Annotated in this window: 55 protein-coding genes and 1 riboswitch (1 of these 56 only partly in view); of the genes, 19 read left to right on the forward strand and 36 right to left on the reverse strand. The window is 64.5% G+C overall.

Annotated features, from left to right (window positions below):
- Positions 1-513, reverse strand: a 513-nt coding sequence (locus QMX82_RS07335) for a cob(I)yrinic acid a,c-diamide adenosyltransferase (RefSeq protein ID WP_282281970.1), incomplete at its 3' end; no start/stop codon positions are given.
- Between the two features lie 96 nt (positions 514-609).
- A riboswitch (cobalamin riboswitch) is annotated at positions 610-804 on the reverse strand.
- A gap of 97 nt (positions 805-901) precedes the next feature.
- Between QMX82_RS07335 and QMX82_RS07340 the strand changes: the two genes are divergently transcribed.
- The 4 genes from QMX82_RS07340 to QMX82_RS07355 all read left to right on the forward strand — a co-directional run bounded on the left by QMX82_RS07340 (position 902) and on the right by QMX82_RS07355 (position 3,588).
- Entirely contained in the window at positions 902-1,231 is a 330-nt protein-coding gene (locus QMX82_RS07340; RefSeq protein WP_208694581.1) for a four-helix bundle copper-binding protein, read from the forward strand.
- Positions 1,232-1,369: 138 nt separating this feature from the next.
- Positions 1,370-1,738, forward strand: coding sequence for a YggL family protein (locus tag QMX82_RS07345; RefSeq protein ID WP_208694580.1), 369 nt, complete (start codon positions 1,370-1,372; stop codon positions 1,736-1,738).
- Between the two features lie 258 nt (positions 1,739-1,996).
- Positions 1,997-2,839: a metallophosphoesterase family protein gene (locus tag QMX82_RS07350; protein WP_208694579.1), complete on the forward strand. Its 843-nt coding sequence runs from the start codon at positions 1,997-1,999 to the stop codon at positions 2,837-2,839.
- Between the two features lie 131 nt (positions 2,840-2,970).
- Positions 2,971-3,588, forward strand: a complete 618-nt coding sequence (locus QMX82_RS07355; RefSeq protein ID WP_208694578.1) for a DedA family protein — start codon at positions 2,971-2,973, stop codon at positions 3,586-3,588.
- Here the strand turns inward: QMX82_RS07355 and QMX82_RS07360 are convergent.
- The 9 genes from QMX82_RS07360 to ttcA form a co-directional block, all read right to left on the reverse strand.
- Positions 3,585-5,831, reverse strand: a complete 2,247-nt coding sequence (locus QMX82_RS07360; protein ID WP_208694577.1) for a molybdopterin cofactor-binding domain-containing protein — start codon at positions 5,829-5,831, stop codon at positions 3,585-3,587. The genes QMX82_RS07355 and QMX82_RS07360 overlap by 4 nt on opposite strands.
- Positions 5,828-6,310, reverse strand: coding sequence for a (2Fe-2S)-binding protein (locus QMX82_RS07365; protein WP_133859659.1), 483 nt, complete (start codon positions 6,308-6,310; stop codon positions 5,828-5,830). Before QMX82_RS07365 ends, QMX82_RS07360 begins: the two co-directional genes overlap by 4 nt.
- Before the next feature lie 2 nt (positions 6,311-6,312).
- On the reverse strand, positions 6,313-7,539 hold the full coding sequence (locus QMX82_RS07370) for a c-type cytochrome (protein ID WP_208694576.1): 1,227 nt from the start codon (positions 7,537-7,539) through the stop codon (positions 6,313-6,315).
- 278 nt (positions 7,540-7,817) lie between these two features.
- A complete protein-coding gene (locus QMX82_RS07375) occupies positions 7,818-8,138 on the reverse strand; it encodes a hypothetical protein (RefSeq protein WP_208694575.1) in 321 nt (106 codons plus the stop codon).
- A gap of 54 nt (positions 8,139-8,192) precedes the next feature.
- Positions 8,193-8,726 carry a C40 family peptidase gene (locus QMX82_RS07380; RefSeq protein ID WP_208694574.1) on the reverse strand — a complete coding sequence of 178 codons (534 nt, stop codon included), beginning with the start codon at positions 8,724-8,726 and terminating at the stop codon, positions 8,193-8,195.
- 96 nt (positions 8,727-8,822) lie between these two features.
- Positions 8,823-9,461, reverse strand: a complete 639-nt coding sequence (locus tag QMX82_RS07385; protein WP_410003710.1) for a C40 family peptidase — start codon at positions 9,459-9,461, stop codon at positions 8,823-8,825.
- Between the two features lie 96 nt (positions 9,462-9,557).
- Entirely contained in the window at positions 9,558-10,322 is a 765-nt protein-coding gene (locus tag QMX82_RS07390; RefSeq protein ID WP_282281984.1) for an SIR2 family NAD-dependent protein deacylase, read from the reverse strand.
- Entirely contained in the window at positions 10,319-10,990 is a 672-nt protein-coding gene (locus tag QMX82_RS07395; protein ID WP_208694571.1) for a DNA-3-methyladenine glycosylase I, read from the reverse strand. Before QMX82_RS07395 ends, QMX82_RS07390 begins: the two co-directional genes overlap by 4 nt.
- Positions 10,990-11,814, reverse strand: coding sequence for a tRNA 2-thiocytidine(32) synthetase TtcA (gene ttcA, locus QMX82_RS07400; protein ID WP_158895467.1), 825 nt, complete (start codon positions 11,812-11,814; stop codon positions 10,990-10,992). The genes QMX82_RS07395 and ttcA overlap by 1 nt, the downstream gene beginning before the upstream one ends.
- 97 nt (positions 11,815-11,911) lie before the next feature.
- Here ttcA and QMX82_RS07405 point away from each other — a divergent pair, with 97 nt between their 5' ends.
- Entirely contained in the window at positions 11,912-12,532 is a 621-nt protein-coding gene (locus QMX82_RS07405; protein WP_208694570.1) for a DNA-J related domain-containing protein, read from the forward strand.
- Positions 12,480-13,052 (forward strand): SprT family zinc-dependent metalloprotease, encoded by a 573-nt coding sequence (locus QMX82_RS07410; RefSeq protein ID WP_261793984.1) that lies wholly within the window; start codon positions 12,480-12,482, stop codon positions 13,050-13,052. The genes QMX82_RS07405 and QMX82_RS07410 overlap by 53 nt, the downstream gene beginning before the upstream one ends.
- A 43-nt stretch (positions 13,053-13,095) precedes the next feature.
- Here the strand turns inward: QMX82_RS07410 and QMX82_RS07415 are convergent, their stop codons facing one another.
- Together QMX82_RS07415 and htpG are read right to left on the reverse strand one after the other, a co-directional pair.
- A complete protein-coding gene (locus QMX82_RS07415) occupies positions 13,096-13,833 on the reverse strand; it encodes a dienelactone hydrolase family protein (protein ID WP_208694569.1) in 738 nt (245 codons plus the stop codon).
- Positions 13,834-13,888: 55 nt separating this feature from the next.
- Entirely contained in the window at positions 13,889-15,793 is a 1,905-nt protein-coding gene (gene htpG / locus QMX82_RS07420) for a molecular chaperone HtpG (RefSeq protein ID WP_208694568.1), read from the reverse strand.
- A gap of 200 nt (positions 15,794-15,993) precedes the next feature.
- On the opposite strand from htpG, the gene QMX82_RS07425 reads away from it, so the two are divergent.
- Entirely contained in the window at positions 15,994-16,275 is a 282-nt protein-coding gene (locus QMX82_RS07425; protein ID WP_007159246.1) for a hypothetical protein, read from the forward strand.
- Positions 16,276-16,329: 54 nt separating this feature from the next.
- Here QMX82_RS07425 and brnQ read toward each other — a convergent pair whose 3' ends face one another.
- The 10 genes from brnQ to sdhC all read right to left on the reverse strand — a co-directional run bounded on the left by brnQ (position 16,330) and on the right by sdhC (position 29,174).
- Positions 16,330-17,673, reverse strand: a complete 1,344-nt coding sequence (brnQ, locus tag QMX82_RS07430) for a branched-chain amino acid transport system II carrier protein (RefSeq protein WP_208694567.1) — start codon at positions 17,671-17,673, stop codon at positions 16,330-16,332.
- Between the two features lie 205 nt (positions 17,674-17,878).
- Complete coding sequence (gene sucD / locus QMX82_RS07435) at positions 17,879-18,766, reverse strand: succinate--CoA ligase subunit alpha (protein WP_208694566.1); 888 nt, start codon at positions 18,764-18,766, stop codon at positions 17,879-17,881.
- The gene (sucC, locus tag QMX82_RS07440) at positions 18,766-19,932 is read right to left on the reverse strand and encodes an ADP-forming succinate--CoA ligase subunit beta (RefSeq protein ID WP_208694565.1); all 1,167 of its coding nucleotides are present in this window, start codon (positions 19,930-19,932) and stop codon (positions 18,766-18,768) included. Before sucC ends, sucD begins: the two co-directional genes overlap by 1 nt.
- Before the next feature lie 207 nt (positions 19,933-20,139).
- On the reverse strand, positions 20,140-21,576 hold the full coding sequence (lpdA, locus tag QMX82_RS07445; RefSeq protein WP_133859672.1) for a dihydrolipoyl dehydrogenase: 1,437 nt from the start codon (positions 21,574-21,576) through the stop codon (positions 20,140-20,142).
- A gap of 80 nt (positions 21,577-21,656) precedes the next feature.
- On the reverse strand, positions 21,657-22,874 hold the full coding sequence (odhB, locus tag QMX82_RS07450) for a 2-oxoglutarate dehydrogenase complex dihydrolipoyllysine-residue succinyltransferase (RefSeq protein ID WP_208694564.1): 1,218 nt from the start codon (positions 22,872-22,874) through the stop codon (positions 21,657-21,659).
- 42 nt (positions 22,875-22,916) lie between these two features.
- Positions 22,917-25,748 carry a 2-oxoglutarate dehydrogenase E1 component gene (locus tag QMX82_RS07455; protein WP_282281999.1) on the reverse strand — a complete coding sequence of 944 codons (2,832 nt, stop codon included), beginning with the start codon at positions 25,746-25,748 and terminating at the stop codon, positions 22,917-22,919.
- A gap of 185 nt (positions 25,749-25,933) precedes the next feature.
- Positions 25,934-26,638 (reverse strand): succinate dehydrogenase iron-sulfur subunit, encoded by a 705-nt coding sequence (locus QMX82_RS07460; RefSeq protein WP_208694562.1) that lies wholly within the window; start codon positions 26,636-26,638, stop codon positions 25,934-25,936.
- Between the two features lie 11 nt (positions 26,639-26,649).
- Entirely contained in the window at positions 26,650-28,422 is a 1,773-nt protein-coding gene (gene sdhA, locus QMX82_RS07465) for a succinate dehydrogenase flavoprotein subunit (protein ID WP_208694561.1), read from the reverse strand.
- A gap of 3 nt (positions 28,423-28,425) precedes the next feature.
- Positions 28,426-28,794: a succinate dehydrogenase, hydrophobic membrane anchor protein gene (gene sdhD / locus QMX82_RS07470; RefSeq protein ID WP_208694560.1), complete on the reverse strand. Its 369-nt coding sequence runs from the start codon at positions 28,792-28,794 to the stop codon at positions 28,426-28,428.
- Positions 28,788-29,174 carry a succinate dehydrogenase, cytochrome b556 subunit gene (gene sdhC / locus QMX82_RS07475; RefSeq protein WP_026083585.1) on the reverse strand — a complete coding sequence of 129 codons (387 nt, stop codon included), beginning with the start codon at positions 29,172-29,174 and terminating at the stop codon, positions 28,788-28,790. Before sdhC ends, sdhD begins: the two co-directional genes overlap by 7 nt.
- Before the next feature lie 347 nt (positions 29,175-29,521).
- Here sdhC and gltA point away from each other — a divergent pair, with 347 nt between their 5' ends.
- Positions 29,522-30,802: a citrate synthase gene (gltA, locus tag QMX82_RS07480; protein ID WP_208694559.1), complete on the forward strand. Its 1,281-nt coding sequence runs from the start codon at positions 29,522-29,524 to the stop codon at positions 30,800-30,802.
- 135 nt (positions 30,803-30,937) lie between these two features.
- Here gltA and QMX82_RS07485 read toward each other — a convergent pair whose 3' ends face one another.
- The 6 genes from QMX82_RS07485 to ppsA all read right to left on the reverse strand — a co-directional run bounded on the left by QMX82_RS07485 (position 30,938) and on the right by ppsA (position 37,394).
- The gene (locus tag QMX82_RS07485; protein ID WP_187978798.1) at positions 30,938-31,993 is read right to left on the reverse strand and encodes an OmpA family protein; all 1,056 of its coding nucleotides are present in this window, start codon (positions 31,991-31,993) and stop codon (positions 30,938-30,940) included.
- Between the two features lie 100 nt (positions 31,994-32,093).
- Entirely contained in the window at positions 32,094-32,678 is a 585-nt protein-coding gene (sigX, locus tag QMX82_RS07490; RefSeq protein WP_007159259.1) for an RNA polymerase sigma factor SigX, read from the reverse strand.
- Positions 32,679-32,733: 55 nt separating this feature from the next.
- Positions 32,734-33,558 carry a mechanosensitive ion channel family protein gene (locus QMX82_RS07495; protein WP_158895487.1) on the reverse strand — a complete coding sequence of 275 codons (825 nt, stop codon included), beginning with the start codon at positions 33,556-33,558 and terminating at the stop codon, positions 32,734-32,736.
- The gene (locus QMX82_RS07500; RefSeq protein ID WP_208694558.1) at positions 33,559-33,822 is read right to left on the reverse strand and encodes a CrfX protein; all 264 of its coding nucleotides are present in this window, start codon (positions 33,820-33,822) and stop codon (positions 33,559-33,561) included.
- A 48-nt stretch (positions 33,823-33,870) separates the two neighbouring features.
- On the reverse strand, positions 33,871-34,872 hold the full coding sequence (locus QMX82_RS07505; RefSeq protein WP_208694557.1) for a zinc transporter ZntB: 1,002 nt from the start codon (positions 34,870-34,872) through the stop codon (positions 33,871-33,873).
- Positions 34,873-35,024: 152 nt separating this feature from the next.
- The gene (gene ppsA, locus QMX82_RS07510) at positions 35,025-37,394 is read right to left on the reverse strand and encodes a phosphoenolpyruvate synthase (RefSeq protein WP_133859681.1); all 2,370 of its coding nucleotides are present in this window, start codon (positions 37,392-37,394) and stop codon (positions 35,025-35,027) included.
- Between the two features lie 126 nt (positions 37,395-37,520).
- On the opposite strand from ppsA, the gene ppsR reads away from it, so the two are divergent.
- Positions 37,521-38,339 carry a posphoenolpyruvate synthetase regulatory kinase/phosphorylase PpsR gene (gene ppsR / locus QMX82_RS07515; RefSeq protein ID WP_208694556.1) on the forward strand — a complete coding sequence of 273 codons (819 nt, stop codon included), beginning with the start codon at positions 37,521-37,523 and terminating at the stop codon, positions 38,337-38,339.
- 48 nt (positions 38,340-38,387) lie between these two features.
- Positions 38,388-39,017 (forward strand): LysE family translocator, encoded by a 630-nt coding sequence (locus QMX82_RS07520; RefSeq protein WP_208694555.1) that lies wholly within the window; start codon positions 38,388-38,390, stop codon positions 39,015-39,017.
- 1 nt (position 39,018) lies between these two features.
- Here QMX82_RS07520 and QMX82_RS07525 read toward each other — a convergent pair whose 3' ends face one another.
- The 6 genes from QMX82_RS07525 to QMX82_RS07550 form a co-directional block, all read right to left on the reverse strand.
- Positions 39,019-40,074 carry a hypothetical protein gene (locus tag QMX82_RS07525; protein WP_208694554.1) on the reverse strand — a complete coding sequence of 352 codons (1,056 nt, stop codon included), beginning with the start codon at positions 40,072-40,074 and terminating at the stop codon, positions 39,019-39,021.
- Positions 40,075-40,176: 102 nt separating this feature from the next.
- Positions 40,177-40,677, reverse strand: a complete 501-nt coding sequence (locus tag QMX82_RS07530; RefSeq protein ID WP_208694553.1) for a GNAT family N-acetyltransferase — start codon at positions 40,675-40,677, stop codon at positions 40,177-40,179.
- 84 nt (positions 40,678-40,761) lie between these two features.
- Positions 40,762-43,164, reverse strand: a complete 2,403-nt coding sequence (locus tag QMX82_RS07535) for a TonB-dependent siderophore receptor (RefSeq protein ID WP_208694552.1) — start codon at positions 43,162-43,164, stop codon at positions 40,762-40,764.
- Positions 43,165-43,557: 393 nt separating this feature from the next.
- Complete coding sequence (locus tag QMX82_RS07540; RefSeq protein WP_208694551.1) at positions 43,558-45,555, reverse strand: CHASE2 domain-containing protein; 1,998 nt, start codon at positions 45,553-45,555, stop codon at positions 43,558-43,560.
- A 10-nt stretch (positions 45,556-45,565) separates the two neighbouring features.
- Entirely contained in the window at positions 45,566-46,198 is a 633-nt protein-coding gene (locus tag QMX82_RS07545; RefSeq protein WP_208694550.1) for an OmpA family protein, read from the reverse strand.
- A complete protein-coding gene (locus QMX82_RS07550; RefSeq protein ID WP_208694549.1) occupies positions 46,195-46,644 on the reverse strand; it encodes a FecR family protein in 450 nt (149 codons plus the stop codon). The genes QMX82_RS07545 and QMX82_RS07550 overlap by 4 nt, the downstream gene beginning before the upstream one ends.
- 267 nt (positions 46,645-46,911) lie before the next feature.
- On the opposite strand from QMX82_RS07550, the gene QMX82_RS07555 reads away from it, so the two are divergent.
- Positions 46,912-47,478 (forward strand): histidine phosphatase family protein, encoded by a 567-nt coding sequence (locus tag QMX82_RS07555; protein ID WP_208694548.1) that lies wholly within the window; start codon positions 46,912-46,914, stop codon positions 47,476-47,478.
- 6 nt (positions 47,479-47,484) lie between these two features.
- Here QMX82_RS07555 and QMX82_RS07560 read toward each other — a convergent pair whose 3' ends face one another.
- Complete coding sequence (locus QMX82_RS07560) at positions 47,485-47,865, reverse strand: DUF1090 domain-containing protein (RefSeq protein WP_261793979.1); 381 nt, start codon at positions 47,863-47,865, stop codon at positions 47,485-47,487.
- A 48-nt stretch (positions 47,866-47,913) separates the two neighbouring features.
- Complete coding sequence (locus QMX82_RS07565; protein ID WP_282282029.1) at positions 47,914-48,723, reverse strand: inositol monophosphatase family protein; 810 nt, start codon at positions 48,721-48,723, stop codon at positions 47,914-47,916.
- 301 nt (positions 48,724-49,024) lie between these two features.
- Between QMX82_RS07565 and QMX82_RS07570 the strand changes: the two genes are divergently transcribed.
- From QMX82_RS07570 to QMX82_RS07605, 8 genes are all read left to right on the forward strand, one after another.
- Positions 49,025-49,465 (forward strand): hypothetical protein, encoded by a 441-nt coding sequence (locus QMX82_RS07570; RefSeq protein ID WP_282282031.1) that lies wholly within the window; start codon positions 49,025-49,027, stop codon positions 49,463-49,465.
- A gap of 152 nt (positions 49,466-49,617) precedes the next feature.
- On the forward strand, positions 49,618-49,863 hold the full coding sequence (locus QMX82_RS07575; RefSeq protein WP_282282033.1) for a hypothetical protein: 246 nt from the start codon (positions 49,618-49,620) through the stop codon (positions 49,861-49,863).
- 143 nt (positions 49,864-50,006) lie between these two features.
- A complete protein-coding gene (locus tag QMX82_RS07580) occupies positions 50,007-50,321 on the forward strand; it encodes a hypothetical protein (protein ID WP_158895517.1) in 315 nt (104 codons plus the stop codon).
- Between the two features lie 215 nt (positions 50,322-50,536).
- The gene (locus tag QMX82_RS07585; RefSeq protein ID WP_282282035.1) at positions 50,537-51,862 is read left to right on the forward strand and encodes an ABC transporter substrate-binding protein; all 1,326 of its coding nucleotides are present in this window, start codon (positions 50,537-50,539) and stop codon (positions 51,860-51,862) included.
- Positions 51,863-51,984: 122 nt separating this feature from the next.
- On the forward strand, positions 51,985-52,917 hold the full coding sequence (locus QMX82_RS07590) for a carbohydrate ABC transporter permease (protein ID WP_158895521.1): 933 nt from the start codon (positions 51,985-51,987) through the stop codon (positions 52,915-52,917).
- 10 nt (positions 52,918-52,927) lie between these two features.
- Positions 52,928-53,761, forward strand: coding sequence for a carbohydrate ABC transporter permease (locus tag QMX82_RS07595; RefSeq protein ID WP_208694543.1), 834 nt, complete (start codon positions 52,928-52,930; stop codon positions 53,759-53,761).
- Between the two features lie 19 nt (positions 53,762-53,780).
- Complete coding sequence (locus QMX82_RS07600; protein ID WP_208694542.1) at positions 53,781-54,878, forward strand: ABC transporter ATP-binding protein; 1,098 nt, start codon at positions 53,781-53,783, stop codon at positions 54,876-54,878.
- Positions 54,879-54,944: 66 nt separating this feature from the next.
- On the forward strand, positions 54,945-55,995 hold the 5' portion of the coding sequence (locus QMX82_RS07605; RefSeq protein WP_282282041.1) for a mannitol dehydrogenase family protein. 425 nt of this gene lie beyond the right edge of the window; only the first 1,051 of its 1,476 coding nucleotides appear in the window; the start codon lies at positions 54,945-54,947; its stop codon lies beyond the right edge, outside the window.

The following is a 55,995-nucleotide window of genomic DNA, read 5'->3' on the forward strand; positions in this document are numbered from 1 at the left end:
GGTCACCACCACGTGCTGGTGCGCCGGGCGCCCGGCCAGATCGGCCAGCACCTGGTCGACGTCCAGATAGCCGTGCTTGAAGGCGATGTTGAGTTCGTCCAGCAGCACCAGGCCGATGGCCGGATCGCGCAGCAGCTCGACCGCCACCGCCCAGGCGGCGGCAGCCGACTGCAGATCGCGGGCCCGGTCCTGGGTATCCCAGGTGAAGCCCTCGCCCATGACGTGGTAGCGCACCTCGTCCGGGAAGCGCCTGAAGAAGAGTTGCTCGCCGGTGTCGCGGCGGCCCTTGATGAATTGCACCACGCCCACCTTCATGCCATGGCCGAGGGCACGCGCCGCCATGCCGAAGGCCGAGCTGCTCTTGCCCTTGCCGATGCCGGTGTGGACCAGCAGCAGGCCGCGCTCGTCCTGAGCTTCGGCGATGCGGGCGTCGATCACCGCCTTCTTGCGCACCATGCGCGCACGGTGGCGCTCGTCGCGCTCGGGGCTGGTCGAATCGGGGCTATCGGTCATGGGTGGTTCTCCGGGTGCGGGCGCGGCGGAGAAACGGGCAGAGACGCCGCCCGCGCAAGGCAGGTGGCGACGCCGCGCGACGCCCTCCGCATCGCCGAGATGAACGCAAGCGTGGCCGGTCTCCGGGCTGGTGAGCCGATGCCCTGGGGGCATCTGCTGCGCCCCTTCCCGGCCAGGGCCAGTGGGTATCGCGCAGCTACTGCTCAACTACCGTTGCGGGGGCAGCGCCGGCTCGACCGGCTTCCCTGTTTCACCCCGGCGAGGCGGGGCACCACGTGCAAGGGCGCAGGGTACGGACTACCCGGGAGAGCGTCAATCGATCGCACCGGCCGAACTCGGCGCCAGGCGGCCGGGTCCACCCTAGGCAACCCTCACCAGGAGCTACCGGATGAACGATGCCACCCTCGCCGCCTGTATCAAGGCCTGTCTCGACTGCGCCGCCGCCTGTGAAACCTGCGCCAGCGCCTGCCTGGGCGAAGTCAATCTGGACATGATGCGCGACTGCGTCCGCCTGGACCGCGACTGCGCCGATGCCTGTCGCCTGGCCGCCACCTTCATGCAGCGCGATAGCGACCGCATTGCCGAAGCCTGCGCCCTGTGCCTGGCCACCTGCCGCGCCTGCGCCGCCGAATGCGGCAAGCACAAGGCCGAACACTGCCAGGCCTGCGCCCGGGCCTGCAACGCCTGCGCCGATGCCTGCGCGGCCATGGCGGCCTGAGCAGGTCCTTCCGCTACTGCGCGCTCCGGTCGCAGGCAAAAAGGTCCGGCCGACCCACCGCTGGAGCGGTCGGCATTGGCATTACCCGTCGACGCCAGGGATAATGCCCGCCCTTTAATCGATATCCAGGCCTTCGCCATGACCGATACCAACCAAGATCCCCGTTTGAGCCGCATGAAGCGTCGCCTGCGCAAGAAGCAGTACCTGGGCGAATTCCAGGAACTGGCCTTTGAAATCAAGGTGAGCTTCAAGAACGAACTCAGCGAAGACGATCTGGACACCTTCCTGGGCGACTTCATCGACTACGTCGAAGAGCGCACGCTGGACTACATCGGCGGCTTCGACAACGCCTGGGTCGAAGGCACCATCATGGCCAACAAGCGCTACACCTCGCCCACCGCGGAAGACCGTACCGCCCTGCTGGACTGGCTCAAGGCCCGCGCCGAAGTCGGCGAAGCCAATGCCTCCGAGCTGCATGACGCCTGGCATCACGACGGCGAAGTCTAAGAGACTGTTCGAAGGCTGCTGCGCGTCGGCCAAACTGCGTTGAAAATGGCCTGGGTCGCCAGCCCGGTCGGAATGCTCATTTACCCCACGCAAGTAAAAGCACGGGGTTGATCCGCTTCCTCAGCCATTTTCGCGGGGCCGCCTAGGCCTTGTTTGGCGCTGGCTAGCGAGCCTTGGAACAGCCTCTGACTAGTGCTCGCCGGATAGCTTGGCGCCCGTTGCGGTCGTAAAGGGGAATCCGTTGGAAAACAGGTCCTCATGACGACCCTCCTACAAATCTCCGATACCCACTTCGGCACCGAGCAACCCGCCGTGGTCGCGGCTCTGGAAGCCCATGTCCGCGAGCACGGCGCCGATGTCCTCATCCTCTCCGGGGACATCACCCAGCGCGCCCGGCGCGAACAATTCGCCGCCGCCAAGACCTTCGTCGAACGCCTGGAAAGCCACGGCATTCCGCAAACCCTGGTGATCCCGGGCAATCACGACCTGCCGCTGTACAACGTCTTCGCGCGTTTCCTGACGCCCTATGGCAACTATCGCCGCCATTTCGGCCAGGATCTGGAGCCCAGTTTCGAAAACGACGAGCTGTTGCTGGTCGGGCTCAACACCACCGCTCCGCAACGCCACAAGGACGGCGCGGTAAGCACCGAGCAGATCGAGCGGGTGGCCGAGCGCCTGCGCCGCGCCGGTCCGGGCAAGCTGCGCATCGTCATCGCCCACCAGCCCTTCGGCGCCCTCGAACTCAGTGACCTGAGCAATCTGCAGCACAACGCCGATCACGCCCTGGCCACCTGGGCCGACGCCGGACTGGATCTGGTGATGGGCGGGCATATCCATCTGCCCTATGTGCTGCCGCTGAGTCGCCAGTACCCCACCCTGCCCCGCGAGGTCTGGATCGTCCAGGCCGGCACCGCCCTCTCCTCTCGCGTGCGCGGCACCTCGCCCAACTCCTTCAATCGCCTGCTGGTCGGCGAAGGGGCGGAAAAGACCGTGGACGTGGAGCGCTGGGACTTCCAGGGCGATCGTTTCGTCGTCGGCGAGCGCCACGCACTGCGCTGGCAGGCTGCTCAGGACGCTCAGGACGCTCTGGCGAAACGCTGAGGCGTCCCGTCGGGGGCGCCAATGCGCGCTCCTGCGCACTTCCAGCAATGGAAATTGATTCAAGCTGTTGAAACGGCTGGCAGGCCACGAGTGCAACGTAGTCTTAGGACTTTCGGCAAGAGTGGCCTCCCATGGAATCCCTGACGCAATCGCTACTTGGCTTTATCGAAACCCACCAGGCCTGGGCGCCGCTGCTCGTCGGCCTGCTCGCCTTTGGCGAGTCCCTGGTGCTGCTGGGCGTCTTCATTCCGGCCACGGCGCTGCTGCTGGTGGTCGGCGGCCTGGCCGGCTCCGGGGTGCTCTCGCCGGTGCCGCTGGTGCTGGCCGCCATCGTCGGCGCCATCCTCGGCGACATCTGCTCCTACATCATCGGCCGCTGGCTCGGTCCCAGTATCGTCCACCGCCCGCCCTTTCGCCGCTATCGCAAGCAGGTGGCCAGGACCCGGCTGTTCTTTCGCCGCTATGGCTTCTTCGCGGTATTCGGCGGACGCTTCCTGACCATGATCCGCAACACCGTGCCTCTGGTGGCCGGGATGATGGCGATGAACCAGCTGCGCTTCCAGTCGGCCAATGTGCTCTCGGCCATCGTCTGGGCGCCGCTGATGATGGGCCCGGGTTATCTGGCGGCCAAGGGCGCCAACCACTTCAGCTTCGCCGGCAACGAGTCGCTGTGGATCGGCGCGGTGATCGTCGCCGTGCTGGGCGCCGGCGCCGCGCTGTTCTTCAAGCAGCGGCTGAAACGCGCCTAGCGGCTAGCGGCCAGCGCCTCGCGCAAACGCTGGCGATTCAGCGGTACCTCGCGCAGGCGCAGACCGGTCGCCGCCGCCACGGCATTGGCGATGGCCGCGGGGATGGCCGCGGTGGTGGCCTCCCCGGCTCCCACCGCCGGTTCTTCCGGCCGATCAATCAGCTCCAGTTCCAGCTCGGGCAATTCGTTGAAGGTCAGCGGCGGATAGGCACTCCACTCCAGGCTGGTCACTCCCTGGTGATCGAAGCGTACCGCCTGCTTGAGGGTCCGGGCGATGCCCTGGACCACGCAGCCTTCCAGCTGATTGCGCAGGCCATCCGGATTGACGATCAGACCGCAGTCATGGGCCACCACCACGCGGGTGACCCGGATCCCCGTCGCCTCGCCCACCGCCACCTCGACCACCGCGGCCACATAGGCGTTTTCGTTTTCGTAGTGCAGGAAGGCCAGCCCCTGCCCTTTTGCCTGGGCACCGTCCCAGACCTTTTCCTGCCTGGTGGGTGGTTGCCAACCGGCCTTGGCGGTGGCGGCCTGCAGCACCGCCCGGGCGCGAAGGTCCTGCAGATAGCGCAGGCGGAATTCCAGCGGATCGACCCCGGCCGCCAGGGCCAGCTCGTCCATGAAGGATTCGTTGGCAAAGGTATTGCCGACCGCTCCCAGGGCGCGCAGGGCCGAGGGTCGCAGCGGCGAATCCCCGGCTTCCAGCCAATGGGTGGCCACCTGGACGTTGAGCAGGTCGTAGTCCAGCGGCGCATTGCGATTGCCGCCGCCCCGCCCGCCCTTGAGCGGCAGGTTGTAGGCCAGCTGCCCGGCGAGCAGCGCCGCCTTGCCGGTCTGGCCATTGGGTCGGGTCAGGTGGGTAGGCGTCCAGTTGGCGAAGCGCCAGGCGAGCAGATCACCAGCCGCGCTCAGGCCACCCGCCAGACGCAGCAGCATGGCCGGACCCTTGGGATTCCAGCCGTGCTCGTCGGCCCGACTCCACTGCACCCGCACCGGACGGCCGCACAGCTTGGACAGCAGCGCCGCATCGGCCGCCGCGTCATCGGCGCCGTTATGGCCATAGCAACCCGAAGCCTGCTGATAGATGACATGGATACTGTCTTCCGGCAGCGCCAGCAAATCCGCCAGTGCCGCCCGGAGCTGATAGACGCCCTGGGTACCGCTCCAGACCGTGGCGCCGTCGGCACGCACGTCCGCCACCGCGCAGGAGGGACCGATGGAGTCATGGTTCTGATAGGGCCAGCGATACTCGGCGTCCAGCCGCTGCGCGGCATTCGCCAATTCGCCTTCAACGTCACCGGCCTCCTGCTGGATGTCGGCCGGTCCGGCCTTGGCTTCCAGCCGAGCGTAGAGTTCGCCCGGCAGTGGCAGGTCCGACACCAGGCTCCAGTCCACCCGCAGCGCCGCCGCGCCCTGCCGCGCCAGCCAGGGCTGCTCGGCCACCACCGCGACGAAGGCGCCTTCGTACACCAGCTGCGCGCCGGCCGGCAGGGCGCTGGCATCGATACCGCGCAGGCTCACCCCCGCCAGCCGCGCCGAGCCGGTGCAGGGCGGCCGTATCACGCAGCCATGCAGCATGCCGGGCAGGCGCCGGTCATGGACATAGTCGAAACTGCCAAACAGCTTGGCGGGGATGTCCTCGCGCGGCACCGAGGTGCCGACCAGGCGGTAATCCTTGACGGCGCGGGTACGCACGGCCTGATTGACCAGCCGCCCCAGGGGCCGTCCACCCACCAGTTCGCCATAGCTGACAAAGCGCCCGCTGGGATCGCCGCGATAGACCACGCGGCCATCCACCGTGTCCACCACCGCCAGATCCAGCCCCAGGCGCCGCGACCCCTCCAGAAACAGGAATTGCCGTGCGCTGGCGGCGGCCTTGCGCAACTGGGCGCCGCCCACCTGCAGACTCTTGCTGCCGGCGGTGATGCCCTGGTCCGGGGTCAGCCGGGTATCGCCCTGGATCAGCCGGGTGGCGGCAAAGGCCACGCAAAGCTCCTCGGCCACGATCTGCCGCAGCGCCGTGCTGACCCCGGTACCCAGTTCCACCTTGCCGCTGTAGACGGTGACCTGGCCCTGGGCGTCCACCGCCAGCCAGGCATCCAGCTGGCGCTGATCGAAGGTCTTGGCCAGATCCGCCGGGTCAGCCGGTGCAGGCAGCACCTGGGCGGCGACCGGTCGCTGCAGGCTGAAACCCAGCAGCAGCACTGCGCTGCCGCCGAGAAAGGCACGTCGCGACAGCGTCATGCCGGAGCCTGCCCGTCGCGCAGGAGCACCGCCGCCCGCTTGACCGCACGGAGGATGCGATAGTGGGTACCGCAGCCACAGAAGTTGGCCGCCAGCGCCTGGCGGATCTGTGCATCGCTGGGATCGGGCACGCGTTCGAGCAGCGCCCGGGCGGTCATCACCATGCCGGGGATGCAATAGCCGCACTGCGCCGCCTGTTCCTCGATAAAGGCCTGCTGCAACGCATGCGGCGCCTCAGGCGTACCCAGACCTTCCAGGGTCAGCAGCTCACGACCGGCAAAGGAGACTGCCGGCAGCAGACAGGCACGCACCGGCTTGCCATCCGCCAGCACCGTACAGGCGCCACACTCGCCCAGGCCGCAGCCGAACTTCGGCCCCTTGAGACCCAGTTCGTCACGCAAGGCCTCCAACAAGGGCATGCGCGGATCGACGTCGAGTTGTCGCTGCTCGCCATTGACCTTCAATTCGATGGCCGCCACCGCTATTTCTCTCCTTCGCGCGCGGCCGCCACGTCCGCAGGACGGATGTCGGCGGCGTGGCCGCCAAAGCGGCGGCCGATGTAGGTGGCCAGATCGGCCAGTTGCTGATCGCTGAGCAAGTCCCGATAGGCTGGCATGAAGGCGTGCTCGGTCCGCCCCTGGCGATCGAGGCCGTCGAGCAGGACGCGCACCAGGTTGGTCCCTGCGGGATCGCGCACCGCCGAATAGTTGCTGAAGGAGCGTGGATAGGGACCAGCCGGCCCCCGGTCATCCGGGGCATGACAGCTGGCGCAGGCGGATTGCAGCAAGGCCGCGCTTTCCGCCTCGGCAGCGGTAAGCGGCCCGGTTTCCCCGGGCGGCTGCACCTCGGCCCGCGCCGGCACCGCTCCGGGCTGCGCCGGCAGGGTCCGCAGATAAGCGATCAGGGCGCCGAGGTCCGCATCCTTCAGATGACGGGTACCGCCACTCACCACCTCGGCCATGGGTCCCGCCGCCACGGCTTCGCCACGCTGATGCCCTTCGCGCAGATAGCTGGCCAGCTTGGCATCGCTCCAGCCGCCAAGGCCGCGGGGATCCGCGGTGAGATTCCAGGCCGTCCAGCCTTGCTGGGTCGCGCCGGCATAGGCCCGACCGCTGTCGAGACCCTGGCTCCAGGTCCGCGGCGTATGGCACTCCTGGCAGTGCCCCACCGCCTCCGCCAGGTAGGCGCCCCGCGCCACCTCAGCGTCCGCCACGGCAGGCAGCGGACCCTGACGGAAGTTCAGCCATTTCCAGCCACGGATCAGGGCACGCTGATCGAAGGGAAAGCGCAAGGCATTGGCCGGCGGTGCATAGGGTACGGGGCGCTGGACCTGCAGATAGGCGAAGATGGCCGCGACATCCTCGTCGCTCAAGCGGGTAAAGGCCGTATAGGGAAAGGCCGGATAGAGCTGCTCGCCCTCCCGCCCCAGCCCCTCGTGCAAGGCCCGGCGAAACTCGTCCGCCGTCCAGTCACCCAGCCCGTGCTCGCGATCCGGGGTGATGTTGCTCGAATAGAGACGGCCAAAAGGCGTCTCGAAGGCGACGCCACCGGCGAAGGGCGCGCCATCGGGACGGGTATGGCAGCCCTGGCAGTTGCCCAGGCGGGTCAGATATTCGCCACGCGCCAGGGGCGTCTCGTTGGCGTGGATCAGCGCGGTCCTGGACAGGAGCAGCATCCCCGCCAGCAGGGGCAGGGCCAGGGATCTCATCAGCTCTCCTCGTGAGGTCGAATCGGACTGGCCGATTCCGCCGTGGCTTTGCCTTCATCCTAATCGCAGCGGCAAGCCGCCGTAACGTTCGCCCCCGGAGGTGAGATGCAGGCGACAGTTTCAGCCCGCACCTTGACAGCGGCCTTTACATTCCCACTTCGGTCCGGCTGCATCCTGATGCGTGCCCCTGGAACGCTGCCTGCCTCGGATCCTGATTACCTGCACTCCGAACAGGAAGGAAATCACCCAGATGTAAAATGCTATAGGGGTGGTATTACTCAGCGTTTGGGGATGAAGCCATCGGGCTTGGCCGCCAGCCAGTCGACGAACTGGCGAATGCGCGCATCGCTGAGCAACAACTCACGGCTGTTGTATTCCAGTGCCAGGGTCTTTTCGTCGAAGGTCTGGTGGATATGGTTGTGGCAGGGTCGGCAGACCCAGAGGGTGGCGGTGATCCGGCTGATGCGGTCGAATCTCTTGCGCACGTAGGCCTTGTCGTGCAGCGAGCGAGGGATCAGATGATGGCGGGTGAGCGGCGCCGCCCGACCGCACAGCTCGCAACGAGCCGGCTGGGGCGGCAGACGTATCGCCTGGGGCATGATGGGCTCCGCACGGGCTGGATGCCCATTCGAGCGGCCCAGGCGAAACGGGGTTCAATAGCCGCCGGCGAGACTCGGCGTGACCAGCACGCGCTTGGCCTGCAGGTAGCTGTTCTGCCAGTAGGGCTTGGCCAAGCTGTCCAGGCGTACGGTACCGCCGGTACGCGGCGCATGCACGAAGCGCCCTTCCCCGACATAGATGCCGGCATGGCTGACCTGACGACCACCGGCGGTGGCGAAGAAGATCAGATCACCGGGCTGCAGGGCGTTGCGCGCCACATTGGGCGAGCCGAGGGTGATCATCTCGCGGGTCGAGCGCGGCAGGGTCACGCCAGCCGCATCGCGATAGACGTAGCCGATCAGACCGCTGCAGTCGAACCCACCGGCCGGGGTGTTGCCGCCGTAGCGATAGGGGGTGCCGACCAGGCCGATGGCCCGAAAGAGTACATCGTTGGCCGCCTGGGCCTGGCTTTCCAGCAGGGGACGGGAGACGACCGGGGCCGTTGCGGGGGCCTGGGGCGGCCTGCCGGCACAGGCGGCCAGCAGTACGAAGGCGCAATACAATCCGAGGCGAGCCGCATGCGGCATTGGAGACATCCTTAGTTATCCATCGATCACCGTCGGCCTGCCACGCAGCCTCGACGGGTCCTCGAAGCGCACCGGCGAAGATCGCGGCGATACGCCTCAGCGCAATACGCGCTTGCCTTCCAGGAAACTCACCTTCCAGTACTGGTCGTTCAGGCTGTCCACCCGCACCCCGCCGCTACGACGACTGGAGGAATGGATGAATTTGCCTTCGCCCATGTAGATACCGGTGTGACTGACCCGGCCACGGCCGTTGCTATTGAACAGCAACAGGTCGCCAGGTTCCAGATCGTTCTTGCTGACTACCGGTACTTCGAGATCGATGATCTCGCGGGTGGAACGCGGCAGGCTCATCCCGGCGCGCTCGCGAAACACGTAATTGACGAAACCGCTGCAGTCGAAACCGGCCAGGGTGCTGCCGCCACGGCGATAGGGCGTCCCCACCAGCTGGGTGGCACGATTGAGGATCTGGTCCGCCAGATTCGGCAGCGCCTGGCGCGGGCCGACCTCGCGCTCCCAGTCGAGCTGATGCGGCGACTGGGTATGCGGAAAGACCGGACGTTGCTGAGCACCCTCGGCCTCCACAGGCGCGGAGCCGTTGCCAGCGCCACCCAGGCCATGCAGCGAAGCGGCCTGGAACGTCCGGGAGGTAGTAGGCGAATCCTGGGTAACGAGGGTGTCAGGACTTTGCGGCGCACTCGCACAGGCGGCGAGCAGACAGACAAAAGACAGGGGCACGAGGGGTGCGAGGCGGTTCCTTGGCATGGGCACGACCGTGTCGTTTTTTCAAAGTTTCGACACCTTGCCGACCTGGATCACAGATGGCAAGTTTTTTTAGCCATCGATGTGACTCAAAAGCCCGGGAAGGACGTCTACGGCCCTTTTTTTGATCTGAACGGTCGCCAGGCCACTCAGCGACGAACGGTCCGGGTTGATCTCGATGAGGTCACCCCCCTGCGCCAGGGCCTGCCCGATCGGCGCCTGGATGTAGCCGAAGGCAGCCGTGGTGCCGACGGCGATCACCAGGTCGAAGCCCTCCTCCACCGCCTCCTGCAGGCGCTGCAGTTCGATGACCGGCAAGGCTTCCTCGAACAGCACCACGGGTGGCCGCAACATACCGCCGCAGGAGGGACAACGCGGTGGCAACGGACCGGCCAGGTAATCCTGAGCCTCCTCGACGGCCTGCGCGCAACTCATGCAGGCGAGCGGCTCCAGTTGTCCGTGGATCTCGATCAGCCGCTCCGATGGAAAACCCGACTGGCGATGAAAGCCGTCGATGTTCTGTGTCAGTACCCAGCTGCCGGGATGTCGAACGCCGAAATCGGTAATCGCCTGGTGCGCCGCATTGGGCACGGCCGCGGCGCAGGCGCGGCCGAGTTGCGCCAGGTAGCGCCAGCAGAGCTCCGGACGCTGCCGGAGCATGCTGCCCGACAGCGCCGCCTCGATGGGGATGCCTTCCTCGGTGAGGCCGTTGTACAGCCCGCCAAGGCCGCGATAGGTCGGCAGTCCGGAGTCGGCGGAAAGCCCAGCCCCGGTGATGAACAGCACCCGCCCGGCCCGTGCGAGCAGACCCCGGGCGCGGGCCAGGGCGTCAGTCAATGATTCACCGTCAGGGCCAGCATCACCGACAGCTGGCAGAGCGGACGCCCGCTCTGCTCCTGCCAGAGGTTGAAGGCCTCCTGCATCTGCTGCCGATCGCGCTTGGCGGTGGGCGCCTTGTCGAGGATGTTCTGCGCCTTGAGCGCCGTCACCACATCGTCGGTCGCCAGAAAGGTGTCCTTGCCGGCCATGCGCAGGAAGCGCTGCGCCGACAGGCCACCCAGCTGGTTGCCACGTTTGGTCAGCAGCTCCCACAGGCCAACGATGTCCTCTGTTGGCCATTCGGCCAGCAACTGGCCGAAGCTGCCGTGGCTACGCTGGAAGTCGAGCACCATCTGGGCGTTGATCGGCACGCTGCGCAACTTGCCCAGGTGGCGGATCAGCCGCGCATCCTGCATCAGCCGCTCCAGGCGTTCGCCGCCCATGAGCACCACCCTCTCCGGATCGAAGCCGAAGAAGACCTCCTCGAAGGCCGGCCACTTGGCATCCACCAGGCTGTGCTTGAGTCCGGCGCGAAAGATGCGGCGGGTCAGCAGCGACAGATAGCGGTCATCGCCCACGGACCTCAGGGTCGCGGCATCCACCGGTTGCGGCAGTCGCGCTTCCAGGGCCGCACGCGAGCCACAGCGGTTGAGGGCGTATTCGAGCAGCCAGGCGTAGTCCCGCATCAGAGATTCATCACCTGGACGAAGCGCGGCGTCGCGCTGTCATCGATCTTGAGACTGGCGAAGTCGAACAGCTCGCGATCGGCCAGCTGCGAGGGCACCACGTTTTGCAGGGCGCGGAACATGATCTCGGTGCGCCCCGGCGTCTTGCGCTCCCACTCCAGCAGCATCTCCTTGACCACCTTGCGCTGCAGGTTTTCCTGGGAGCCGCAAAGGTTGCAGGGAATGATGGGGAATTCGCGCAGGACGGCGTAGGCCTCGATGTCCTTCTCGTTGCAGTAGGCGAGCGGGCGGATCACCACATTGCGGCCGTCATCGGCGCGCAACTTGGGCGGCATGGCCTTGAGGGTGCCGCCATGGAACAAATTGAGGAAGAAGGTTTCTACCATGTCGTCGCGATGATGGCCGAGCGCCATCTTCGTCGCGCCGATCTCGTCGGCGAAGGTATAGAGGATGCCCCGGCGCAGGCGCGAGCACAGCGAACAGGTGGTCTTGCCCTCGGGGATCTTTTCCTTCACCACGGAATAGGTATCACGTTCCAGAACGTGGTACTCGACCCCCAGTTCCTGCAGATACTGGGGTAAAACGTGTTCAGGAAAGCCCGGCTGCTTCTGGTCGAGGTTGACCGCCACGATCTCGAAACGAATCGGCGCGACCTTCTGCAGATAGAGCAGCATGTCGAGCAGGGTGTAGCTGTCCTTGCCACCGGACAGGCAGACCATGACCTTGTCGCCGTCCTCGATCATGTTGTAGTCGGCGATGGCTTCGCCGGTAAGACGGCGCAGGCGTTTTTGCAGCTTGTTCTGGTTGACCGAAAGGGTGCCCATGGATGAATCCGCGAAAGGAAAAAACGAAAGGCCGGCATTTTACGCGCAAAGCTTCCGCCGCCCTACCCCGAACGTCAGTCCGCGGCGACCGGCAGCCATGAGCGAAACCCAGGCGCTCATGACGGCGCTGCATCAGGAACTGCTCGGAGCCCAGACCAGTCTGTCGGAGTACGAGTTGCTGCAGGCCTTGCGCCGGGCGGGTTCGCCCCTGGTGCCGCCGCGCCCGGTGACCGACAACTACGAACTCTTCCGCCTGCATTTCCGCGTCTTCAATGCCCTCTACCAGCTGCGCGACCAGTTGCGTGCCGAACAGCGCGCCGAACTGATCATCAGCGCCCTGCGCATCGAACTGCGACCCTATCTGCGCGCCCGGCCCGGGCTGATCGTGGCCGATCCGCTGCGCGCCTATTACCTGGATCTCACCCAGCTGGAGAACACCACGCCGGAAGACGTGGCCAACCTGCTCAATCACTTCTGGGCGCTGGTCAATGGCGAGTCCGAACTGCTGGAAGCCCTGCGCCTGCTGGGCCTGGATCGTTCGGCGGACTACGGCCAGATCCGCCGCCGCTATCGCCAGCTCGCCAGTCGGCACCATCCGGATCGTGGCGGCAGTACCGGTCGACTGCAGACCATCAACGCGGCCATGGATACGCTGAGGCGGCACTATGGCCACCAGCCGACCGCGGACGCTAGGGCGCAGGCACCAGCTTCGGCATAATCACCCGCCTCGCCAGAGGTTGCCCATGCCTGAACAACTCCACGCCCGGGTCGAAGACTGCTATCGGCAGGCCGAGGCCTTCTTCAAACGTCGCTTCCCGCGCCCTGACGTCGGCCTGGCCCTGCGCGGCCAGCGCGCCGGCGTCGCCCATCTCACCGAGAACCGGTTGAGATTCAACGGGCAGCTCTATCAGCAAAATCGCGCTCACTTCCTCGAACAGACCGTGGCCCATGAGGTAGCGCATCTGGTGGCACACCAGTTGTTCGGCGGCAGCATCAGGCCCCATGGCGAGGAGTGGCAGCTGATCATGCGTGGCGTCTATGGCCTGCCGCCGGATCGCTGCCATACCTACGAATTGCCGCAACGGGCCCGCACCCTGTACCTGTATCGCTGCAACTGCCCGGACGGTCGCTTCGAATTCACCGCCCAGCGTCACGCCCTGGTGCGCAAGGGACGGCGCTATCTGTGCCGACGCTGCCGCGGCCCGCTGGATTTCACCCAGGAAGTCATCCGCGGCTGACCCTGCCGGGCCCGACCCGGGCTCCGGCAGACAACGAAGATCATCAGCCCTGGGCGAAGACTTCGTCGAACAGGTCGTGCATCGCCAGGAAGGCACGCTTGGCCACCACCGGGTGATACTGCTGCTTGCCCGGAGTGTTGGCTTCGGGATCGGTGAAGGAATGCACCGCGCCGCCATAGCTCAGCAGTTGCCAATCCACCTGGGCGGCATCCATCTCCTGGCGGAAGCCGGTGAGTTGCTCGTCCGGCACCATGGGATCGGCGGCGCCGTGCAGCACCAGCACCGGACCGGTGATACGGGCCGCATCGGCCGGGTTGGGCGTATCCAGGTTGGCGTGGAAGGTCACCACAGCGCTCAGCGGCGCCCCATCACGCGCCAGTTCCAGCGCCGCGCAGCCGCCAAAACAGAAGCCGATGGCAGCGATCTGGTGGACGTCCACCGCCGCCGTCTCGGCCTGGGCGACCAGCGCCGCATGAGCCGCCTGCATGCGCTGGCGCAACAGCGCGCGATCACCGCGGATCGGCGTCATGGCCGCCAGGGCCTCGTCGGCGTTCTGCGGACGCACATTGCGACCGTAAAAATCCACGACCAGGTAGGCCAGGCCGTCGGCCTCGGCCAGCGCCTTGGCCTGGTCGACGGCGCCATGGGACACCCCCATCCAGTTGGGCGCGAAGAGCACGCCCGGACGGGTCGGATTACCGCTGGTGGCGTACACCAGCTGGCTCTCGAACGGCTGGCCATCGATTTCGTAGGCAACGGGTTTTACAGTGACATCGACCATGGGGTCCTCCAAAGGGTAGATAAGAAAAAGCCCGCCGAGGCGGGCTTCTCCATCTTCAAGCGGACAATTCCACCAGCAGTTTGTTTAACCGGCGGACATAGGCGGCGGGATCCTTGAGGCTGTCGCCCGCGGCCAGCGCAGCCTGATCGAACAGGATGTGCGACAGGTCGGCGAAGCGGTCCTCGTCGGGCTCGCCATCGAGTTTCTCGATCAGCGGGTGCTGCGGATTGATCTCGAAGATCGGCTTGGAATCCGGCGCCTTCTGACCGCTGGCTTCCAGGATGCGGCGCATCTGCAAGCCGAGGTCCTGCTCGCCGATGGCCAGGATCGCCGGCGAATCGGTCAGGCGATGGGATACGCGGACTTCGCTGACCTGGGCATCCAGGGCCTGCTTGAGGCGCTCCACCAGGCCTTCCTTGGTCTTGGCGACCTCTTCCTGGGCCTGCTTGTCTTCTTCGCTGTCCAGCTTGCCGAGATCCAGATCGCCACGGGCAACGTCGACGAAATGCTTGCCATCGAATTCGGTGAGATAGCTCATCAGCCACTCGTCGATGCGATCGGTCAGCAGCAGCACCTCGACACCCTTCTTGCGGAAGACTTCCAGGTGCGGGCTGTTCTTGATCTGGGCATGGCTCTCGCCGGTCAGGTAGTAGATCTTGTCCTGACCGTCCTTCATCCGGCCGATGTAGTCGGCCAGGGACACGTTCTGGGCATCGTCGCCATTGTGGGTCGAGGCGAAGCGCAGCAGACCGGCGATCTTCTCGCGATTGGCGAAGTCTTCCGCCGGACCTTCCTTGAGCACCTGGCCGAAATGGCCCCAGAACGACTGATACCGCTCCGGCTCGCTCTTGGCCAGCTTCTCGAGCATGTCCAGCACGCGCTTGGTCAGCGCCGACTTCATGGAGTCGATCACCGGATCCTTCTGCAGGATCTCGCGGGACACGTTCAGCGACAGGTCGTTGGAATCCACCACACCCTTGATGAACCTCAGGTACAGCGGCAGGAACTGGTCGGCCTGGTCCATGATGAAGACGCGCTGCACATAGAGCTTCAGGCCCTTGGGCGCTTCACGCTGGTAGAGATCGAAGGGTGCGCGGGCCGGTACGTACAGCAGCGAGGTGTATTCGAGCTTGCCCTCGACCTTGTTGTGGCTCCAGGTCAGGGGATTCTCGAAGTCATGGCCGACGTGCTTGTAGAACTCCTGGTAGTCCTCGTCCTTGAGTTCGGTACGCGGACGGGTCCAGAGCGCGCTGGCACGGTTGACGGTCTCCCACTCGGCGGCGGCCGGCTGCTCGTCCTCGCCACCCTGCTGCTCCTTGGGCAGCTCGATGGGCAGACCGATGTGGTCGGAGTATTTCTTGACCACGTTGCGCAGGCGCCAGCCATCGGCGAACTCGGTTTCCTCGGGCTTGAGCTGCAGCACGATCCGAGTACCGCGCTCGGGCTTGTCGATGTTCGCGACCTCGAACTCCCCTTCCCCCCTGGACGACCAGTGCACGCCATCCGCGGCGGGCTGGCCGGCACGGCGGGTGTAGACGTCGACCTGGTCGGCAACGATGAAGGCCGAGTAGAAGCCCACGCCGAACTGACCGATGAGGTTGGAATCCTTCTTCTGGTCACCGCTGAGATTCTTCAGGAAATCGGCGGTACCGGACTTGGCGATGGTGCCGAGGTGGGCGATCACCTCTTCGCGGCTCATGCCGATGCCGTTGTCTTCGAGAGTGACCGTGCCGGCCTCCTTGTCGAAGCTCAGGCGAATCTTCAGCGTATCCCCGCCTTCGAGCAGTTCGGGCTTGGACAAGGCCTCGAATCTGAGCTTGTCGGCCGCGTCGGAGGCGTTGGAAATCAATTCGCGCAGGAAGATTTCCTTGTTGGAATACAGCGAGTGAATCATCAGGTGAAGCAGCTGCTTCACTTCGGTCTGGAAGCCTAGGGTTTCCTTTTGAGTCTCCACACTCATGCTACGAACTCCGCTATCGATAGGTACGCACCAGATGCCTGGCGATGTCGCGGAGATGGGGGCGCCCGATGACATTTCAACCTTGGCGCGCTCGGTTCGCGATGCAAGTAGGAATTTGCGCGATGCCTGGGCTAGACGCGGAACTTAACTTTTAACGGGGCGCTCGAACGGCTGTCGTGTAGTTCATAAGGAGAAAACACATGAAAAAGCCCTTCGCTATTGCCCTGCTCTTCACTGCCGCCTTCGGCCTCGCCGCCTGTGACAAGCCTTCCGAAAACAAGGCTCAGGACGCTGCCAAGACCGAACAGAAAGCCCAGGAAAATCTGAACAAAGCCGCTGAGCAGAGCAACAAGGCTGCTGAGCAGCGCAATGAAGCCGCCAACGAGGCTGCCAAGGAGCAATCCAAAGGCGAAGCCACCTCGGTCAGCCCGGCCACCGGTACCGCCAACGGCAACGCGCCGGCTACCCAGCCCAAGCCGTAAGCTGTCTGGATATGAAAAAGCCCGCTTAGGCGGGCTTTTTTGTGGGCGACTGATTCAGGAGCGCGAGGGATCCGGCTCGGCTTCACCCTCAGGCGCACGTCCGCCACGCTTCAGACTTTCCAGCGTCAGGGCGACCAGGCCCACCACCACGGCCGGCAACAGCCAGCCCAGGCCCGAGTCGGCCAGCGGCAGCCACTGCGCGGCACCGCTCAGATAGGGCACCGTCAGGTGCGCCGCCTGCAGGCCATCGAGGATGCCGAAGGCCAGGGCCACCAGCAGCACCGGCCCGAGGATGCGCCCGGGCGCCGCCCAGCGGGCGGTGAAGAAGCTCATCACCACCAGGGCGATGCAGGGCGGATAGATGGCGGTCAGGATTGGCACCGAGATCTGGATCAGCTGGGTCAGACCCAGGTTGGACACCAGCAGCGAGAAGGCTGCCAGCAGGACCACCAGACTGCGATAGCTGAACGGCAGGAATTCGCTGAAGAACTCCGCGCAGGCGCAGGTCAGGCCCACCGCGGTGACCAGGCAGGCCAGGGTGATCAGCACCGCGAGGAAGTCGCTGCCGACGCTGCCGAAGGTGTGCTGCACATAGGCATGCAGGACCTCGGCGCCATTGCTGGCATGGGGCACCAGCACCCCGCTGCCGGCGCCGAGCTGGAACAGACTCAGGTAGACCAGCACCAGCCCTGCCCCGGCGATGAGGCCGGCGATGATGGTGTAGCGCGTCAGCAGCTGCGGCGCCGTCACGCCTCGGGCACGAATGGCGTTGACGATGACGATGCCGAATACCAGGGCGCCCAGGGTATCCATGGTCAGGTAGCCGTTGACAAAGCCCTGGGACAGCGCCCGCGAGGCGTATTCCGGTGCCGCCGTGGCAGGACCGCCAGCCGGCCAGAACAGCGCTGCGCCGCCCAGCACCGCCAGCGCCAGGATCTTCAGCGGACCGAGAAAGCGCCCCACGGTGTCGAGCAGGCGTCCCGGATAGAGCGAGACCACCAGCACCACCAGGAAATAGGCCAGGCTGTAGAGAAACAGCGGTATGGGTCCGTCGCCCAGCAGCGGCGCGACGCCGACCTCGAAGGACACCGTGGCGGTGCGCGGCGTGGCGAACAGCGGGCCTACCGACAGGTAGCAGACAATGGCCAGGGTGCGCGCGGCGGTCTGGCCGAGCGGCTTGCTCAGGGCGTCCATGCCGCCCCCGACCCGGGCCAGGGCGATCAGCGTCAGCACCGGCAGGCCGACGGCGGTCAGCAGAAAGCCCAGGGCGGCGCTCCAGACGTGCTCGCCCGCCTGTAGACCGACGATCGGGGGAAAGATGATGTTGCCCGCGCCGACGAACAACGCGAACGTCATGAATCCAAGGGCCAGGACATCCCGGCTTTGCAAAGCTTTCATGGAAGGCAGTACCAGCAATGAGGAAAACGAGGCAGCCCGCCCTCATGGGAGCAGGTCTTGGTGGGGCCACCGTATGGCCATTGGAGCGGAAGGTTGCCATCCTAACGAATTGCCGGCGAAAAGGCAGCCGGCAGCTGATGAGGCGTCATGGTCGCGCCCATGAAAAAGGCCGCCCGAAGGCGGCCTTTTCTGCAGTCAGTCAGGCTCAGGCCTTCTTGACTTCCCAACCGGTCAGCTCGGCCAGGGCCTTGCCGATGTCAGCCAGGGAACGCACGGTCTTCACACCCGCGTCCTGCAGGGCGGCGAACTTCTCGTCCGCAGTACCCTTGCCGCCGGAGATAATGGCGCCGGCGTGGCCCATGCGCTTGCCGGGCGGTGCGGTGACACCGGCGATGTAGGACACCACCGGCTTGGTCACGTTGGTCTTGATGTAGGCCGCGGCTTCTTCTTCAGCGCTGCCGCCGATCTCGCCGATCATCACGATGGCTTCGGTCTGCGGATCTTCCTGGAACAGCTTCAGGATATCGATGAAGTTCGAACCCGGGATGGGGTCGCCGCCGATGCCCACGCAGGTGGACTGGCCGAAGCCGGCGTCAGTGGTCTGCTTCACGGCTTCATAGGTCAGGGTGCCGGAACGCGACACGATACCGACCTTGCCCGGCAGGTGGATGTGACCGGGCATGATGCCGATCTTGCACTCGCCGGGGGTGATGACGCCGGGGCAGTTCGGGCCGATCAGGCGTACGCCCAGCTCGTCGCACTTCACCTTGGCATCCAGCATGTCGAGGGTGGGGATACCCTCGGTGATGCAGACGATCAGCTTGATACCGCCCAGCGCCGCTTCCATGATGGAGTCTTTGCAGAAGGGAGCCGGCACATAGATCACCGAAGCGTCGGCGCCAGTGGCTTCGACGGCTTCACGCACGGTGTTGAACACCGGCAGACCCAGGTGGGTGGAGCCGCCCTTGCCGGGGGTCACGCCGCCGACCATCTGGGTGCCGTAGGCGATGGCCTGTTCGGAGTGGAAGGTACCCTGGCTACCGGTGAAGCCCTGGCAGATGACCTTGGTGTCTTTGTTGATCAGGACGCTCATTACTTACCCTCCGCGGCCTTGACGACCTGCTGGGCAGCGTCGGTCAGGCTGGTTGCCGCGATGATGTTCAGGCCGCTTTCGGCCAGGACCTTGGCACCGAGTTCGGCGTTGTTGCCTTCCAGGCGAACCACGACCGGCACCTTCACGCCAACTTCTTTCACGGCGCCGATGATGCCTTCGGCGATCATGTCGCAGCGCACGATGCCGCCGAAGATGTTGACCAGAACGGCCTTCACGTTGCTGTCGGACAGGATGATCTTGAACGCCTCGGTCACGCGCTCTTTGGTCGCGCCACCGCCAACGTCGAGGAAGTTGGCCGGCTTGCCGCCGTGCAGGTTGACGATGTCCATGGTACCCATGGCCAGACCGGCACCGTTGACCATGCAGCCGATGCTGCCTTCCAGGGCCACGTAGTTCAGTTCCCACTTCTGCGCATGGGCTTCACGGGCGTCGTCCTGCGACGGGTCGTGGAAGGCGCGCAGCTTGGGCTGACGGTAGATGGCGTTGCTGTCGATGTTGAGCTTGGCATCCAGGCAGTGCAGGTTGCCGTCCTTCTTGATCACCAGCGGGTTCACTTCCAGCAGCGCCAGGTCGTAGTCCTGGAACAGCTTGGCCAGACCGACGAAGATCTGGGTGAACTGCTTGATCTGGTCACCCTTCAGGCCCAGCTGGAAAGCCAGGTCGCGACCCTGGTAGGGCTGAGCGCCCACCAGCGGATCGATGGTGGCCTTGAGAATCTTTTCCGGAGTGTCGTGAGCGACCTTCTCGATGTCCACGCCACCTTCGGTGGACGCCATGAACACGATACGGCGGCTGGAACGATCGACCACGGCGCCCAGATAGAGCTCCTGATCGATGTCGGTGCAGGATTCAACCAGGATCTTGGTGACCGGCTGACCGTTGGCGTCGGTCTGGTAGGTCACCAGACGCTGGCCCAGCCACTTGGCGGCGAATTCCTTGGCTTCTTCCTTGCTCTTGACCAGCTTCACACCACCGGCCTTACCACGGCCACCGGCATGTACCTGGGCCTTGACGACCCACTCGTCGCCGCCGATACGGCCGCAAGCCTCGTAGGCCTCCTGGGGGGTGTCGACAGCGTAGCCTTTGGAAACGGGCAGGCCGTATTCAGCGAACAGCTGCTTACCCTGATACTCGTGGAGATTCATGCTTGTCTACCGTCTTCGTTGGGTATTGCGCATTCGACGCTGTGCGTTCTCCGAGCCGTCCTCCGGACGGTCGCGGGCACCGCGCCACCTGTGACCCCTGCCCTAGTGGGGTGTCTCACACCCCACTAACAAGAGTCCGAGGTGCCTTCCTGCGGTGGAGCCCTGAGGCTTCGCGGCGGTCGGCGACCCCGTGGTTCTGTAAATCTCTTACCGCTTCTTGCGATTCACCGCGTGGATCGCATGACCGTTCACCGCCAGGGCCGCTTCGTGCAGCGCCTCGGACAGCGTCGGGTGCGAGAACACCATCATGCCCAGGTCTTCGGCGCTGGAGCCGAATTCCATGGCGATGGCGCCTTGCTGCACCAGCTCCGCCGCGCTCGGGCCGACCACATGGACGCCCAGGACGCGATCGGTCTTGGCATCCGCCACGACCTTGACGAAGCCGGCGGTGTCGTTGGCCGCCAGGGCACGCCCGCTGACCGCGAAGGGGAAGGTACCGACGTTGACTTCGACGCCTTCGGCCTTCAGGGCCTGCTCGGTCTTGCCGACCCACGCGATTTCCGGGTGGGTGTAGATCACCGAGGGGACCAGATCATAGTTCATCTGGGCCTTGTGACCGGCGATGCGCTCGGCAACCATCACGCCCTCTTCCGAGGCCTTGTGGGCCAGCATCAGACCACGCACGCAGTCGCCGATGGCGAACACGCCCGGCACGCTGGTAGCGCAATGGTCGTCGACGTAGATGTAGCCACGTTCGTCGCTTTCCACGCCGCTGTCGGATGCCAGCAGGTCGGTGGTGACCGGACGACGGCCCACGGCGACGATCAGACGATCGAAGGTGATCTGCTTTTCTTCACCGGCTTCGGTGTAGTTGACGGTGACTTCTTCGCCGTTGACCTGGGAGCCGGTCACGCGAGCCCCCATGCGAATGTTCAGACCCTGCTTGGAAAGGATCTTGTAGGCCTCCTTGGACACCTGCTCATCGGCGGCGACCAGGAACTTGTCCAGGGCTTCCAGCACGGTGACTTCGGCGCCCAGACGGGCCCAGACCGAACCCAGTTCCAGGCCGATGACGCCGGCACCGATCACGCCCAGACGCTTGGGCACGCTCTGGAATTCCAGGGCGCCGGTGGAATCGACGATGACCTTCTGGTCCACCGGAGCCGGCGGGATGTCGATGGGACGCGAGCCGGACGCCAGGATGACGTTCTCGGCCTCGACCACCTGGACGTTGCCGTCCAGGCCGGTGACTTCGACCTTCTTGCCGGACAGCAGCTTGCCGTTGCCTTCCAGCAGGGTCACGCCGTTCGCCTTGAACAGGGTGGCCACGCCGCCGGTGAGGTTCTTCACGATCTGGTCCTTGCGGCCGATCATGGTGGGCACGTCGATGGTGACGTTCGGCGCGTCGATGCCGTGGACCTTAAAGCCCTCGTGGGCCTCGTGGTACTTGTAGGAGCTGTCCAGCAGCGCCTTGGAGGGAATGCAACCCACGTTCAGGCAGGTGCCGCCCAGGGCGACCTTGCCTTCCTTGCCCTTGTAGCGCTCGACACAGGCCGTCTTCAGACCGAGCTGCGCGGCGCGGATGGCGGCCACGTAGCCACCAGGGCCTGCGCCGATCACCACTACGTCGAATTTGTCGCTCATACACTAATCCCCTTGGAGCAGCTTCAGGCAGGAAAACTTGAAGCAGTGCGTGGCCCCTGCCCCGCACCGCGAGAGCCGGATCAGATGTCCAGCAGCAGACGAGCCGGGTCTTCCAGCAGGTCCTTCATGGTGACCAGGAAGGTCACGGCTTCCTTGCCATCGATCAGGCGATGGTCGTAGGACAGCGCAAGATACATCATCGGCAGGATCACGACCTGGCCGTTCACCGCCATGGGGCGTTCCTGGATCTTGTGCATGCCCAGGATCGCGGTCTGCGGCGGGTTGACGATGGGCGTGGACAGCAGCGAACCGAAGACACCACCGTTGGAGATGGTGAAGGTACCACCCTGCATGTCGTCCATGGTCAGCTTGCCGGCCTTGGCCTTCTTGCCGAAGTCGGCGATGGTGCCTTCCACTTCCGCCAGGCTCATGAACTCGGCGTTGCGCAGAACCGGAACCACCAGACCGCGGTCGCTGGACACGGCCACGCCGATATCCTGATAACCGTGATAGACGATGTCATTGCCGTCGATGGAGGCGTTGACGCCCGGCTGACGCTTGAGCGCCTCGGTGGCGGCCTTGACGAAGAAGGACATGAAGCCCAGGCGCACGCCATTGTGCTTCTTCTCGAACATGTCCTTGTACTTGGAGCGCAGGTCCATGATCGGCTTCATGTTGACCTCGTTGAAGGTCGTCAGCATGGCCATGCTGGACTGGGCTTCCACCAGACGCTCGGCGACCTTGGCCCGCAGGCGGGTCATGGGCACGCGCTTCTCGGTACGGTCGCCAGCGGCGGTCACCACCGGAGCGGCGGCGGCAGCGGGCTTGGCAGCCGGCGCGGCGGCGCCGGACTTCTTGGCCTCGACGGCGGCGACGGCGTCTTCCTTGGTGATGCGACCACCCTTGCCGGTACCGACCAGGGTAGCCGGATCGATGCCGTTCTCTTCGGCGATCTTGCGCGCTGCGGGAGCCAGGATCGGATCCTCTTCACCACCGGCGGCCGGGGCGGCGGCCGGAGCACTGGCGGCAGCCGGCTGGGCAGCCGGAGCGGCGGCAGCGGCACCCTCTTCCACGCGAGCGATGACTTCTTCGCTCAGCACGGTATCGCCTTCGTTCTTCACGATTTCGGCCAGGACGCCATCGGCGGGCGCCACGACTTCCAGCACGACCTTGTCAGTCTCGATGTCGACCAGCAGTTCGTCACGCTTGACTGCTTCGCCCGGCTTCTTGTGCCAGGTGGCGACGGTGCCGTCAGCGACCGATTCCGGGAAGGTAGGGGCTTTGATCTCGATAGCCATTCTATGAATTTCCTTAGTGATCTTTAGTAGTCGCGTGGCGAATCAAACGGAGAAAGCATCGTTCAGCAGTTTTTCCTGCTGCTCGGCGTGCATGGAGGCATAGCCACAGGCCGGTGCGGCGGACGCATCGCGACCGGCGTATTCCAGGCCCAGACCCTGCTTGTAACCGGACACGGCGCGGCGCATGTGATGCTGGCTGCAGTACCAGGCACCCTGGTTCATCGGCTCTTCCTGGCACCAGACCACGCGCTCGAGGTTCGGATAACCGGCCAGTACCTCGGCCAGATCGTCTTCCGGGAACGGATAGAGCTGCTCCAGACGCACGATGGCGATGTCCTGGCGATTCTCGCTGCGGCGCTTTTCCAGCAGGTCGTAGTAGACCTTGCCGCTGCACAGGACCAGGCGCTTAACCTGCTGGGCATCGAGCTGATCCAGCTCGTTGATCACGGTCTGGAACGAACCATGGGCCAGGTCTTCCAGGGTCGAGATGGCCAGCTTGTGGCGCAGCAGCGACTTGGGCGTGAGCACCACCAGCGGCTTGCGCAGCGGGCGGATCACCTGGCGACGCAGCAGGTGATAGATCTGCGCCGGGGTGGTGGGTACGCAGACCTGGATGTTCTGCTCGGCGCACAGCTGCAGGTAACGCTCCAGACGAGCCGACGAGTGCTCCGGACCCTGGCCTTCGTAGCCATGGGGCAGCAGCATGGTCAGGCCGCAGAGACGACCCCACTTGATCTCGCCGCTGGTGATGAACTGGTCGATGACGACCTGGGCACCGTTGGCGAAGTCACCGAACTGGGCTTCCCAGACCACCAGCGCGTTGGGCGTGGTAGTGGCGTAGCCGTATTCGAAGCCCAGCACCGCTTCCTCGGACAGGAAGGAGTCGTAGATCTCGAACGACGGCTGGTCTTCGGCCAGGTGCTGCAGGGGCACGTAGGGTACGGCGTCCTTCTGGTTGTGCAGCACCGCGTGACGGTGCGAGAAGGTGCCACGACCGACGTCCTGACCGGTGATGCGGATCGGATGGCCTTCGTGCAACAGGGTGGCGTAGGCCATGATCTCGGCGAAGCCCCAGTTCAGCGGCAGGCCGCCGGCGGTCATCTTCTGCCGATCCTCGAGGATCTTGCCGACCTGGCGCTGAACCACGACGCCTTCCGGAACCTGTAGCAGCTTGTTGGCCAGGTCCTGCAGGGTCTTCAGATCGAAGCCGGTATCGTGCCGGGCGGTCCAGGCGTGGCCGATGTAGGGTTTCCAGTCGACGAACAGGTCGCGATTGGGTTCCTTGACCAGGCTGGCCACCACGTGACGGCCCTCGTCGAGGGCGCCGCGATAGGCTTCGAACTGCGCCTGGACTTGCTCGGCGGTGACCACGCCGGCCTGGGTCAGGGCATCGGCATAGAGATCGCGGGTGGTGCGCTGCTTGGCGATCTGCTGGTACATCAGCGGCTGGGTGCCGCTCGGCTCATCGGCCTCGTTGTGGCCGCGACGGCGGTAGCACACCAGGTCGATGACGATGTCACGCTTGAATTGCATGCGGTAGTCGACCGCCAGCTGAGTGACGAACAGTACCGCCTCGGGATCATCACCATTCACGTGGAAGATCGGCGCCTGGATCATCTTGGCGACGTCGGTGGCGTACTCGGTGGAGCGCGCGTCTTCCTGGCGGTTGGTGGTGAAGCCCACCTGGTTGTTGATGACGAGGTGCAGGGTGCCGCCGGTCTTGTAGGCGCGGGTCTGCGACATCTGGAAGGTTTCCATGACCACGCCCTGGCCCGCGAAGGCGGCATCGCCATGGATGGCCACGGGCACGACCTTGTCGCCGGAGCGATCGCCGCGGCGATCCTGGCGAGCACGTACCGAACCTTCCACCACCGGAGAGACGATCTCCAGGTGCGACGGGTTGAACGCCAGCGCCAGGTGGACTTCGCCGCCCTGGGTCATAACGTTGGAGGAGAAGCCCTGGTGGTACTTGACGTCACCGGAGCCCAGCTCGACCAGCTTCTTGCCTTCGAACTCGTCGAACAGGTCGCGCGGATTCTTGCCCAGGGTGTTGACCAGCACGTTCAGGCGGCCACGGTGGGCCATGCCGATCACCAGCTCCTTGACACCATAGGAGCCGGAACGCTGGATGATCTCGTCGATCAGCGGAATCAGGCTCTCGCCCCCTTCCAGACCGAAACGTTTGGTGCCCGGGTACTTGGTGCCCAGGTACTTTTCCAGGCCCTCGGCGGCGGTCAGTCGCTCCAGCAGATGGGTGCGGACTTCAGGGGAATACTGCGGGCGGCCACGGACGCTTTCCAGCCGCTGCAGGAACCAGCGGCGCTCTTCGGAATCGACGATGTGCATGAACTCCGCACCGACCGTGCGGCAATATGTCTCTTGCAGCGCATCCCTGATTTCGCGGAGAGTTGCTTCCTCTTTGCCGATGAACAATTCACCGGTGCGGAAGGTGGTATCCAGATCGGCGTCGGTCAACCCGTAGTGGTTGAGCAGCAGATCGGCAGGCGGCTGACGCTTCCACAGACCCAAGGGGTCGAGCTGGGCAGCCTGATGACCCTGCAGACGGTACGCCTGGATCAGACGCAGGACTTCGACCTGCTTCTTCTCGTGTTCGGAACTGACAGTACCGGCCGAGACCGGTTGAGCTCGCCGCTGGTTCTTGCCCAACAGCACGAAATGGTCGCGGATCGCGGAATGCGCGACGTCCGGCGAATTGCCAGTGACCGCAGGCAGCTTCTGGAAGTAGGTGCGCCATTCTTCCGGCACAGCGTTGGCATCGTGCAGAAACAGCTCATAGAGCTCTTCCACATAGGCAGCATTACTGCCGGACAGGTGAGCGCTGTCCCACAGTTGCTGCATCTGACTTTCGTGCATCTAGTTCACCCCTTCGGCAGAGATAGCATCAGCCGCTGACCAGTCTCGACGCGAGACCTGGCCTCCCTACGGCTGCGCCAATGCCCGGATGCTGTTCCGGGTATCCCTGAATGGACATTGGTTGAATCAAGCTATCGAGGTCGTTAACGAACCCGCCCGGCACAACGGGCCGGGCGGGACGTGAATCAGGTACCGCTCTGCAGCAGCATCGCCCGCACATGGCCGATGGCCTTGGTCGGGTTCAGCCCCTTGGGACAGACCGCCACGCAGTTCATGATCGACCGGCAGCGGAACACGCTGAACGGATCGTCCATGGCCGCCAGACGTTCCTGGGTCTTGGTGTCACGGCTGTCGGCCAGGAAGCGATAGGCCTGCAGCAACGCAGCGGGGCCGAGGAACTTGTCGGGATTCCACCAGAAGGACGGGCAGGACGTCGAGCAGCAGGCACACAGGATGCACTCGTACAAACCATCGATCTTCTCGCGGTCTTCCGGGCTTTGCAGGCGCTCGATGGCCGGGGCCGGGGTGTCGTTCTGCAGGAACGGCTTCACCTTCTCGTACTGCTTGTAGAAGATGCTCATGTCGACGACCAGGTCACGGATGACCGGCAGGCCGGGCAGCGGGCGCACGACCAGCTTGTCGTTCTTGACCACGGCCGACAGCGGCGTGATGCACGCCAGGCCGTTTTTGCCGTTGATGTTCATGCCGTCGGAGCCGCACACGCCTTCACGGCAGGAACGACGATAGGAGAAGCCTTCATCCTGCTCTTTGATCAGAGCCAGGACGTCCAGCACCATGAGATCCTTCCCACCAGTATCGACCTGGAACTCCTGCATGGACGGCGCGCCGTCCTGATCCGGGTTGTAACGATAAACGCTGACTTTCAACATGGTGGTCACCTTTAGTAAGTCCGAACCTTGGGTTCGAACATCGGTACGGTCTTCGGCGCGAAGTTGACTCCACGCTTGCTGACCCGCTTTTCACCGGGGAAATAGAGGGTGTGGCACAGCCAGTTCTCGTCGTCACGCTCTTCGAAGTCTTCACGGGCGTGAGCACCACGGGACTCCTTGCGGTTCTCGGCGGCGATGGCGGTCGCTTCGGCCACTTCCAGCAGGTTCTGCAACTCGAGCGCTTCGATACGGGCGGTGTTGAAGCCCTGGCTCTTGTCGTTGATCTTGACCTTGGCGATGCGCTCGCGCAGATCGGCCAGTTCGGCGATGCCCTTCTGCATGTACTCGCCGGTGCGGAACACCCCGAAGTAGTTCTGCATGCAGGTCTGCAGCTGCTTGCGCAGCGTGGCGACATCGTCGCCGGTGGTCCGCTCGTTGACGCCGGCCAGGCGCTGCAGCGAGGCTTCCAGGTCGCTTTCCGAAGCACCACGGTGCTCGATACCGTCCTTGAGCGCCTTCTCCAGGTGCAGACCGGCCGCACGACCGAAGACCACCAGGTCCAGCAGCGAGTTGCCGCCCAGACGGTTGGCGCCATGCACGGACACGCAGGCCACTTCGCCCACGGCGAACAGGCCTTCGATGATCCTGTCGTTGCCGTTGGCGTCTTGAGTGATGGCCTGACCATGAATGTTGGTAGCGATGCCACCCATCATATAGTGGCAGGTGGGGATCACGGGCACCGGCGCGACGACCGGGTCGACATGGGCGAAGGTCTTGGACAGTTCGCAGATGCCGGGCAGACGGCTGTGCAGCACGTCCTCACCCAGGTGGTCCAGCTTCAGCAGCACGTGGTCGCCATCCGGACCGCAACCGTTGCCAGCCAGCACTTCCTTGACCATGGAACGGGCGACCACGTCGCGACCGGCCAGATCCTTGGCGTTGGGCGCATAGCGCTCCATGAAGCGCTCGCCGTGCTTGTTGATCAGGTAGCCACCCTCACCACGGCAACCCTCGGTGACCAGTACCCCGGCGCCGGCGATGCCGGTGGGGTGGAACTGCCACATCTCGATGTCCTGCACCGGGACGCCGGCGCGCAGCGCCATGCCGACGCCGTCACCGGTGTTGATCAGGGCATTGGTGGTGGAGGCATAGATACGGCCCGCACCGCCAGTGGCCAGCACGGTGGCCTTGGCCTTGACATAGACGGTCTCGCCGGTCTCGATGCAGATGGCGATGACCCCGACGATGACGCCGTCCTGGTTCTTCACCAGATCCACGGCGTACCACTCGTTGAGGAATACCGTGTTGCTCTTCAGGTTGCCCTGATAGAGGGTGTGCAGCAGGGCGTGACCGGTACGGTCGGCCGCGGCACAGGTCCGCGCGGCCTGGCCGCCCTTGCCGTAATCCTTGGACTGACCGCCGAAGGGACGCTGATAGATGCGGCCCTGCTCGGTGCGGGAGAACGGCAGACCCATGTGCTCGAGTTCGAAGACCGCTTCCGGGCCTACGGAGCACATGTACTCGATGGCGTCCTGGTCACCGATGTAGTCCGACCCCTTGACGGTGTCGTACATGTGCCAGCGCCAGTCATCGTTCGGATCGGACGAGGCGATGGCGCAGGTGATGCCGCCCTGGGCGGACACGGTATGCGAACGGGTCGGGAAGACCTTGGTGATCACCGCGGTCTTGTGACCGGACTGGGCCAGTTGCAGCGCTGCGCGCATACCGGCGCCGCCGCCACCTACGATGATGGCATCAAACGAGATATGACGAATTGTGGACATAGATCAAACACCCCAGAAGATCTGCACGCCCCAGACGAAGAACGCGAACATCGCGAACCCGCATACCGACTGGAACAGGAAACGCACGGCGGTAGCGCCCTTGCCGATAGCCATGGTGGTCAGGTAGTCGGTGGAGATGGTCCACATACCAACCCAGGCATGAACGCAGACGGACACCAGCGCCAACAGGCTGAAGATGCGCATCAGGGTGTGGGAGAACAGGCCGTGCCATTGCTCGAAGGTGAGCCCTGGATGAAGGATCAGGTAGCCGAGGATAAAGAGGAAGTAGACCGCAAGGACGACTGCCGAGACCCGTTGAGCCATCCAGTCGTAGAGACCGGAACGCGAAAGATTGGTGACGTTGGTTACCATACCCAAACCCCTGCCAGAATGATCAGAACTGCGGAAATGACCAGCACGAGCTGCGCACCCAGCTTGCCGCCCTGCAGGGTTTCGCCAGCGCCACCATCCATGATCAGGTGCCGAATACCGGCGACCAGGTGGTAGAGCAATGCGGACAGCAGACCCCAGATCACGAGCTTGACCAGCGGATAGGCCAGAAAAGCTTTCACTTGGCCGAAGCCTTCCGGACTGCCCAAGGACAGGTGCAGGCCATAAAGCATGACTGCAATGCCAAGGAACAGGATGACGCCGGAGATACGGTGAAGAATCGAGGTATAAGCTGTGATAGGTAGTTTGATGGTCCTGAGATCTAGGTTTACAGGTCGTTTGCTATTCACGGCTTCTTTCACACTGAGGGCCCAATTGCGGTCGGGCTAGTTATAGGAGATTCCACATCTGCTTCACGCTTCCTGTTGGAAGCGTCGCGACCGCTCGGCATCAGCTCGCCGACCCGGTACGGTCGGGCGAGAATTATAGACAGTTAGCCTACTCATGACAAACGCGGATGCCCGATTCCGACGTCGCCGGCTGATATTCAGAAGCCTGCGTGTTAATGTCTTTTCGCCGCACAATCTGCCCAGAAAGCGCCTTTAGGGTGATATTTTCGTAAATTGACTTTCAAATTTATCCCTCTATAGTGGGCGAGGCCCTGAGTGGAGGGTTTATTGATGATTTCAAAGCAAAATAAGGAGGCCTAATGGCTGACAAGAAAGCGCAGTTGATCATCTCGGGAGCGGATCCGGTTGACCTGCCCGTTATGTCCGGCACCCTCGGCCCGGACGTGATCGATGTTCGCAACCTCACCTCCACTGGTGTGTTCACCTTTGACCCGGGCTTCATGTCCACCGCTTCGTGCGAGTCCAAGATCACCTATATCGACGGTGACAAGGGCATCCTGCTGCACCGAGGCTACCCGATCGAGCAACTGGCGGAAAAATCCGACTATCTCGAGACCTGTTACCTGCTGCTCAAGGGTGAATTGCCGAACGCGCAAGAAAAGGCGCAGTTCGTCGACACCATCAAGAACCACACCATGGTTCACGAGCAACTGAAGAACTTCTTCAACGGCTTCCGTCGCGATGCGCACCCCATGGCCATCATGTGCGGCGTAGTCGGCGCCCTCTCGGCCTTCTACCACGACTCCCTGGACATCACCGATCCGCAGCACCGCGAGATTTCGGCGATGCGCCTGATCGCCAAGATGCCGACCCTGGCAGCCATGGTGCACAAGTACTCCATGGGTCAGCCGATGATGTATCCCCGCAACAACCTGGGATACGCGGAGAACTTCCTGCACATGATGTTCAACACCCCGTGCGAGGAAAAGCCGATCAGCCCGGTACTGGCCCGCGCCATGGATCGCATCTTCATCCTGCATGCCGACCATGAGCAGAACGCCTCCACGTCCACCGTCCGCCTGGCCGGTTCGTCGGGCGCCAACCCCTTCGCTTGTATCGCTGCCGGTATCGCCGCCCTCTGGGGCCCGGCGCACGGTGGCGCCAACGAAGCGGTACTGAAGATGCTGGACGAGATCGGCGATGTCGCCAACATCGACAAGTTCGTGGCCAAGGCCAAGGACAAGAACGATCCGTTCAAGCTGATGGGCTTCGGCCATCGCGTCTATAAGAACTTCGATCCGCGCGCCACGGTGATGAAGCAGACCTGCGACGAAGTCCTGGCCGAGCTCGGCATCAACGATCCGCAACTGGAACTGGCCATGCGCCTGGAAGAACTGGCCCGCAAGGACCCCTACTTCGTCGAGCGCAACCTCTACCCGAACGTGGACTTCTACTCCGGCATCATCCTCAAGGCGATCGGCATTCCGACCAGCATGTTCACCGTGATCTTCGCCATGGCGCGGACCGTCGGCTGGATCTCGCACTGGCAGGAAATGCTGTCCGGCCCCTACAAGATCGGTCGGCCGCGCCAGCTGTACACCGGCGTGACCCAGCGTGACATTCCGGACGATCGCGGCTGATCGATCCGCTGAGAACAACCCCGCCTCGGCGGGGTTTTTTGTGCCCGCCAGAACCAGATCAATCGCGGAAAACCAGAACGGCAGGCATGAAAAAGCCCGCACTAGGCGGGCTTTTTCGAGTCTGGATCAGGCAGCTTACTTGGCCTGAGCTTCGACTTCGGCTTCTACGCGACGGTTAACAGCGCGACCGGCTTCGGTGGCGTTGTCAGCAACCGGGCGGGACTCACCGTAACCAACGGCGTTCACACGGCCACCCTGCACGCCGTACTGGTTGACCAGTACGTTACGCACGGCGTTGGCACGACGCTCGGACAGCTTCTGGTTGTAGGCGTCGGTGCCGACGGAGTCGGTGTGGCCTTCAACGGTGGTCGAGGTCTGCGGGTACTGCTGCATGAAATCAGCCAGGTTCTTGATGTCGGCGTAGCTGTTGGGCTTGACCACGGCCTTGTCGAAATCGAACTTCACGTCCAGCTCGACGCGAACGGTTTCAGCGGCAGCCGGGCAGCCGGTAGCGTCAACGGTGACGTTGGCCGGGGTGTTCGGGCACTTGTCGACGTTGTCGCAGACGCCGTCGTTGTCGGAATCGGTGCAGACGTCAGCAACGGGGGCCGGAGCCGGAGCCGGAGCGACTTCTTTCTTGGTGGAACCACCGAAGTTCAGACCAACACCTACAGCAGCGCTCCACTCGGTGTCGCCGTAGTCGATGTTGTAGTTAGCTTGCACGCCGGTACGGGCATACAGGTTCTCGGTGAAGTAGTACTTCAGGCCGGCACCCAGGTTGGCGTAGGTGGAACGGTCACGACCACCTTCGTTGATGTCGCGGTTGCTGATGGACTGGTGAGCGAAGCCACCGGACACGTACGGACGCAGGCCAACACCGGGCTGACCGAAGTGGTAGTAGGCGTCCAGGGCGGCCAGGCTGCCCTTGATGTTCTTGTGACCCAGGTCGTGGTCGCCACGGGCGTTGTGGTACTCACCATAGGACAACGCCAGCTCAACGTCGTCAGTCAGGAAGTAGCCAACGGAACCGCCGTACAGGTCAGCATTGGTCATGTTGCGCTGGCTGTCGGTGAACAGACGGCTGCCGAACAGCTCGGTCTCGACGGCGCCTTGACCTTGTGCCAGGGCGCTCAGCGAGGCGCTTGCCAGCAGGGAGCCGATAACGACGCCCAAGGTGCTCTTCAGTTTCATCCTTTGTATCCCCATTTTAGTGGTACTAATTCCGGCAATCTCCGGAGGCTTCGACAACAAGTTTTCGTGAAGTTCAAAAACTTACGGCTGACACATCCGGTCAGCCCTCAACTTCAGCTGCGAACTTGTCACGCAGTTTGTCGAGTGCCCGCTTGTACCGCATCTTGGTGGCGCTGAGGCCCATGTGCATGATGTCGGCGATCTCCTGGAACTCCAGCTCGGCGACGAAGCGCAGCACCAGAATCTCCCGATCGACCTGACCCACATGAACCAGCCAGCGATCCATCCCTCCCTTCTCTTCCAGCTTCGGCGCCCGTTCCTCGGAAGCTTCCTCCATCGGATCCAGACTTAATGCCTCCACCAGCCGCCGCTTGCGGCGTTCCTTGCGGTACTGAGTGATGCACTCGTTGTAGGTGATGCTGTACAGCCAGGTCTTGAATTTCGATTTCCCCTCGAAATTCTTCAAACCGTAAAGCACCTTCAGCATGATTTCCTGGCAGACATCGTCTGCATCCCGGTCGTTCCCCAGGTAGCGGGCGCAGACGTTGAACAGGGTGCGCTGGTAACGGCGCATCAGTTCTTCGTAGGCTCGCGTCACGTGGAAGAGTTCACCATGCGCGCGCTGGACCAGCTCTTCATCACTGAGCGTGGTCGGGTCGTAGGCATGAGGGGCAGGCTTGTTCAAGACGGAGTTGGCTACCAAAAAGTGGCGGGCATGATAGCCATCTCCGCGGCGCCTGTCAGCGGCTGCGCACCTGAGCCTCCAGTAATAGACGGTTCGGAACCGAAACGATATCGCCCTCCTCGGTCATGATGAGGGTCTTGGCGGTCCCGATTTCCTCGATCTCGCCTTCGACGTCGGCCAGGGTCACCCACTGGCCGACTTCATAGAGCTCGCGCACATAGATGCCGGCCAGGATCTGCGACACCAGTCCCCGGCTGCCCAGCCCAAGCGCCAGGGCCGCGGCCAGGGCGAAGGCGGTGAGCACGATGGCGATGACCAGGTTCAGCAGCTCGGTCTTGATCTCCAGCTGACCTACCGCGACCGAGATCGAAATGATGATGACCAGCCCCTGCGCCAGGCGCCCCAGCCCCGCCGCGTAGTCCAGGCCGACACCTTCGGCCGCACCGTGGACCAGACCGCTGACCAGTTGCGCCAGCAGCACGCCGACGATGAGCACCAGGGCGGCGCCAAAGATCTTGGGCACATAGAGCGCCATGACGTCCAGGGTGGAGGACACGCGCTGCAGGCCCAGGGATTCGGCGGCCGACACCAGGAACACCAGCAGGACGAACCAGTAGACGATCCGGCCGATCAGGGTGGTGACCGGGATGCGGATGCCGATCTTGGCCAGTTGCTTGGTCACACCGGCACCGGCAAGGATGCGATCCAGGCCGAGCTTGGCAAGGACCTTCGACAACACGGTGTCGAGAATCTTGGCGACGGCGAAGCCGGCGAGGATCACCACCAGGGCGCCGAAGACATTGGGAATGAAACCGGCCACCTTGCTCCACAGGGTGGTCATGGCGGACAGCAGACTCTGGGTCCAGATATCGAATTCCATCTACTTCAGGATCTCCGGGGAAGATTCGCTACGCCGGGTGCGACGTGAGCGCGGCTTCAGATGGGGGGCGCCGTTGCCCAGCGCCAGCAGCAGCACCGATACCCAGTGCCGCCCGATCAGATCGAACAGCGCACCCGCGCCCACCTGGCGGTTGGCGGTCTTGAGGACCCGGTGCAAGCGCGCCTGGTCATCGCCCGCTTCGTCCTGAGCATTGGCCGGGGTATTGAGGAGCGCCTTGAGGGACGCTTCGAAGGGATCGTGCATAAGCACCTCGCTGGTCGTTTCCTCTTGACGCAGCGAGGTGGAAGCGGGTCACAGCCAGCGCAAACGGCGAAACAGCCAGACCTGGAAGATCGACACCGCCGCGATCAGCAGGCAGGCGGCCACGAAGCCGAAGGGAGACGAGGAACCCGGCAGGCCACCCATGTTCATTCCCAGCAGGCCGGTGATGAAGCTGATGGGCAGGAAGAAGCCGGTAATGATGGCTAGCAGGTAGAGGGTACGGTTGGTCTTCTCGGCACTTGCGCGCTGCTCGGCGTCCTGCAGGAGCGCCACGCGCTCGCGCATGACCTCGAGCTCTTCCAGGTTGCGCACCAGGCTGTTGTGCAATTCGCTCCAGTAGCCCTGACTGGCCGCCTCGGCGAACCAGGCGGGCTTGCCGCGGGCCAGATCGCCATAGATGTCACGTTGTGGGGCCAGGTAACGCCGCAACCCGGTCGCGCGGCGCCTGAGCGTCAGCACTTGGGCATGGTCGGGCAGGCTGTTCTCGTCCTGGTCGACTTGCTCTTCGAGACCATCGAGCTGATCGGACAGGCCGCGCACCAGGTCGTCGACCCGACTGGTCATGTAGCTGGCGAGATAGAGCACCAGCTCCTCGGCGCTCTGGGCGCCAATGCCCGCTTCCAGGTCTTCTTGGACTTCGGCGGCGGCCTTCATGGGTCTCATGCGCAGGGAGATCACCCGGCGTTTGTCGACGAATACCCGCAGCGACACCATGTCCTCGGGCACGGCGCCGGGATTGAGATTCACGCCACGCAGGAACAGCAGGAGGCTGTCGTCGGGCTGATTGACCAGCCGCGGGCGGGTCGCCTCCTCCAGCAACAGGTCGCAGGCGAATTCGCTCAGGCCGCTGGACTGCCGAAGCCAGGCCTGGGCTTCGGGGACGCTGCGATCCCAGTGCAGCCAGAGTACCTCGCCGGGGCCCGGCTCGGCCTCGGCCAGTTCCCGGCGGCTAAGGCGTCTTCCGCCGCCGCGGCCATCGAGGAGATAGCCGTAGATGAGACCCTGTTCCACATCGCTGTCGTACTGCTGCATCTGGCGTCTCTTGCAGGGATCGCGACCGCTTTCGCTCGGCGATCCGGCAAAGGTGGCCCTGGGCAGGGCGCAGGCGCCACCTTCGTGGGGGGATGAGGGAATTAATCCTGGAAAGGCTCACCCCGCCTTTGCCGGGCGGGGTGAGCCTGGGATCAGGCGTTGCCTTCAGCCAGGAAGAACCAGGTGTCGAGCACGGAATCGGGGTTGAGCGAGACGCTCTCGATGCCCTGCTCCATCAGCCACTTGGCCAGATCCGGATGGTCCGAAGGACCCTGACCGCAGATGCCGATGTACTTGCCGGCCCGGTTGCAGGCGGCGATGGCATTGGCCAGGAGCTTCTTGACCGCCGGATTACGCTCGTCGAACAGGTGGGCGATGATGCCGGAGTCGCGATCCAGGCCCAAGGTGAGCTGGGTCAGGTCGTTGGAGCCGATGGAGAAGCCGTCGAAATGCTCGAGGAACTCGTCCGCCAGCAGGGCATTGGAGGGCAGCTCGCACATCATGATCACGCGTAGGTCGTTCTCGCCGCGCTTGAGGCCGTTCTCGCCGAGCAGCTCGACCACCCGCGCCGCCTCGTCCAGGGTACGCACGAAGGGCACCATGAGCTCGACGTTGGTCAGGCCCATCTCTTCACGCACCTTCTTCATGGCGCGACATTCCAGCTCGAAGCAGTCGCGGAAATTCTCGCTGATATAGCGGGAGGCACCGCGGAAGCCCAGCATGGGGTTCTCTTCCTCGGGTTCGTAGAGCTTGCCGCCGATCAGGTTGGCGTACTCGTTGGACTTGAAGTCCGACAGGCGCACGATGACCTTTTTCGGCCAGAAGGCGGCAGCGAGGGTGGCGACCCCTTCCACCAGCTTCTCGACATAGAAGCCAACCGGATCCGAATAGCCGGCGATGCGCTTGTCGACGCTTTCCTTCACCTCGAAGGGCAGGCTGTCATAGTTCAGCAGCGCCTTGGGATGCACGCCGATCATGCGATTGATGATGAATTCGAGGCGCGCCAGACCCACGCCGGCGTTGGGCAGCTGGGCGAAATCGAAGGCACGGTCGGGGTTGCCGACGTTCATCATGATCTTGAACGGCAACTCGGGCATGGCATCCACCGAGCTCTTGCGGATGTCGAAGTCCAGCTCACCTTCGTAAATCAGGCCGGTATCGCCCTCGGCGCAGGAGACGGTGACGGTCTGGCCTTCCTTGAGCAGGCTGGTGGCATTGCCGCAGCCGACCACGGCCGGGATACCCAGCTCGCGGGCGATGATGGCGGCGTGACAGGTACGACCGCCCCGGTTGGTGACGATGGCGCTGGCGCGCTTCATTACCGGCTCCCAGTCGGGATCGGTCATGTCGGAGACCAGGACATCACCGGGCTGGACGCGGTCCATCTCGCTGACGTCGCGGATGATCTTGACCTTGCCGGCGCCGATGCGCTGGCCGATGGCACGGCCTTCCACCAGCACCTGGCCCTTGTCCTTGAGCAGGTAGCGCTCCATGACGGTGGCGCTGGCCCGGCTCTTCACGGTTTCAGGACGGGCCTGGACGATGTAGAGCTTGCCGTCGTCACCGTCCTTGGCCCATTCGATGTCCATCGGTCGACCATAGTGGCGCTCGATGATCAGCGCCTGCTTGGACAGTTCGGTGACCTCGGCGTCGGTGATCGAGAAGCGGGCGCGATCCGCCGGCTCGACATCGACGGTACGGACCGAGCGGCCGGCCTTGGCTTCTTCGCCATAGACCATCTTGATCGCCTTGCTGCCCAGGTTGCGCCTGAGGATGGCCGGGCGACCGGCTTCCAGGGTGGGCTTGTGGACATAGAATTCGTCCGGGTTCACCGCGCCCTGCACCACGGTCTCGCCCAGGCCATAGGCGGCGGTGACGAAGACCGCATCGCGGAAGCCGGATTCGGTATCCAGGGTGAAGAGCACGCCGGCGGCGCCGGTTTCCGAGCGCACCATGCGCTGCACGCCGGCGGACAGGGCGACCAACTTGTGATCGAAGCCCTGGTGGACACGGTAGGCGATGGCGCGGTCATTGAAGAGGGAGGCGAAGACTTCCTTGGCCGCGCGAATGACGTTGTCGACGCCGCGGATGTTGAGGAAGGTTTCCTGCTGGCCGGCAAAGGAGGCATCCGGCAGGTCTTCGGCGGTCGCCGAGGAGCGCACGGCCACGGCGAGATTGGGGTTGCCGGCCGACAGCTCGGCGAACGCCCGGCGAATCTCGGCGTCCAGGTGCTCGGGGAAGGGTGCGTCCATGACCCACTGGCGGATCTGGGCGCCGGTCTTGGCCAGGGCGACGACGTCGTCGACATCCAGGGCATCGAGGGCGGCGTGGATACGCTCGTTCAGCCCGCTCTGCTCAAGGAAATCGCGATAGGCCTGGGCCGTGGTGGCGAACCCGCCCGGCACGGAGACGCCCGCGTTGGCCAGGTTGGCGATCATCTCGCCGAGAGATGCGTTCTTGCCGCCCACGCGCTCGACGTCGTGTACGCCAAGCTGCTCCAGTGAAATTACATACTCGTCCAAGGTCTTCTCTCCATCTTGTGTCTTTGTGGGAAAGCAGTACGCCTCGGCGCCCGCCCCATGGACAGTGGACGGCGGTAGGTTACAGTGCAGCGATCCCTGCCCCGTACGCCACCAGGACGTCCATCCATGCAACGAACCGCCTTTTTCATTTCCGACGGTACCGGCATCACGGCCGAAACCCTCGGTCAGAGCCTCCTGGCCCAGTTCGGGGACATCACCTTCAGAAAGATCACGCGCCCCTACGTGGATACGCTGGACAAGGCCAGGGCGATGGTACAGCAGATCAATGCCGCCGCCGTCCAGGACGGTGCGCGACCCATCATCTTCGATACCATCGTCAACCGTGACATCCGGGCCATTCTGGACCAGTCGAACGGGTTCATGATCGACATCTTCTCCACGTTTTTATCCCCGCTCGAACGGGAACTTTCCGCCGAATCTTCGTATTCGGTAGGGAAGTCACATTCGATCATGCACAATAGTCACTACATGGAGCGGATCGAGGCCGTCAATTTCGCACTCGAAAACGACGACGGCGCCCGCACGACCCACTATGCGCAGGCCGATCTGATCCTGGTGGGGGTCTCGCGCTGCGGCAAGACGCCGACCTGCCTCTACATGGCGCTGCAATACGGCATTCGCGCGGCGAACTATCCGCTGACCGAAGAGGACATGGAGCGCCTGCAGCTGCCCGCCTCGCTCAAGACCTACAGGGACAAGCTGTTCGGCCTGACCATCGACGCCGAGCGCCTGGCGGCGATCCGCCACGAGCGCCGGGCCAACAGTCGCTATGCGAGCTTCGCCCAGTGCGAATTCGAACTGCGCGAGGTGGAGAGTCTGTTCCGTCGCGAGAACATCTCCTTCATCAACACCACACATTTTTCCGTGGAGGAAATCTCGGCGAAGATTCTGGTGGAGAAAGGCGTGGAAAGACGGTTTAAATAGCCGACCACCCTCCTCTGCAGCGCCTGCGTGGCGCGCCAGGCGACCGCCATGAACCTCGTCGATGCCCTGCTGTTCTTTCCGGTCGCCCTGCTCATCGCCCTGACCCCCGGCCCCAACAACTTCTGCTCGCTCGGCAACGGCATCCGCCATGGCGCGCTGACCGCGGGCTTGGCGGCCCTGGGTCGCGATGTGGCCTTCGTGATCTTCCTGGTGATCTCCGCGGTGGGCCTGGGCGCCATGCTGCTGGCTTCGGAGACGGCCTTCACCGTCATCAAGTGGATCGGCGCGCTCTACCTGCTCTACCTCGGCGTGAAGAGCTGGCGCAGCCGGGCCTTCGACGGCCTGGACCTGACCGAGGGCGGCGCGGCGCAACCGCGGGCGCTGCACCGGCTGATGCTGCAGGAATTCCTCATCGGCATCAGCAATCCCAAGGCGATCCTGCTGTTCGCCGCGGTCTTTCCGCAGTTCATCGACCCCACTCAGCCGACGACCCAGCAGTTCGTCTACCTGGGTGGCACCCATCTGTTCGCGGAAATGGTCGCGGCCTTCGTCTATGGTCTGTTCGGCCGGCAGATCCGCCGCTTCATCCGCGGACCCCGCGGGGTCCGCCGCCTCAATCAGGCTACCGGAGCCTTCTTTGCCGGCGCAGGCGGTCTGCTGCTGACCGCCCACCGCTGATTCAGGACGACACCAGCCCGGACTGGGCGGCGCCCAGCTTGGCCAGGGCCGCTTCGATCGCCGACCAGGGCTGTTCCCTGGACGCTACCGGCGTGTCCACGGCTGCCTGGCGAGCGGTCCGCACCAGTGCGTTGAATTCGGCTGTCAGAGCAGCGGCCTGGGCCCTGTCGGCATCCTCGGACAAGACCGCGGGCGACAGCCAGAGGCGCTCCTGCAGGCGTTCGCCGATCTGCTGGGCGAATTGCAGCCGCCGCTGCCGGCCGATCTGCCCGGCCTCGATGTCTTCGACCAGACCCAGCGACAGCGTCTTGTAGGCCGGCAGCCGATCGAGCAGACCCTGCTGGGCCTGGACCGAACGCGGCCAGTCCACATGCAGCCCCTCCACCGGCAGAGCGGCAGCCAGGCCCAGGTTGTCGATCAACTCACCGTGACGCACGCCCAGCAGCTTCTTCAGCGGCTCGCGCTGCAGCAGGTTGTAGGCCCTTTCGAAGGCGGTACGCCAGGCCAGCGGCAGCTCCAGCGCCAGCAGCGGCTCGTCGAGCTGGACCCATTCCACGCCCTGGGCGGCCAACCGCGCGAAGATTTCGCCATAGACCGGCAGCAGCGCTTCCAGCAGCTCCAGTCGGTCGACGGCGGGATCGAGCGAGCGACCGAGCCACAGATAGCTCAGCGGCCCGAGGATTAGCGGCTTGACGGCCAGACCGAGCGCCTGGGCCTCGGCGACCTCGTCGAACAGCCGTTCCCAGCCGATGGCAAAGGCCTGGCCTGAGGTGAATACGGGAACCTGACAACTGCCGGCGAAACCGTGATCGTCCGCCGGCTCGAGATGGGCGGCAGCGCCTACCAGATAGGAATGCGCCAGCACCCGATCGCCCCAGCCAAAGTCGCCTACCGCGAGCCACTCACAACCTGCCGCTTGCTGGGCACGCCACGCGTGCTGACGCTGCTGGCGTCCCTGGGCGATCAGGGCAACACGCTCGCAATCGTCGAGAGACGCCAGGGACGCGTCACCCTGTTGCTCGCTCCGCGCAGAACCCTGGGAATGAATCTTGACCATTGCACACCTCCACCTGACAGGGTGGAGATTGTCTTCTCGCACGACGCATGAAACAAACTCAGGTTTCTTGTGATGAACTCAAGTTTCTCTCATACACCTGGATCAGGGTTTGAAGCGCGCCATGCTGTAGACGTCGGTAAATACGCCATCGCGCAGGGCATAGCCCCGCAGCAGACCTTCTTCTTCGAAACCGAGCTTGCGATAGAGCGCCAGGGCCGGTTCGTTGTCGCTGAAGACGGTCAACTCCACCCGTTGCAGATTCATCCAGTTGTCGGCGAGGTCGAGCAGGGCCGTCAGCAGCTGGGTGCCTATGCCCTGCCCCTGGCAATCCCGGGCCACGCCCATGCCGAGGGCACCACAGTGCTGGCGGCGAATGCGCGGCTGCTGTTCGAGACTGGCGCTGCCCACGACCCGCCCCTGCTGCAGGGCGACCAGCGCGACCCGGCCCTCGCGCTCGGCACTCTGCCGCTGCCGCCATTGCTCGGCGGTCTGATAGGGCAATTGCAGCACCTGCCGCGCCACCGCCGGATCGCCATAGAGGGCGGCCAGGCCCTCGGCGTGACGATCGGCATAGCGTTCCAGGTGGACGAGCGAGCTGGACATGGGCGGCACTCCTTCGCGGAAGTCCGCAGCTTCGCCCAGGTCCGGGGGATCGGACAAGGGCGAAGCGCGCGATTCACTTGCCGGTTACAGCGTCCATTTCAAGCTGAGCATGACGTTGCGGGGATCGCCGTAGGTGCCACTTCCGGTACCCGTCGGGATGCCCTGCCAGTACTTCTCGTCGAAGATGTTGTTGAAGTTGACCCGGCCATCCCAGTGCTCATTGAAGCGGTAGCCGGCCATCAGACCCACCAGGGCATAGCTATCCTGCTTGGCTTCGCCGGTGCCGACACGCTCGAAGGTCTCGCTCTGAGCCTGCAGATCGGCACCGATACGCCAGTTGCTCAGGTTGCCCGTGAGTTGATAGCTGGTGGCGGCCTTGAACAGGTGCTTGGGCTGCTCGGGCGCGAAGCGGCGATCCTCGTAGGTGACATCCTTGGTGTATTGGCTGAGGACCAGGGTATAGGCCGCGGACGCCTGCCAGTTTGGCGTCAGCTGGCCGGAGATTTCCGCGTCGATACCGCGACTGCGGACCTCGCCCGCAGCGCTGTAACAGCTCTGCGCGGGGTAGCCAGGGCAGAAGGTGGCCTGGTTGGCTGGCAGGTAGGCACGATTCTCCTGGATGGTGTCGAACAGCGCCACGGAGGCATTCAGCGCGCCATCGAAATAGGCACCCTTGAGACCGATCTCGTAGCTTCTGCCAGTCATGGGCTCCAGGACCGCCCCCCCGGAGTTCTGCTCGCTTTGCGGCTTGAAGATCTCGGTATAGCTGGCATAGACCGAATAGGTGTCGTTCAGGTCGTAGATGATGCCGGCATAGGGCGTAACTTCGCGGGTGGCCTTGTAGTCGTTGTCGCTGTAAAGGTTGTCGAAGTCATACCAGCTGACCCGTCCCCCGACGATGACGTGCAGCGGGTCCACCGGATTGAAGCGCGCTGCCGCATACACCGCCTCTTCGGTGGTGGTGTTCTTGCTGGCATAGGGCGTCAGCGTGTCCTTGGCCGGTTTGACGATGCTGCTGGGGCGGAAGTTGTAGATGTCCACCGGAGTGGCACCCGAGTAGCCGCCACGCTGATAGAACTTGTCCTGCCGCCGACTGATCCCGGCCATCAGTTCGTGCTCGCGACCCAGCAACTGAAAGGGCCCGCTCACCGAGGCATCAAGGTTGAGCTGATCGGAATCGGTGCGATAGGCGCCGGAGGCGGTACCCAAGTCACTGACCGAACCGTAGCTAAAGTCCGCGGCCGTGGACGTCAGGTAGTTGGAGTAGGTATCCGAATTGGCCCAGACCTGCTGCGCCGCCAGCTTGGCCTTCCAGCCGTTGTCGAAGGTGTGGGTGATGTCGGAGAACAGGGTGTAGTTGTCCTGATCCCAGTAGGCCCAGTCGCCGCTCAGGAAGGTGGAACGTGAGAGGTGCAGGTTTTCCCCATTGGGACCGCTGGGCAGGCTGCCCCAGTCGGAGGTCTTGTCCTCACGCTGCTTGGACGCACCGATGGTCCAGGTGGTGGCGTCGCTGAGATCCGCTTCGAGGACGCCATAGAAGGTCTGGCGCTTGCGCTCGCGCACGTCCTGGAAGCTATGGCCGTCCTCGTAGGCGGCCACGGCGCGACCGCGCAGGGTGCCGGCTTCGTTGAGCTTGTTGGAGGCGTCGACCTCGGTACGGTAGCGGTCCCAGCTGCCGGCGCTGGTGGTGACGCTGACCTGGGGAAAGGCGGTCGGGCGCTTGCGCACCAGATTCAGGGTGGCCGAAGGATCGCCGGCGCCGGTCATCAGGCCGGTGGCGCCGCGGACCACCTCGACACGGTCGTAGATGGACAGATCGGCCGAGGACAGACTGTCGAGGGTGAAGGTCCCGGCCGTGGTGGGCAGGCCGTCGTACATGACGTTGTCGATGCGGAAGCCGCGGGAGAGGAATTCCTGGCGGTCGCCGCCGAATTTGCGCAGCGTTACACCCGGGGCGTATCTGACCACATCGTTGAGGTCGGTCATGCCCTGGTCCTCCATGCGCTGCCGGGTGATGACGCTCACCGACTGCGGCGTCTCCCGGATCGACAGGGGCAGGCCGGTGGAGGTGCTCATGGCGCCGGTGGTGTAGGAGCGTGTCCCTTCGGTGGTCGTCCGGCCCGTCAGGGAGCCATCGTCCGCGCTGATGGTGGTGGCCTCCAGCGCCACGCTGCCGGCCGCCGCCTGGGTGGCCACCGGGGCGACGGTCGCGATCGAGCCGCTGACCGAGGCCGCCAGGCCACTGCCCGCCAGCAGGCGCTGCAGAGCGACATCCGGCTCCATCCGCCCCGCCAGGGCCGGGGCTCGCTTGCCTACCAGGGCGGCGGGATCGTAGTTCACCTGGAAGCCACTCGCGCGCGCGAAACTCTGCAAGGCATCAGCCAGCGGCTGCGCCGGCTGCGACAGTGCCACGGGAGCGGCCTGGGCGAGGGTCGCCACGCCCAGGGAGACGGAAAGCGCGAGAAGGCGCAGGGAGAAGAGCTGCATGTCGTTGGTCGTCCTCTAGGGAAACACCGACCCGTCCGTACCCCACGTAAGGACTCGCTGGAAGCTTTCCAGGGACCGGTATCCGATGCCGTTGCGCGGCGGAACGCAGGCTATGCAACCTGGATGCATCTGTAAATGCAAATTAATATCATAAGCGAACGCAAATCAGTCGATTACCTTGAGGAAGCGCTCAAGGACGCTACTCTGCCGGCGTCTGCCTTCCATCGCCCGGCCCTGACTATTTTCGAGGAAATGTTTCAAGGAAACAGGGACTGCCCTGCCTACCTTGCGCGGCAGTGGGCAAAGCTGTTGCGCGAGCGGTGGTTTGTCGGTGTTGTGAGGGCGGAATTGGAAATAGAGGGCTGGGGAAGCCGCAGATGGCGGCGGGCCGGTTCAAACCAGCCGCCTGGTGCCGCCCACTCCCTCATCGTGAAAGCGCTGGGCGATGGCGCAGATCTGCGGCTCGATGGCCAGGAAGGCATCGAGCACCTGGGGATCGAAGGTGCTGCCGCGCATCTCGCGCATCATCTGCAGTGAGTCGGCATGGCTGAACGGCTCCTTGTAGCAGCGCCGACTGATCAGGGCGTCGTAGATATCGGCCACCGCCATGATCCGGCCGGCCAGCGGGATGCCGGTACCGGACAATCCGTTGGGATAGCCGCTGCCATCCCACTTCTCGTGATGGGTGCTGGCGATCTCGGCGGCCAGCGCGAGGAAGTTGTCATCCTCCAGATGGCTGGCCGTGCTGAGGATGATCTGCCGACCGAATTCGGCATGCCGCTGCATCACCTGCATCTCCTCCGGCGTCAGCCGGCCGGGCTTGAGCAGGATGGCATCCGGCACCCCGACCTTGCCGATGTCGTGCAGGGGGGCGGACAGGAACAGCAGCTTGATGTAATCGGGCGTGAGCTGCTCCGGCGCGTGACCGGACTGCCGCAACTGCTCGGCGATGGCGCGGACGTAGTACTGGGTGCGCTTGATATGGGCACCGGTCTCGGGATCCCGGGTCTCGGCGACCGCCGCCATGGACTCGATGGTGACCTGGCGCGAGCGTTCCAGCTGCCGGCGCCAGCGCTCTTCGTGCTGGCGCGCCAGGATGATCCGGGTGATCAGCGCCAGCGCCGAGAGCATCGCCACCAGCAGCAGGGGCGCGGCCAGCGGCAGGAAAACGTCATGGCGAACGAACAGCCAGGCGCCCAGCAGTTGCGGCAGGACGATCAAGGTGGCCGCCAACAGGGCGAAGCGACGCTGACTGCGATTGAAGAGAAAGCCAATGGCGAGCAGCAGGCCGCCGGTCAGGCAAAGCACCAGCTGCAGCACGCCGGCGAACTGGGGAATCCGTACCAGGGCATCGTCCAGCAGGTCCTGGGTCAGGGCCGCCTGCAGCCTGACGCCGGAAAAGATCTGGCCCAGCGCCGTCGTGTGCAGGTCGTTGAAGCCTGCGGCCGAGACGCCGACGAAGACGACCTTGCCCTTGAGGGTGGCCGGGGCCACCGCGCCGCTGAGCACCGCGACTGCCGAGACCTCCGGATAGTGCTCGGCCCCGCCGTGCAGCCGCAGTAGCGCCTGGCCTTCGCGATCGAGTGGCAGCCGGTGATCGCCGAGTCGCAGCGTCGGCCCGGCAAGGCCGCTCTCCACCACCGCCTCGTTCAGCCCCAGGGCGCGCAGGGTGGCGGCCAGTGCCAGACTCGGATGGAGGATGCCCTGATGACTGAGCAGCAGGGGGACGCGCCGCAGGATGCCATCGCTGTCACGCTGGCTGTTGATGAAGCCACTGAAGCGCATCTGGCTGGCGATGGGGGCCACGTTGTCCAGCGCGCCGCTGGCTGCGGGCAGCTGCAGGGCGTCGAGGGCGCCGGTGAAGCCGACGCCTGGCCGCAGTCCGCCGGAGACGGGCTGCTGCAGATCAAGAAAGAAGAAACGGGCACCGACGGCCCCCGTCTGCCCCATGACGTAGCCGAGATAACCGTCATTGTCCTGCAATTCCGCAGGCACCCCGGAAAAGCTCAGGTCCACACCGAAGTCGTCGCGGAAACTCTGCTGCAAGGCCTTGAGCGAGGTCCGGTCCGGCTCGCTGAACAGGACATCCACGGCGATCGCCGCCGGCTCGGCCTCGGCGATCCGCGAGAGCAGCTGAGCGACCCGGTAGCGGGGCCAGGGCCATTGCCCGAGCGCCGCCAGACTCGCCTCGTCGATGCTGACCACCTGGACATCCGTGGCATCCTCGGTGCTGGCCGCAAGGCGACTGAGCTGGTCGTAGGCCAGGCGGTCGAGGTACTGCAGCGGCGGCAACTGCGCCAGGGCAGCGAGGCCGAAGGCCAGCGACAGCCCCAGGCTGACCAGGAACATCCAGGGCGCGCGCCGGCGCAGCAGGGTCGCAACGGAGTTCATGCCCGCGAACCTAGAGAATCAGGACTTCGACACGCCGGTTGCGCGGCTCGGATTTGCCGGGACGGGTCGGTACCAGGGGCACGGTATCGCCGAAGAATTCGACATTGATACGCAACTTGGGATCGAGCCGTTGCAGCAGACCGGCGACCTTGCGGGCACGCTGGCCCGAGAGGTCGAGGTTGTAGGAAGGCGCCCCCGAGCCATCCGCATGGCCGAATACCGAAATTTCCGTGGGGATACGCTGCCGCGCCGTTTCCAGCACCTCGGGCAGCAGCGCCTTGGACTGCGGCGTGAGCTCCATGCTGTCGGAGAGGAAGTTGAGAATGTAGGTCTTCGGCGGCGACGGCTGAGCCGCCAGCACCTGTCGATGCTGCTGCTCGAAAAGCGGTTGGGCCACCGTCTGCACAGCGGTCGGCGCCTGCCCTGGTGCGCCCACCGTGACCTCGCCGAAGCCTTGGTCGATGGCCTGGCGACCCGCCGGGCTGGTCACCGAAACGGCGCCGACATGGCCGTCTTCATCGGGCATGAGGATGACCCGCGTCTGCGGCGGCGGCGGGCTGGCACAGCCGCCCAGCAGCAGCGCGGACAACAGCACGCTCAGCAGCAGGCGCCCAGTGGACGCGACCGCGACCACCGCGTTCATTGGGCCTGGACCAGGAAGCGGGTGCCGCGCACGCCGATGGTAGCGGTCGGCGTTTCGATCTTGACCGTGTCGGGAGCGACCTTGCCGATCTTGCCGGACGAGTAGATGGCGGAGCCCTTGGTCAGGTACAGCGAGAAGCCATAGCGACTGCGCTTGGGCTCGAAGAGATAGTCACGCAATTGCACATCGGCGTTGCTGCCCAGAGTGAGCAGGGTGCCGTCGAGAAAGACGATGGCGGCGGTAGCGTCCGGACCGGCCTGCAAGCGATCGGCCACCTCCAGGGTGGTGCCGGCCTGGGCGTCCAGGGTGGCATTCTGGCGCAGTACCTTGACGCTGCCCGAGACGCTCTTGATCAGCGCCACATGCGCCTCTTCCGCGGCCGTGACCGGCGCAGACCCCAGCAATTGCAGCCCGAGCAGCGCCAATGCGAACAGTATTGTCTTCATGCTTTCCTGGTCCCTGGATGGAAGGGCGTGGCCGCCGTGGGGGCGACGGATTGCCGGCAGGACCTCGGATGGCACCTTGAAGCGGCCTGCTGCGCAGCGGTCAGGGCTCCAGACTCGTGAACCCAGTCACCTTCTACCAGATAAACAAGCCAGGCGGCATGCAAAGTAGTACGAATGGCACCTGGCCACTACCCATGCCATCACGCCTCCGCGGGACGAACGGCGTCGGCAGCGGTCTAGTGAGCAATCTTTCCCAGGTTACCTTTCATGCAGATCATTCTGGTCCGTCACGGCAAGCCCGATCTATCCAGCAAGGCCCGCTGCACGCCAAGGGAGATGAAGGATTGGGTCGCGCGCTACCAGAAGGCGCCGGTGCCCGCAGGCCAGGAGCCCGCGGAGACGCGGCGGCTGGCGCAAGAGGCGGGTTATGTGGTGAGCAGTCCCCTGAGTCGCTGCGTGCGCTCGCTCGAGTACCTGCTGGGGCGCCCCGGCAGCCCGGTGGATGACCACTATGCCGAAGCCCACCTGCCCTATCTGGAGCTGGATACGCCGCGACTGCCGGTCAAGGCCTGGCGCCTGCTGTTCAGATCCGCCTGGTTCCTGGGTTTCGCCGCCCATACCGAATCCATCGGCAGCTCGTCGGTGCGCGCTGGCCAGGCGGCCGATCGCCTCATCGAACTGGCCGAACGCCACGGTTCGGTACTGCTGCTGGGGCACGGCATCATGAACGTGCTGATCGCCTGGCAGTTGCGCAAGCGCGGCTGGCGCGGCCCTTTGCACCTGCTGCTCAAGGACTACTGGAAGCCGAGCATCTATCGCAAGGAAAGGCGCTGAGATCGCTCAGCGGTTCGCCCTGGCGCGAGCCTCTTCCAGTTCACGGCGCGCCTCGGCCAGCTTTCGGCTGCGCGCCTGGATCTTCTCGGCGTTGCCCTTGGCCTGGGCGCTGCGCAGATCCCGTTCTCGCTCGGCCACCTCGCGGCTACGGGCCTGGATGACGTCCAGCCGCTGCTGGCGCAGGCCGGCGTCGGTGCAATGCGCCTGCACCGCGGCAAGAGCCCGCCGCAACCCGGCCAGCCGCCCTGCATCGCCTTGCGCCTGCGCCTGGGCGATCTGCCGCTCCAGCGTCAGGCGCTTCGCCGCGCAGCCGCCGTCGGCGGCCACAGCCAGGCCGGGCAGCAACAGGGTGGCCGCGAACAGCACCGTCCTGGTTCGATCTTTCATCGGCATTCCTCCGGGCATTGAACGGCGAGCGCTTCCGGGTCGTTTCGCTCAACCGTCCAGCGACGGCCCGACCAGCGCGGCGAGCTGGTCGTAGACGCCTGGCGCCGCCACCAGCAGGGGATTGCCATTGACCAGGCCGTCGTTGCGCAGGAAGGCATTGTGGCGCCCCCCCGCCTCGCGGATCAGGACCAGGCCCGCCAGGCAGTCCCAGCCATGGATCAGGGTCTCGTAGTAACCGATCAGCCGGCCGGCGGCGACATAGGCGGTCATGAGGGCGCCCGAGCCATTGCGGAAGAATTGCCCTCCCTCGGCCAGCAGACCGGTCACGAACGGCAGGAAGTGTTCCTTGCCGCGTCTGTGGGTGGTACCCAGTCCGGTCAGGCCCTGGCGGATCTCGGTGGCCGCATGGACGCGCAGCGGCTGGTCGTTGACAAAGGCGCCGTGCCCGCGCAGGCCATGGAAGAGCTCATCGTGATTCGGATCCATGATGGCGCCGAGCAAGGGCTCGCCCTCGTGCAGCAGGCCAATGGACACGCACCAGTTGTGCAGGCCGTTGAGAAAGGGCGCGGTGCCGTCGATGGGGTCTATGACCCAGAGGAAGGGCGCGGACAGGTCGGTGGCGCCGCCCTCCTCGCCCAGCAGGCCGTCCTCTGGAAAGCGCTCGCTCAGGCGCTGGCGGATGAGCTCCTCCAGGGTCTTGTCGGCGATGCTCACCACGTCCTGCAGGTCGCTGCCCTTGTGGTCCACCTGCAGCGCACCGCGCCGGCGATAGAAGTCGAGGCCGAGTTGCGCCGCTTCCCGGGCGATGTCCTGGACAGCGCGGTAGCGTTCGGCGATGGCGGGGGCGATAGCGGTCATGGGCGCTCCTGGAACGGGAAAAGGCGTCAGGGTGCCAGTTCCACCGGTGGAAAAGAATAGCCGCGATCCTGCCCGTCAGCGCCATTGCCGCTGACCTTGGCCAGGCCGCGGCCGCGCCCTGGCCAGATTCTGCCGATGGCGACAAAGGTCCGACTAGAAGCCCCTGTTCATGGCTGTGTCATCTCCGCGGCGCAGGCTGTCGGGTATTGGCACTCAGGATGGCGAAATGCAGCGACGGACCGCACCAAATCCGCCCGCCGCCGTCAGAACAGTTGAGTGCTCGTTGTACCGGGAGGACGCCATGACCGCACAAACTTCGCTATTCCACGGCAATGGTCAGCTGCAGCAGTTGCGGCGACTGATTCCCAGACAGCATTTCGAAGGTCTGGAACGCCACCTCGAGTTGCTGTCGCGAGAATTTCCGCTCTTCGACCATCCGCCGTTGAGCATCGATTGCGCCGTTGCCGAAACCCTGGAAAACCTTGGCATTCGTGCCTTCCAGTGGCAGGGCAACTGCGACCTGCCGCAGCGGATGGCCCTGGGCAGCGCCCTGATGGGTGAAGGATTCATCGCCCAGTCCAGCACGCCGGAATACACCCTCTATCTCAATGCGCGAGGCGAAAAGGTGCTGTTGCGGCAGGAGCCCGCGGAAGGCCAGACCCTGGTCAGCCTGGTGTCGGATTGCTCACCGCTTTTCGCCTATCTGGCGGCCAAGCACCGAGAAGCGATACCTGTCGCCTGAGTGGCTCGACCTAGGCCCGCCAAGGGCGTGATCCATGGGCCATCCGGATAACGAACAGGGTCACAAATACGCATTAACGTCAGACTAACCGGGAACCAAATAGGCAGTGGAATGGTAGATTCGCGCTTTGGATCTACCAGGAGCCCCAAGGAATGGGAATTCGTATTCTGGCCAGCGTCATCGTGACCTTCGTCGCCTTCAATGGCGAAGCTGCTTCCCTCCCCGCGCTACCCCCGCTCAAGCTGGCGGACCTCACCCTTCAGGTCCCCCTCGCGAGTAGCGATGCCATCTCTACCCAAACTGACGCCCAACCGCGTGACAGTCGGCAGCCGGCCAATAGCGCCCGCTGGCTGAACGAACATCGGACCTTTGCGCAAGAGCAACGCTGGGTATTCTAGTCCGTTAGATTGATGTCGACGGATGGTTTCCTATTCGTATGCTTTTTGATCCCACCCAGGGAATGAATCGCTTTTTTGCAGGTCCGTCTGGTTCTACGGGCAGCTCAATTCCTCTGCCCTTTCAACCTGCACGCGGAGCCGTCATGAAACGCCTGTCCCTTCTCCTGTTCGCCGCCCTGTCGGCCTGCAGCTCGGCTCCGACCCCGCCTCCGGCCGATCCGTCGCAATTCGGCGGTCGTACCCAGGAACAACTTCGGCAGAGTTTCGGCTCGCCGCAGCGGGTCGCGCAGCTCGATCGCCTGGTGGTCTACGAATATCGCAACCTGCGCGCCCCGGGCAGCGCGACGCCGGTCTATTCCTTCCTCATCGAAAACGAGCGCGTGATCGAATCCACCCCCGGAACCTTGCAGCTTTATCGCGAGGACGGCATCACCAAGGTCAAGGCGGAAAGTCTCTAGGCAGAGCCGCCGGCCGGATCGAACGTCCCACGCAGCCTTGCGAGGATGTGCAAAAAAATACCGATTTTGGTGTCTCCCAGCATTTGTTTCCCAGGCGGCAACGGGCTGTAATCGGTCCGTGGCTTCCGCTGCAAAGGCCGTCACAGCCGGCCGCGTGGTGGGTTACAACAACAAGAAAAGCGTCTGCTGCAGTTGCACAGGACGCGGAGTGCAAGATGAAAACAACACCAAAAGCGCTTTTATTGTCCGCTGTCACCCTCTCTGCAGGCCTGACCTTCTCGCTGGTCCTCCAGGCCGCTGAAACGGTCACCATCGCCACCGTCAACAACAGCGACATGATCCGCATGCAGCGGCTGTCCAAGACCTTCGAAGAACAGCACCCCGACATCAAGCTCAACTGGGTGGTGCTCGAGGAAAACGTGCTGCGCCAGCGCCTGACCACCGACATCGCCACCCAGGGCGGTCAGTTCGACGTCCTGACCATCGGCATGTACGAGACTGGCCTCTGGGGCGCTCAGAACTGGCTGGAGCCCATGAAGGACCTGCCCGCCAACTACGACCTGGACGACCTCTTCCCGTCGGTTCGCGAAGGCCTGTCAGTCAAGGGCACCCTCTATGCGCTGCCCTTCTATGCCGAAAGCTCCATCACCTATTACCGCAAGGACCTGTTCCAGCAGGCTGGGCTGACCATGCCCGCCCAGCCCACCTGGACCCAGATCGCCGAGTTCGCCGGCAAGCTGCACCAGCCGGACAAGGACCAGTACGGTCTCTGCCTGAGAGGCAAGGCCGGCTGGGGCGAGAACATGGCCCTGGTCACCACCATGGCCAACGCCTTCGGCGCGCGCTGGTTCGACGAGAAGTGGCAACCGGAATTCACCGGTCCGGAATGGACCGCGGCGGCCAACTACTACGTCACCAACATGAAGAAGTACGGCCCGCCCGGCGCCTCCAGTAACGGCTTCAACGAGAACCTGGCGCTGTTCAACAGCGGCAAGTGCGCCATCTGGGTCGATGCCAGCGTCGCCGGCTCCTTCACCATGGACAAGAGCCAGAGCAAGGTCGCCGACAGCGTCGGCTTCGCCGGCTCGCCGCGCGAGGTCACCGACAAGGGCTCCTCCTGGTTGTACGCCTGGTCCTTGGGTATCCCGACGTCCTCCAAGCACAAGGATGCCGCCAAGACCTTCGTGACCTGGGCCACCTCCAAGGACTACGCCAAGCTGGTCGCGGACAAGGACGGCATCGCCAACGTGCCGCCGGGTACCCGCAAATCCACCTACAGCCAGGCCTACATGGACGCGGCGCCCTTCGCCAAGGTCTCGCTGGACATGCTGCAGCACGCCGACCCGGCCCATCCCTCGGCCAAGCCGGTGCCCTATGTGGGCATCCAGTACGTGACCATCCCCGAGTTTCAGGCCATCGGCACCTCGGTAGGCAAGCTGTTCGCCGCGGCCCTCACCGGGCAGATGTCGGTCGAGCAGGCCCTGCAGGCGGCGCAGCAGTCCACCGCCCGGGAAATGAAGCGCGCCGGCTATCCCAAGTAGCGCTGGAGCTCTGGGTCCGCACCCCGCGGACCCAGGCCTAGCGGCTTTTCCTGCCTGATCCGTCGCTGGCGTCGCGAGACGCCAGTGCCTCGTCACGGCCCACTGCCTTGCGGAGCATCGCCATGCAGACCTCCACCCTCAAGACGCCCGCCGTCGAAACCCCTGCCGCTCCCGCCCGTCGTCAACGCCGTCGTGCCGGCCCCGGCTGGTTCCTGATCAGTCCTTCGGTGGCTCTGCTGCTGGTGTGGATGCTGGTGCCCCTGGGCATGACCATCTGGTTCTCGCTGATCCGCTACAACCTGCTCTATCCGGGCGAACACGCCTTTGTCGGCCTGGAAAACTTCGAATACTTCGTCACCGATGCCGGCTTCTGGCCCGGCATGAGCAACACCCTGCTGCTGGTGGGCAGCGTGCTGCTGATCAGCGTGGTCTTCGGCGTGCTGATCTCGGCGCTGCTGGAAGCCAGCGAGTTTCTTGGCCGCGGCATCGTCCGCGTCCTGCTGATCTCGCCGTTCTTCATCATGCCCACGGTCAGCGCCCTGATCTGGAAGAACCTGATCTTCCATCCGGTTTCCGGCATTCTCGCCGCGGTCTGGAAACTCTTCGGCGCCACCCCGGTGGACTGGCTGGCCACCCATCCGCTGCTGTCGATCATCCTAATCGTGTCCTGGCAGTGGCTGCCCTTCGCCATTCTCATCCTGATGACCGCCATGCAGTCGCTGGATCAGGAGCAGAAGGAAGCGGCCCGCCTGGACGGCGCCGGGCCGCTCGCCATCTTCTGGCACCTGACCCTGCCGCACCTGGCGCGGCCCATCGCCGTGGTGGTGATGATCGAGACGATCTTCCTGCTGTCGGTGTTCGCCGAGATCTACACCACCACCAGTGGCGGTCCGGGCTTCGCCTCCACCAACCTCGCCTATCTGATCTACAACCAGGCCCTGCTGCAGTTCGACGTCGGCCTGGCCTCCGCCGGCGGCCTGATCGCCGTGCTCATCGCCAACATCGCCGCCATCATCCTGGTGCGGATGCTCGGCAAGAACCTGACCCAACAGTGAGGACCCTGACATGCTGACGCTCAAGCAATCCCGGCGCCTACAGAGCCTGCTGCTGGGCCTGCTCGCCTGGCTGGTGGCCCTGGTGCTGTTCTTCCCGATCTTCTGGATGGTGCTGACCAGCTTCAAGACCGAGATCGACGCCTTCGCCACTCCCCCGCAGTTCTTCTTCACGCCCACGCTGGAGAACTACCTGACCATCCAGGCACGCAGCGACTACTTCCACTTCGCGCTGAACTCGGTGGTGATCTCCTTTGGCGCCACCCTGCTGAGCCTGCTGCTGGCGCTGCCGGCGGCCTATTCCATGGCCTTCCACGAAACCAAGAACACCCAGCGCCTGCTGCTGTGGATGCTGTCCACCAAGATGCTGCCGGCGGTGGGCGTACTGGTGCCCATCTACCTACTGGCCAAGCAGTTCGAACTGCTCGACAGCCGGCTGCTGCTGATCGCCATCTACACCCTGATCAACCTGCCGATCGTGGTCTGGATGGTCTACACCTACTTCAAGGACATCCCCAAGGACATCCTCGAGGCCGCGCGCCTGGATGGCGCCACCACCTACCAGGAAATCGTCCGGGTGCTGCTGCCGATCGCCAAGGGCGGCATCGCCTCGACCATGCTGCTGTCGCTGATCCTCTGCTGGAACGAGGCCTTCTGGTCGCTGAACCTGACCTCGTCCAACGCCGCCCCCCTGACCGCGCTGATCGCCTCCTACTCCAGTCCCCAGGGACTGTTCTGGGCCAAGCTGTCGGCCGTCTCGACGCTGGCCTGCGCACCCATCCTGATCTTTGGCTGGATCAGCCAGAAACAACTCGTCCGCGGCCTGTCGTTCGGCGCGGTGAAATAAGAACAAGAGGACTCCTGTCATGGCCAATCTGAAAATCCGCAGCCTGCGCAAGGGCTTCGACTCGCTGGAAATCATCAAGGGCGTCGACCTCGATATCAACGACCGCGAATTCGTGGTCTTCGTCGGCCCGTCCGGGTGCGGCAAGTCCACCCTGCTGCGCCTCATCGCCGGCCTGGAAGAGGTCAGCAGCGGCACCCTGGAACTGGACGGTCGCGACATCACCGAGGTGTCGCCGGCCAAGCGTGACCTGGCCATGGTGTTCCAGACCTATGCCCTCTATCCGCACATGAGCGTGCGCAAGAATCTGTCCTTCGCCCTCGATCTGGCCAAGATCGACAAGCAGGAAGTGGAGCGCAAGGTCACCGATGCCGCCCGCATCCTCGAACTGACGCCGCTGCTGGAGCGCAAGCCGCGCCAGCTCTCCGGCGGCCAGCGCCAGCGGGTGGCCATCGGCCGCGCCATCGTCCGCCAGCCGAAGATCTTTCTGTTCGACGAACCCCTGTCCAACCTGGACGCCGCCCTGCGCGTGCAGATGCGCCTGGAACTGGCGCGCCTGCACCAGGAATTGCAGGCCACCATGATCTACGTGACCCACGACCAGGTGGAAGCCATGACCCTGGCGACCAAGGTGGTGGTGCTCAACGGCGGCCGCGTCGAACAGGTCGGTTCGCCCCTGGAGCTCTATCACCATCCGGCCAACCTCTTCGTCGCCGGCTTCCTGGGTACGCCGAAGATGGCCTTCTTCAAGGGCAAGGTGGTGGGCACCGACGCCCAGGGCGTGGAAGTGGAGCTGGCAGCCGGTCCGCGTCTGCACCTGCCACGCCGTGGTGACGACCTCGCGATCGGCAGCCCGGTGACCCTGGGCATTCGCCCGGAACACCTGCGCCTGGCCGCCGACGGCCAGCTGCCGGTCATCAGCGACGTGGCCGAACGCCTGGGCAGCGACACCTATTGCCACATGGTCACCGAGGCCGAGGAGCCGCTGACCGTGCGCGTGCCGGGTGACTGCGCCGTCGCCTACGGCGAACGCCAGCGCCTGGCGCTGGACGTCGACTTCTGCCACCTGTTCGACGAACAGGGCCGCGCCGTGGCGCCGCTGCTGCGCAACGCCGCCTGACCCCTCCCCCTTTCCTGCCCCGGCGCCCTGCACGCGCCCGGGGCACCGCCTTGCAGGATCGCCATCGTGAAACTCAATCGCCAGCACCTCGAACAACTTCCCGACTACATCGCCAAGCCCGACTATGCCGCCTGCCAGCTGCGTCAGGGCATCGTCCACATCGGCGTCGGCGGCTTCCACCGCGCGCACCAGGCCATCTACACCGAGGCCCTGCTCAATCAGGGCCGCGACCTGGACTGGAGCATCTGCGGTGTCGGCCTGCGCGCCGAAGACCGCGCCATGCGTGATGCCCTCGCCGGCCAGGACTATCTCTACACCCAGGTGGTGCTGGCCGACGAGCCGGACACCGAGGTGCGCGTCGTCGGCGCCATCAGCGGTATGCTGCTGGCCGAGGACGGCACCCAGACGCTGATCGACAAGCTGGCCCATCCCAGCACCCGTATCGTCTCCCTCACCATCACCGAGGGCGGCTACTGCATGGATGACAGCACCGGCGAATTCAACTTCAAGCTGCCCCAGATCCAGCACGACCTGCAGCATCCGGGCGATCCGCGCAGCGTCTTCGGCTTCCTGCTGGCGGCCCTGGCCAAGCGCCGCGCCGAGGGCACCGGGCCCTTCACCGTGATGTCCTGCGACAACCTTCCGCACAATGGCCAGGTCACCCGCAAGGCCCTGCTGGCTTACGCCGCCCTGGTGGACGAAGAACTGCACGGCTGGATCGCCGAGCACGTCAGCTTCCCCAATGCCATGGTCGATCGCATCACCCCCATGACCAGTACCGCCCATCGCGAGGCGCTGCTGGCCGAACACGGCGTCGAGGACGCCTGGCCGGTGGTCTGCGAGCCCTTCCTGCAGTGGGTGCTGGAAGACAGGTTCGTCGCCGGTCGTCCGGCCTGGGAAGACGTCGGCGTCCAGTTCACCGATGACGTCACCCCCTACGAGGAAATGAAGATCAAGCTGCTCAACGGCAGCCATCTGGCGCTGACCTACCTCGGCTTCCTCAAGGGCTACCGTTTCGTCCACGAGACCATGGCCGATCCGCTATTCGTGCGCTACATCCGCGCCTACATGGACGAGGACGTGACCCCGCAGCTGGCACCGGTGCCCGGCATCGATC

This window comes from Pseudomonas sp. PS02302 (assembly GCF_029959585.1).
GTDB lineage: Bacteria > Pseudomonadota > Gammaproteobacteria > Pseudomonadales > Pseudomonadaceae > Chryseomonas > Chryseomonas aestiva.

Excerpts from the sequence above, each read along its gene's own strand:
- QMX82_RS07340 (WP_208694581.1), top strand. The coding sequence starts at position 902 with ATGAACGATGCCACCCTCGCCGCCTGTATCAAGGCCTGTCTCGACTGC.
- QMX82_RS07345 (WP_208694580.1), top strand. The coding sequence starts at position 1,370 with ATGACCGATACCAACCAAGATCCCCGTTTGAGCCGCATGAAGCGTCGC.
- QMX82_RS07350 (WP_208694579.1), top strand. The coding sequence starts at position 1,997 with ATGACGACCCTCCTACAAATCTCCGATACCCACTTCGGCACCGAGCAA.
- QMX82_RS07355 (WP_208694578.1), top strand. The coding sequence starts at position 2,971 with ATGGAATCCCTGACGCAATCGCTACTTGGCTTTATCGAAACCCACCAG.
- QMX82_RS07360 (WP_208694577.1), bottom strand. The coding sequence starts at position 5,831 with ATGACGCTGTCGCGACGTGCCTTTCTCGGCGGCAGCGCAGTGCTGCTG.
- QMX82_RS07370 (WP_208694576.1), bottom strand. The coding sequence starts at position 7,539 with ATGAGATCCCTGGCCCTGCCCCTGCTGGCGGGGATGCTGCTCCTGTCC.
- QMX82_RS07375 (WP_208694575.1), bottom strand. The coding sequence starts at position 8,138 with ATGCCCCAGGCGATACGTCTGCCGCCCCAGCCGGCTCGTTGCGAGCTG.
- QMX82_RS07380 (WP_208694574.1), bottom strand. The coding sequence starts at position 8,726 with ATGCCGCATGCGGCTCGCCTCGGATTGTATTGCGCCTTCGTACTGCTG.
- QMX82_RS07395 (WP_208694571.1), bottom strand. The coding sequence starts at position 10,990 with ATGCGGGACTACGCCTGGCTGCTCGAATACGCCCTCAACCGCTGTGGC.
- ttcA (WP_158895467.1), bottom strand. The coding sequence starts at position 11,814 with ATGGGCACCCTTTCGGTCAACCAGAACAAGCTGCAAAAACGCCTGCGC.
- QMX82_RS07405 (WP_208694570.1), top strand. The coding sequence starts at position 11,912 with ATGAGCGAAACCCAGGCGCTCATGACGGCGCTGCATCAGGAACTGCTC.
- QMX82_RS07410 (WP_261793984.1), top strand. The coding sequence starts at position 12,480 with ATGGCCACCAGCCGACCGCGGACGCTAGGGCGCAGGCACCAGCTTCGG.
- QMX82_RS07415 (WP_208694569.1), bottom strand. The coding sequence starts at position 13,833 with ATGGTCGATGTCACTGTAAAACCCGTTGCCTACGAAATCGATGGCCAG.
- htpG (WP_208694568.1), bottom strand. The coding sequence starts at position 15,793 with ATGAGTGTGGAGACTCAAAAGGAAACCCTAGGCTTCCAGACCGAAGTG.
- QMX82_RS07425 (WP_007159246.1), top strand. The coding sequence starts at position 15,994 with ATGAAAAAGCCCTTCGCTATTGCCCTGCTCTTCACTGCCGCCTTCGGC.
- brnQ (WP_208694567.1), bottom strand. The coding sequence starts at position 17,673 with ATGAAAGCTTTGCAAAGCCGGGATGTCCTGGCCCTTGGATTCATGACG.
- sucD (WP_208694566.1), bottom strand. The coding sequence starts at position 18,766 with ATGAGCGTCCTGATCAACAAAGACACCAAGGTCATCTGCCAGGGCTTC.
- sucC (WP_208694565.1), bottom strand. The coding sequence starts at position 19,932 with ATGAATCTCCACGAGTATCAGGGTAAGCAGCTGTTCGCTGAATACGGC.
- lpdA (WP_133859672.1), bottom strand. The coding sequence starts at position 21,576 with ATGAGCGACAAATTCGACGTAGTGGTGATCGGCGCAGGCCCTGGTGGC.
- odhB (WP_208694564.1), bottom strand. The coding sequence starts at position 22,874 with ATGGCTATCGAGATCAAAGCCCCTACCTTCCCGGAATCGGTCGCTGAC.
- QMX82_RS07455 (WP_282281999.1), bottom strand. The coding sequence starts at position 25,748 with ATGCACGAAAGTCAGATGCAGCAACTGTGGGACAGCGCTCACCTGTCC.
- QMX82_RS07460 (WP_208694562.1), bottom strand. The coding sequence starts at position 26,638 with ATGTTGAAAGTCAGCGTTTATCGTTACAACCCGGATCAGGACGGCGCG.
- sdhA (WP_208694561.1), bottom strand. The coding sequence starts at position 28,422 with ATGTCCACAATTCGTCATATCTCGTTTGATGCCATCATCGTAGGTGGC.
- sdhD (WP_208694560.1), bottom strand. The coding sequence starts at position 28,794 with ATGGTAACCAACGTCACCAATCTTTCGCGTTCCGGTCTCTACGACTGG.
- gltA (WP_208694559.1), top strand. The coding sequence starts at position 29,522 with ATGGCTGACAAGAAAGCGCAGTTGATCATCTCGGGAGCGGATCCGGTT.
- QMX82_RS07485 (WP_187978798.1), bottom strand. The coding sequence starts at position 31,993 with ATGAAACTGAAGAGCACCTTGGGCGTCGTTATCGGCTCCCTGCTGGCA.
- QMX82_RS07495 (WP_158895487.1), bottom strand. The coding sequence starts at position 33,558 with ATGGAATTCGATATCTGGACCCAGAGTCTGCTGTCCGCCATGACCACC.
- QMX82_RS07500 (WP_208694558.1), bottom strand. The coding sequence starts at position 33,822 with ATGCACGATCCCTTCGAAGCGTCCCTCAAGGCGCTCCTCAATACCCCG.
- QMX82_RS07505 (WP_208694557.1), bottom strand. The coding sequence starts at position 34,872 with ATGCAGCAGTACGACAGCGATGTGGAACAGGGTCTCATCTACGGCTAT.
- ppsR (WP_208694556.1), top strand. The coding sequence starts at position 37,521 with ATGCAACGAACCGCCTTTTTCATTTCCGACGGTACCGGCATCACGGCC.
- QMX82_RS07520 (WP_208694555.1), top strand. The coding sequence starts at position 38,388 with ATGAACCTCGTCGATGCCCTGCTGTTCTTTCCGGTCGCCCTGCTCATC.
- QMX82_RS07525 (WP_208694554.1), bottom strand. The coding sequence starts at position 40,074 with ATGGTCAAGATTCATTCCCAGGGTTCTGCGCGGAGCGAGCAACAGGGT.
- QMX82_RS07530 (WP_208694553.1), bottom strand. The coding sequence starts at position 40,677 with ATGTCCAGCTCGCTCGTCCACCTGGAACGCTATGCCGATCGTCACGCC.
- QMX82_RS07535 (WP_208694552.1), bottom strand. The coding sequence starts at position 43,164 with ATGCAGCTCTTCTCCCTGCGCCTTCTCGCGCTTTCCGTCTCCCTGGGC.
- QMX82_RS07540 (WP_208694551.1), bottom strand. The coding sequence starts at position 45,555 with ATGAACTCCGTTGCGACCCTGCTGCGCCGGCGCGCGCCCTGGATGTTC.
- QMX82_RS07545 (WP_208694550.1), bottom strand. The coding sequence starts at position 46,198 with ATGAACGCGGTGGTCGCGGTCGCGTCCACTGGGCGCCTGCTGCTGAGC.
- QMX82_RS07550 (WP_208694549.1), bottom strand. The coding sequence starts at position 46,644 with ATGAAGACAATACTGTTCGCATTGGCGCTGCTCGGGCTGCAATTGCTG.
- QMX82_RS07555 (WP_208694548.1), top strand. The coding sequence starts at position 46,912 with ATGCAGATCATTCTGGTCCGTCACGGCAAGCCCGATCTATCCAGCAAG.
- QMX82_RS07560 (WP_261793979.1), bottom strand. The coding sequence starts at position 47,865 with ATGAAAGATCGAACCAGGACGGTGCTGTTCGCGGCCACCCTGTTGCTG.
- QMX82_RS07565 (WP_282282029.1), bottom strand. The coding sequence starts at position 48,723 with ATGACCGCTATCGCCCCCGCCATCGCCGAACGCTACCGCGCTGTCCAG.
- QMX82_RS07570 (WP_282282031.1), top strand. The coding sequence starts at position 49,025 with ATGACCGCACAAACTTCGCTATTCCACGGCAATGGTCAGCTGCAGCAG.
- QMX82_RS07575 (WP_282282033.1), top strand. The coding sequence starts at position 49,618 with ATGGGAATTCGTATTCTGGCCAGCGTCATCGTGACCTTCGTCGCCTTC.
- QMX82_RS07580 (WP_158895517.1), top strand. The coding sequence starts at position 50,007 with ATGAAACGCCTGTCCCTTCTCCTGTTCGCCGCCCTGTCGGCCTGCAGC.
- QMX82_RS07585 (WP_282282035.1), top strand. The coding sequence starts at position 50,537 with ATGAAAACAACACCAAAAGCGCTTTTATTGTCCGCTGTCACCCTCTCT.
- QMX82_RS07590 (WP_158895521.1), top strand. The coding sequence starts at position 51,985 with ATGCAGACCTCCACCCTCAAGACGCCCGCCGTCGAAACCCCTGCCGCT.
- QMX82_RS07595 (WP_208694543.1), top strand. The coding sequence starts at position 52,928 with ATGCTGACGCTCAAGCAATCCCGGCGCCTACAGAGCCTGCTGCTGGGC.
- QMX82_RS07600 (WP_208694542.1), top strand. The coding sequence starts at position 53,781 with ATGGCCAATCTGAAAATCCGCAGCCTGCGCAAGGGCTTCGACTCGCTG.